The organism is Streptomyces sp. NPDC048424, assembly GCF_040651555.1.
Classification (GTDB): Bacteria; Actinomycetota; Actinomycetes; order Streptomycetales; family Streptomycetaceae; genus Streptomyces.
This window is the reverse complement of record NZ_JBEZKE010000006.1, coordinates 55,348-111,908: the sequence shown is the minus strand read 5'-3', so window position 1 is coordinate 111,908 and position 56,561 is coordinate 55,348. Positions and strand designations below refer to the sequence as shown.

General features: G+C 72.3%; 47 protein-coding genes and 2 pseudogenes (2 of these 49 only partly in view). 28 read left to right on the top strand and 21 right to left on the bottom strand.

All coding sequences use genetic code 11. The features are described from left to right. Window positions 1-1,114 carry the 5' portion of a sensor histidine kinase gene (locus tag AB0D29_RS10945; protein WP_362853273.1) on the bottom strand. The gene continues 200 nt to the left of window position 1, outside the view, so only the first 1,114 of its 1,314 coding nucleotides appear in the window; the start codon lies at window positions 1,112-1,114; the stop codon falls past the left edge of the window. Between the two features lie 273 nt (window positions 1,115-1,387). On the opposite strand from AB0D29_RS10945, the gene AB0D29_RS10940 reads away from it, so the two are divergent. Continuing rightward, window positions 1,388-3,589, top strand: coding sequence for an MMPL family transporter (locus AB0D29_RS10940; protein WP_362853271.1), 2,202 nt, complete (start codon window positions 1,388-1,390; stop codon window positions 3,587-3,589). A 57-nt stretch (window positions 3,590-3,646) separates the two neighbouring features. On the opposite strand, the gene AB0D29_RS10935 is transcribed toward AB0D29_RS10940, so the two are convergent. The 3 genes from AB0D29_RS10935 to AB0D29_RS10925 form a co-directional block, all read right to left on the bottom strand. After that, window positions 3,647-5,341 carry a glycine betaine ABC transporter substrate-binding protein gene (locus AB0D29_RS10935; RefSeq protein ID WP_362853269.1) on the bottom strand — a complete coding sequence of 565 codons (1,695 nt, stop codon included), beginning with the start codon at window positions 5,339-5,341 and terminating at the stop codon, window positions 3,647-3,649. Window positions 5,342-5,474: 133 nt separating this feature from the next. Next, window positions 5,475-6,272, bottom strand: coding sequence for a GntR family transcriptional regulator (locus AB0D29_RS10930; protein WP_362853267.1), 798 nt, complete (start codon window positions 6,270-6,272; stop codon window positions 5,475-5,477). Between the two features lie 144 nt (window positions 6,273-6,416). After that, on the bottom strand, window positions 6,417-8,012 hold the full coding sequence (locus AB0D29_RS10925) for an IucA/IucC family protein (protein ID WP_362853266.1): 1,596 nt from the start codon (window positions 8,010-8,012) through the stop codon (window positions 6,417-6,419). A gap of 107 nt (window positions 8,013-8,119) precedes the next feature. Here AB0D29_RS10925 and AB0D29_RS10920 point away from each other — a divergent pair, with 107 nt between their 5' ends. Both AB0D29_RS10920 and AB0D29_RS10915 read left to right on the top strand, forming a co-directional pair. Continuing rightward, entirely contained in the window at window positions 8,120-9,634 is a 1,515-nt protein-coding gene (locus tag AB0D29_RS10920) for an IucA/IucC family siderophore biosynthesis protein (RefSeq protein ID WP_362853264.1), read from the top strand. A gap of 59 nt (window positions 9,635-9,693) precedes the next feature. Beyond that, window positions 9,694-10,377, top strand: coding sequence for a class I SAM-dependent methyltransferase (locus AB0D29_RS10915; RefSeq protein ID WP_362853262.1), 684 nt, complete (start codon window positions 9,694-9,696; stop codon window positions 10,375-10,377). A gap of 51 nt (window positions 10,378-10,428) precedes the next feature. Here AB0D29_RS10915 and AB0D29_RS10910 read toward each other — a convergent pair whose 3' ends face one another. Further along, window positions 10,429-11,622, bottom strand: coding sequence for a cytochrome P450 (locus AB0D29_RS10910; RefSeq protein ID WP_362853260.1), 1,194 nt, complete (start codon window positions 11,620-11,622; stop codon window positions 10,429-10,431). 148 nt (window positions 11,623-11,770) lie between these two features. On the opposite strand from AB0D29_RS10910, the gene AB0D29_RS10905 reads away from it, so the two are divergent. Together AB0D29_RS10905 and AB0D29_RS10900 are read left to right on the top strand one after the other, a co-directional pair. Next, complete coding sequence (locus AB0D29_RS10905; protein WP_362853258.1) at window positions 11,771-13,333, top strand: FAD-binding oxidoreductase; 1,563 nt, start codon at window positions 11,771-11,773, stop codon at window positions 13,331-13,333. A gap of 12 nt (window positions 13,334-13,345) precedes the next feature. After that, window positions 13,346-14,659: a trypsin-like peptidase domain-containing protein gene (locus tag AB0D29_RS10900; protein WP_362853257.1), complete on the top strand. Its 1,314-nt coding sequence runs from the start codon at window positions 13,346-13,348 to the stop codon at window positions 14,657-14,659. On the opposite strand, the gene AB0D29_RS10895 is transcribed toward AB0D29_RS10900, so the two are convergent. Next, window positions 14,613-15,005, bottom strand: a complete 393-nt coding sequence (locus tag AB0D29_RS10895) for a hypothetical protein (RefSeq protein ID WP_362853256.1) — start codon at window positions 15,003-15,005, stop codon at window positions 14,613-14,615. The genes AB0D29_RS10900 and AB0D29_RS10895 overlap by 47 nt on opposite strands. A gap of 167 nt (window positions 15,006-15,172) precedes the next feature. On the opposite strand from AB0D29_RS10895, the gene AB0D29_RS10890 reads away from it, so the two are divergent. From AB0D29_RS10890 to AB0D29_RS10855, 8 genes are all read left to right on the top strand, one after another. Continuing rightward, window positions 15,173-15,877, top strand: a complete 705-nt coding sequence (locus AB0D29_RS10890; RefSeq protein WP_362853255.1) for an N-acetylmuramoyl-L-alanine amidase — start codon at window positions 15,173-15,175, stop codon at window positions 15,875-15,877. Between the two features lie 66 nt (window positions 15,878-15,943). Beyond that, window positions 15,944-16,675, top strand: a complete 732-nt coding sequence (locus AB0D29_RS10885) for an alpha/beta hydrolase (protein ID WP_362853253.1) — start codon at window positions 15,944-15,946, stop codon at window positions 16,673-16,675. A gap of 153 nt (window positions 16,676-16,828) precedes the next feature. Beyond that, window positions 16,829-18,280, top strand: coding sequence for an NAD(P)/FAD-dependent oxidoreductase (locus AB0D29_RS10880; RefSeq protein WP_362853252.1), 1,452 nt, complete (start codon window positions 16,829-16,831; stop codon window positions 18,278-18,280). A gap of 159 nt (window positions 18,281-18,439) precedes the next feature. Further along, a complete protein-coding gene (locus tag AB0D29_RS10875) occupies window positions 18,440-20,254 on the top strand; it encodes a glycoside hydrolase family 15 protein (RefSeq protein ID WP_362853250.1) in 1,815 nt (604 codons plus the stop codon). Window positions 20,255-20,616: 362 nt separating this feature from the next. Next, on the top strand, window positions 20,617-22,527 hold the full coding sequence (locus AB0D29_RS10870) for a SpoIIE family protein phosphatase (RefSeq protein ID WP_362853248.1): 1,911 nt from the start codon (window positions 20,617-20,619) through the stop codon (window positions 22,525-22,527). Beyond that, window positions 22,466-22,897 (top strand): ATP-binding protein, encoded by a 432-nt coding sequence (locus tag AB0D29_RS10865; protein WP_362853247.1) that lies wholly within the window; start codon window positions 22,466-22,468, stop codon window positions 22,895-22,897. The genes AB0D29_RS10870 and AB0D29_RS10865 overlap by 62 nt, the downstream gene beginning before the upstream one ends. 220 nt (window positions 22,898-23,117) lie before the next feature. Further along, window positions 23,118-23,549 carry a VOC family protein gene (locus AB0D29_RS10860; RefSeq protein WP_362853245.1) on the top strand — a complete coding sequence of 144 codons (432 nt, stop codon included), beginning with the start codon at window positions 23,118-23,120 and terminating at the stop codon, window positions 23,547-23,549. A gap of 126 nt (window positions 23,550-23,675) precedes the next feature. Beyond that, window positions 23,676-24,161: a hypothetical protein gene (locus tag AB0D29_RS10855; protein ID WP_362853243.1), complete on the top strand. Its 486-nt coding sequence runs from the start codon at window positions 23,676-23,678 to the stop codon at window positions 24,159-24,161. Between the two features lie 10 nt (window positions 24,162-24,171). On the opposite strand, the gene AB0D29_RS10850 is transcribed toward AB0D29_RS10855, so the two are convergent. Next, window positions 24,172-24,729, bottom strand: a complete 558-nt coding sequence (locus AB0D29_RS10850) for a TetR/AcrR family transcriptional regulator (RefSeq protein ID WP_362853241.1) — start codon at window positions 24,727-24,729, stop codon at window positions 24,172-24,174. A 110-nt stretch (window positions 24,730-24,839) separates the two neighbouring features. Here AB0D29_RS10850 and AB0D29_RS10845 point away from each other — a divergent pair, with 110 nt between their 5' ends. Further along, window positions 24,840-25,850, top strand: coding sequence for an NADP-dependent oxidoreductase (locus AB0D29_RS10845; RefSeq protein WP_362853239.1), 1,011 nt, complete (start codon window positions 24,840-24,842; stop codon window positions 25,848-25,850). Between the two features lie 24 nt (window positions 25,851-25,874). Here the strand turns inward: AB0D29_RS10845 and AB0D29_RS10840 are convergent, their stop codons facing one another. Next, window positions 25,875-26,822, bottom strand: coding sequence for an AEC family transporter (locus AB0D29_RS10840; protein WP_362853237.1), 948 nt, complete (start codon window positions 26,820-26,822; stop codon window positions 25,875-25,877). 83 nt (window positions 26,823-26,905) lie between these two features. Here AB0D29_RS10840 and AB0D29_RS10835 point away from each other — a divergent pair, with 83 nt between their 5' ends. The 3 genes from AB0D29_RS10835 to AB0D29_RS10825 all read left to right on the top strand — a co-directional run bounded on the left by AB0D29_RS10835 (window position 26,906) and on the right by AB0D29_RS10825 (window position 29,799). Next, on the top strand, window positions 26,906-28,264 hold the full coding sequence (locus AB0D29_RS10835) for a sensor histidine kinase (protein WP_362853235.1): 1,359 nt from the start codon (window positions 26,906-26,908) through the stop codon (window positions 28,262-28,264). Further along, on the top strand, window positions 28,261-28,941 hold the full coding sequence (locus tag AB0D29_RS10830; protein ID WP_327411849.1) for a response regulator transcription factor: 681 nt from the start codon (window positions 28,261-28,263) through the stop codon (window positions 28,939-28,941). The genes AB0D29_RS10835 and AB0D29_RS10830 overlap by 4 nt, the downstream gene beginning before the upstream one ends. 132 nt (window positions 28,942-29,073) lie before the next feature. Beyond that, on the top strand, window positions 29,074-29,799 hold the full coding sequence (locus AB0D29_RS10825; protein ID WP_362853233.1) for a hypothetical protein: 726 nt from the start codon (window positions 29,074-29,076) through the stop codon (window positions 29,797-29,799). A 37-nt stretch (window positions 29,800-29,836) separates the two neighbouring features. Here the strand turns inward: AB0D29_RS10825 and AB0D29_RS10820 are convergent, their stop codons facing one another. The 4 genes and pseudogenes from AB0D29_RS10820 to fusA all read right to left on the bottom strand — a co-directional run. Further along, window positions 29,837-30,352, bottom strand: a complete 516-nt coding sequence (locus tag AB0D29_RS10820) for a hypothetical protein (RefSeq protein WP_362853232.1) — start codon at window positions 30,350-30,352, stop codon at window positions 29,837-29,839. Between the two features lie 81 nt (window positions 30,353-30,433). Continuing rightward, window positions 30,434-31,792 carry a serine-threonine protein kinase gene (locus tag AB0D29_RS10815; protein ID WP_362853230.1) on the bottom strand — a complete coding sequence of 453 codons (1,359 nt, stop codon included), beginning with the start codon at window positions 31,790-31,792 and terminating at the stop codon, window positions 30,434-30,436. Window positions 31,793-31,813: 21 nt separating this feature from the next. Beyond that, window positions 31,814-32,887 (bottom strand): annotated as a pseudogene (locus AB0D29_RS10810) (S8 family peptidase); the annotation flags it as partial. A gap of 459 nt (window positions 32,888-33,346) precedes the next feature. Next, window positions 33,347-34,213, bottom strand: a pseudogene (gene fusA, locus AB0D29_RS10805) (elongation factor G); the annotation flags it as partial. A gap of 535 nt (window positions 34,214-34,748) precedes the next feature. On the opposite strand from fusA, the gene AB0D29_RS10800 reads away from it, so the two are divergent. Both AB0D29_RS10800 and AB0D29_RS10795 read left to right on the top strand, forming a co-directional pair. Beyond that, on the top strand, window positions 34,749-35,792 hold the full coding sequence (locus AB0D29_RS10800) for an alpha/beta hydrolase (protein WP_362853228.1): 1,044 nt from the start codon (window positions 34,749-34,751) through the stop codon (window positions 35,790-35,792). Further along, complete coding sequence (locus tag AB0D29_RS10795; RefSeq protein WP_362853226.1) at window positions 35,789-37,024, top strand: acyltransferase; 1,236 nt, start codon at window positions 35,789-35,791, stop codon at window positions 37,022-37,024. Before AB0D29_RS10800 ends, AB0D29_RS10795 begins: the two co-directional genes overlap by 4 nt. A 69-nt stretch (window positions 37,025-37,093) precedes the next feature. Here the strand turns inward: AB0D29_RS10795 and AB0D29_RS10790 are convergent, their stop codons facing one another. Then, complete coding sequence (locus tag AB0D29_RS10790; protein WP_362853225.1) at window positions 37,094-37,516, bottom strand: DUF350 domain-containing protein; 423 nt, start codon at window positions 37,514-37,516, stop codon at window positions 37,094-37,096. A gap of 95 nt (window positions 37,517-37,611) precedes the next feature. Here AB0D29_RS10790 and AB0D29_RS10785 point away from each other — a divergent pair, with 95 nt between their 5' ends. Further along, complete coding sequence (locus AB0D29_RS10785; RefSeq protein WP_362853223.1) at window positions 37,612-39,426, top strand: GNAT family N-acetyltransferase; 1,815 nt, start codon at window positions 37,612-37,614, stop codon at window positions 39,424-39,426. Between the two features lie 57 nt (window positions 39,427-39,483). Here the strand turns inward: AB0D29_RS10785 and AB0D29_RS10780 are convergent, their stop codons facing one another. After that, window positions 39,484-41,508 carry an AMP-binding protein gene (locus AB0D29_RS10780; RefSeq protein ID WP_362853222.1) on the bottom strand — a complete coding sequence of 675 codons (2,025 nt, stop codon included), beginning with the start codon at window positions 41,506-41,508 and terminating at the stop codon, window positions 39,484-39,486. A gap of 139 nt (window positions 41,509-41,647) precedes the next feature. Here AB0D29_RS10780 and AB0D29_RS10775 point away from each other — a divergent pair, with 139 nt between their 5' ends. The 3 genes from AB0D29_RS10775 to AB0D29_RS10765 are packed head-to-tail and all read left to right on the top strand — an operon-like array spanning window position 41,648 to window position 44,498. Next, window positions 41,648-43,537, top strand: a complete 1,890-nt coding sequence (locus AB0D29_RS10775; RefSeq protein ID WP_362853220.1) for an ABC transporter ATP-binding protein — start codon at window positions 41,648-41,650, stop codon at window positions 43,535-43,537. Window positions 43,538-43,544: 7 nt separating this feature from the next. Beyond that, entirely contained in the window at window positions 43,545-43,922 is a 378-nt protein-coding gene (locus AB0D29_RS10770) for a VOC family protein (RefSeq protein ID WP_362853219.1), read from the top strand. A 60-nt stretch (window positions 43,923-43,982) separates the two neighbouring features. Beyond that, complete coding sequence (locus AB0D29_RS10765; protein ID WP_362853217.1) at window positions 43,983-44,498, top strand: HIT family protein; 516 nt, start codon at window positions 43,983-43,985, stop codon at window positions 44,496-44,498. A 42-nt stretch (window positions 44,499-44,540) separates the two neighbouring features. Here the strand turns inward: AB0D29_RS10765 and AB0D29_RS10760 are convergent, their stop codons facing one another. Then, window positions 44,541-44,888, bottom strand: coding sequence for a hypothetical protein (locus tag AB0D29_RS10760; RefSeq protein ID WP_030721652.1), 348 nt, complete (start codon window positions 44,886-44,888; stop codon window positions 44,541-44,543). Between the two features lie 243 nt (window positions 44,889-45,131). On the opposite strand from AB0D29_RS10760, the gene AB0D29_RS10755 reads away from it, so the two are divergent. The 3 genes from AB0D29_RS10755 (at window position 45,132) to AB0D29_RS10745 (ending at window position 48,670) form a co-directional block, all read left to right on the top strand. Beyond that, window positions 45,132-46,016 (top strand): sigma-70 family RNA polymerase sigma factor, encoded by an 885-nt coding sequence (locus AB0D29_RS10755; protein ID WP_362853216.1) that lies wholly within the window; start codon window positions 45,132-45,134, stop codon window positions 46,014-46,016. Window positions 46,017-46,151: 135 nt separating this feature from the next. Continuing rightward, window positions 46,152-47,411, top strand: coding sequence for a hypothetical protein (locus AB0D29_RS10750; RefSeq protein ID WP_362853214.1), 1,260 nt, complete (start codon window positions 46,152-46,154; stop codon window positions 47,409-47,411). Window positions 47,412-47,572: 161 nt separating this feature from the next. Next, window positions 47,573-48,670 (top strand): alpha/beta hydrolase-fold protein, encoded by a 1,098-nt coding sequence (locus AB0D29_RS10745; protein WP_362853213.1) that lies wholly within the window; start codon window positions 47,573-47,575, stop codon window positions 48,668-48,670. Between the two features lie 18 nt (window positions 48,671-48,688). On the opposite strand, the gene AB0D29_RS10740 is transcribed toward AB0D29_RS10745, so the two are convergent. Then, on the bottom strand, window positions 48,689-49,399 hold the full coding sequence (locus AB0D29_RS10740) for an FCD domain-containing protein (RefSeq protein WP_362853211.1): 711 nt from the start codon (window positions 49,397-49,399) through the stop codon (window positions 48,689-48,691). Between the two features lie 131 nt (window positions 49,400-49,530). Between AB0D29_RS10740 and AB0D29_RS10735 the strand changes: the two genes are divergently transcribed. Next, the gene (locus AB0D29_RS10735; protein WP_362853210.1) at window positions 49,531-50,055 is read left to right on the top strand and encodes a gluconokinase; all 525 of its coding nucleotides are present in this window, start codon (window positions 49,531-49,533) and stop codon (window positions 50,053-50,055) included. Window positions 50,056-50,169: 114 nt separating this feature from the next. Further along, window positions 50,170-51,567, top strand: coding sequence for a gluconate:H+ symporter (locus tag AB0D29_RS10730; protein ID WP_362853208.1), 1,398 nt, complete (start codon window positions 50,170-50,172; stop codon window positions 51,565-51,567). Here the strand turns inward: AB0D29_RS10730 and AB0D29_RS10725 are convergent. The 5 genes from AB0D29_RS10725 to AB0D29_RS10705 all read right to left on the bottom strand — a co-directional run. Beyond that, the gene (locus AB0D29_RS10725) at window positions 51,553-52,515 is read right to left on the bottom strand and encodes a hypothetical protein (RefSeq protein WP_362853206.1); all 963 of its coding nucleotides are present in this window, start codon (window positions 52,513-52,515) and stop codon (window positions 51,553-51,555) included. The two genes, AB0D29_RS10730 and AB0D29_RS10725, sit on opposite strands and share 15 nt — an antisense overlap. A gap of 191 nt (window positions 52,516-52,706) precedes the next feature. Beyond that, complete coding sequence (locus tag AB0D29_RS10720; RefSeq protein WP_362853204.1) at window positions 52,707-54,254, bottom strand: cytochrome P450; 1,548 nt, start codon at window positions 54,252-54,254, stop codon at window positions 52,707-52,709. 82 nt (window positions 54,255-54,336) lie between these two features. Continuing rightward, window positions 54,337-54,855, bottom strand: a complete 519-nt coding sequence (locus AB0D29_RS10715) for a protein phosphatase (protein WP_362853202.1) — start codon at window positions 54,853-54,855, stop codon at window positions 54,337-54,339. A 52-nt stretch (window positions 54,856-54,907) separates the two neighbouring features. Beyond that, window positions 54,908-55,681 carry a hypothetical protein gene (locus AB0D29_RS10710; RefSeq protein WP_362853201.1) on the bottom strand — a complete coding sequence of 258 codons (774 nt, stop codon included), beginning with the start codon at window positions 55,679-55,681 and terminating at the stop codon, window positions 54,908-54,910. Between the two features lie 163 nt (window positions 55,682-55,844). Further along, window positions 55,845-56,561 carry the end of a S8 family serine peptidase gene (locus AB0D29_RS10705; protein ID WP_362853199.1) on the bottom strand. 2,892 nt of this gene lie beyond the right edge of the window, so the window shows 717 of its 3,609 coding nt (coding positions 2,893-3,609); its start codon lies off the right edge, out of view; the stop codon is at window positions 55,845-55,847.

The following is a 56,561-nucleotide window of genomic DNA, read 5'->3' as shown; positions in this document are numbered from 1 at the left end:
CCGCCCCGTCGTCGCGCACCTCCACGGCCACCTCGTCCAGGCGGTAGGTGAGCCGTACGTGGGCCCGCGCGTCCCCCCCGTGCTTGCGGGTGTTGGTCAGCGCCTCCTGCACGATGCGGAAGACGGTGAGGCCCACGGTCGGCGGCAGCGGGCGGACCGGGCCGTCCACGGTGAACTCGGTCTCCGTGCCGGCCAGCCGGGATTCGGTGACGATCCGGTCGAGGTCGCCGGCCCCGGGCTGGGGAGCGGGCGGGGTGTGCTCCGGCTCCTCCCCGGCCCTGAGGACGTCGAGCAGTTGGCGCATCTCGCGCAGCGCCATCCGTCCGGAGTCCTCCAGGGTGACGAGGGCCTCCCGGACGACCTCCGGATCGTGCGCCAGGTTGGCCCGGGCCCCGCCCGCCATCAGCTGCATGGTGGTGATGTGGTGGGCGACGATGTCGTGGAGTTCGCGGGCGATCCGCCGGCGTTCCTCGGCCACCGCCCGGTCCGCGAGCAGGGTCCGGTGCGCTTCGGCCTCCCGCTGCCGGTGCTTGACCACGGCGGCCGCGCCGACGGCGCCGAGCGTGCCGAGCGCGTTCGCGATCAGGCCCGACCAGCCGAAGGGCAGGGGCCAGCCGCCCTGGCCCGCGGAGATCAGCGGCACCGCGACGACCGCCGCCGACACGGCCACGGCGGGGCGGCTGAACCGGGCCACCGTGTAGAGGGCCACCAGCAGGGTGAGGGTGAAGTGCGGGGTCGGCGGGGTGCTCACGTTCACCAGCACGCCCAGGGCCAGCACGGCGGCGAGCACCGTCACCGGCCGCGCGCGCCGGGCGATCAGGGGCATCGCCGAGACGATCAGGGAGACGGCCGCGGTCACGCTCAGGACCCGGCCCTCGGTCTGCATGCCCAGGGAGTAGCCGACGAGGTCGATGGTGCCGGCCGCGACCGCCACGAGTGCGTCGTTACGGGTCCACGGTGGGCGCTCGGCGCCGCGGTCCGCGCCCGGGACGGCCGCCCGGCCGGTGTCGCCGCTTCCGGTGTCGCGGCCCGTGGCACGGCTGCCCGCGTCCCGGTCCGCACCCGCACGCGCGCCGCCGCCCCGGTCCCCTCGCACACCCACACCCACACCCATGCTGCCGGTCCTCCCCCGTCGGCCACCGATCCGGCAGGTGCCGGGCGGGCGCGGCCGCGCTCTCCGGTGATCCATTCTGGCACCGCCCCCGTCCCCTGCCACCGGTCCCCGGTGTGAGCCCGTACCAGGACTCCGGTCCTGGTCCGCGCCCCCGTACGGACCCTGGTCCCGTGGTGCGGATCCTCCCCTGCCCCGACGTTTTCCCCGCTCCCCGCTGATGGTCTGGAGTCAGGCCGGGAACCCCGGCCGTACCGCACAGACCGGAGGAGACCAGTGATCCGCGCCCTGACCCGATTCTCGACGCGAAGTCCATGGAAGGTCATCGCCCTTTGGGCGGTCCTGGGAATCGCAGCCACCATCCTGGGCCAGGCGTTCGTCTTCCGCGCCACCCAGCCCGGCAACGCCGGGTTCCTGCCCGCGCACTACGACTCGGCGGCCGCCCTGGAGATCGCGGAGGAGCGGTTCGGCGTGAAGCCGGACGCCAACCTCCTGACCCTGTTGGTGGCCCGCTCGGACGACGCGCCGCTCGGCGCCGCCGACGAGCAGCGCATCGACGCGCGGGCCGCGCAGCTGGCCCGGAAGCGGGTCACCATGCCCCGGACCGAGGACACGATGCCCCTCGCCGAGGACCACTCGCAGATCCCCCGGGTCAGCCCGGCCATGACGGCGCCCGACCGCTCCTTCCGCCTGCTCTCCGTCGAACTGACCGGAAATCCCGCCGATCCCGGGGTGCAGGACACCTACCGCGCCTTCCGGGATTCCGCCCGGGACGCGTTCGCGGAGGAGGGACTGCGCACCGGCTTCACCGGCGGGATCGCCGACCGGGTGGACACGGCGGACGCCGAGAAGACCAGGACGGCGGTGGTCGGGGCGCTCATGCTCGGGGTCATCGTCCTGCTGCACGTCCTGGTCTTCCGCAGCGTCCTGGCGGCCCTGCTGCCGCTGCTCGCGGTCTCCGTGATCGGCGGCGCCGCGGCCGGCGTCGTGGTCGGCGCGGCGCTGCTCACCGGGACCGGACTGGCCGATTCCACGCCGGGGCTGATCAGCGTGGTCCTGGTGGGCATCGGCATCGACTACTTCCTCTTCCTCCTCTTCCGCTTCCGCGAGCAGCTGCGCGAACACCCCGAGCAGTCCGGGCGCGAGGCGGCCGCCGAGGTCGCAGGGCGGGTGGGTACGGCCATCACCTCCGCGGCGCTGACCATCGTCGCCGCGTTCGCCACGCTCGGGGTCGCCTCCTTCGGCCAGTTCCGGGTGCTCGGGCCGGCCATCGCCCTGTCCGTACTGGTGATGCTGCTGGGCAGCCTGACCCTGATGCCGGCCCTGCTGGCGGTCACCGGCCGCAAGATGTTCTGGCCCTCCCGGGCCCTGCGCCACGCTCCCCGCGCCGGCTCCGCCGCGCGGCTGGGCGACCGCGTGGCGCGGCGGCCGCTGGCACTGGTCCTGGGTTCGGTGGCGCTGCTCGGCACGCTGGCCGCCGGTGTCGTGGGGATGCGCATGGACTACGGGCAGGGCGGCGCGGGCGCGGAGCGGACCGCCGCGGTCGCCACCGCCGCGGAGATCTCGCGTGCCCTGCCGGCCGGGGTGTCGGACCCGACCAGCGTGTTCGTCACGGCTTCCGACGGCGGCACGCTCACCGCCGAGGGCCTGGGCGGGCTGTCCAAGGCGCTCGCGGGGGTGGGCGGCGTGGGCCAGGTCGCGGGGACCGTGCTGAGCGAGGACCGGCGGGCGGCGCGGATCGATCTGTTCCTGACGGTCGACCCGCAGCGCCAGGAGGCGCGCGATCTGGTCACCGGCCCGGTCAGGGCCGCGGTACGGGCCCACGCGCCCGCCGGTACCGAGGCGCACGTGGGCGGCACGCCGGCGATCTTCGCCGACATCTCGACCGCGGTGGACAAGGACCTGAAGGTGGTCTTCCCGGTGGCCGCCGTGCTCATCGCGCTGATCCTGCTCGCCCTGCTGCGCAGCCTGTTGGCACCGGTGATCCTGCTGGCCGCGGTCGGCCTCGGGTTCGCCGCGACCCTCGGCGCCTCGACGCTGGTGTTCCAGCACGCCCTGGACCGGCCCGGGGTGGACTTCACCCTCCCGCTCGTGCTGTTCCTGTTCGTGGTCGCGCTGGGCACCGACTACAACATCCTGATGAGCGACCGGATCCGGGAGGAGATGGAGCGGCCGGGTCCGGCGCGGGCGGCGGTCGGCCGCGCCGTGCGGCACACGGCGCCCGCCATCGCCACGGCGGGGCTGGTGCTGGCCGCGTCCTTCGGCAGCCTGGCCGTCACCCCGGCCCCGTCCACCCAGCAGATCGGCTTCGCGACGGCCCTCGGGATCCTGCTCTCCGCCTTCGTCCTGTCGATCGTGCTGGTGCCCGCCTTGGCCGCCCTGCTGGGCCGGTCCACGTGGTGGCCGGTGCGGCCGCGCCGACGCTCCCGCGGGGCCGCCGGACCGAAGGAGGCCGCGGACCGCGTCCTGGTCGGCTGAGCCGGGCGCGGCCACACGAAAGGCGCCGGCGCGCGCCGGCGCCTTCGACGGTCGCCGTCAGGCGAGCTGGTCGACCTCGGGGTGCTCCTCCAGCCAGGCGCGCACGGCCTCCTGCTCCTTGCCCTTCCCGGTTTCCTGGATCTTCGCCTCCAGGCCGGTCAGCTGCTCCTCGCTGAGCTTGAACGAGCTCAGCCAGCGGGCCACCTCGGGCTCGTCGGCGGCGAAGCCCTTGCGGGCCAGGGTGTGGATCCCGTCGCCCTTGCCCCAGGCCGCCTTCGGGTCCTCCAGCTTGGTCAGGTCGTACGTGGAGTACGCCCAGTGCGGGGACCACAGCACGACCGCCACGGGCTCCTTCTTCTCGTAGGCCCGCTTGAGCTCGGCGAGCATGCCGGGCGTGGAGCCGTCGACGACCTGGTACTCGCCTTCGAGGCCGTACTCCTTCAGGACCTTGTCCTTGAGGATGGACATGGCACCGGCGCTCGGCTCGATGCCGATGATGCGGCCCTTGAACTGGCCGGCCTTGCCCTTGAGGTCCGCGAGCGAGCGGACGTCCTTCATGTACGAGGGCACGGACAGCTCCAGCGAGGTGGGGCCGTACCAGGAACCGAGGTCCTCCAGCTTGTTCCCGTACTTCTCCCAGTACTGCGCGTGCGTGACGGGCAGCCAGGAGTCGGTCTGGAAGTCGAGCTGGCCGCCGGCCAGGCCGGTGTAGAGCGCCCCGGCCTCCAGCTGACGGGCGTCGACCTTGAAGCCGCGCCGCTCCAGCAGCTCCTTCCACAGGAAGGTGGAGGCGATGCCCTCGTCCCAGGGGATGTACCCGACGGAAACCGTGCGGCCCTTGCCGATGTTCGCCGCGCCCGCCGGTCCGTCCTCGGTGGTGGAGCCGCCGAAGGTGCTGAGGCCGCCCGCGACGAGGGCGAGCACGACGACGCCGCTGAGGGCGTGGACGGGCTGGGGGCGGTGGTTCCACACCTTGGCCGCGCCGGTGGCCGCGGCCTTCGCCTTGGCGAGGGCGCGCCGACCGAGCGGGGAGACCTGGCGGCCGAGGGCGCCGGTCATCCGGTCCAGGTACATGGCCAGGATGACGATGGAGATGCCAGCCTCGAAGCCGAGGCCGATGTCCACGTTGCCGATGGCGCGGTACACGGCGCCGCCGAGTCCGCCGCCGCCGACCATGCCGGCGATGACGACCATCGACAGGCCGAGCATGATGACCTGGTTGATGCCCGCCATGATCGTCGGCAGGGCGAGGGGCAGCTGCACGCGGAAGAGGGTGTCGCGCGGGGTGGTGCCGAAGGCTTCCGCGGCCTCGACCAGTTCCGCGTCGACCTGGCGGATGCCGAGCTCGGTCATCCGGACGCCCGGCGGCAGCGAGAAGATGATGGTCGCGATGATGCCGGGCACGACGCCCACCCCGAAGAAGATGATCCCGGGGATGAGGTAGACCATGGCGGGCATGGTCTGCATGAAGTCCAGGACGGGCCGCAGGACGGCGCTTACCCGGTCTGATCTGGAGGCCCAGATGCCGAGCGGGATCGCGAAGACCAGCGTGACGAGGGTCGCGACCAGGACGAGGGAGAGCGTGGACATCGCGTCGGACCACAGGCCGACGGAGTCGATGAGCGCGAGGCCCGCGAAGGCCAGCAGGCCCGCGAGGAGCCCGCGCAGCCACCAGGCGCCCAGGTCACTTGCACATCGGGGAACCGCGGCGCGCGGGGCAGCGCCGCGCTGCGGGTGGCGACGCGCGGCCACCGGGACGGAGTTGGAGCGGGCGCCCGGCGACCGCGTTGCGCGCCGGGCCCGGCGCGCCGCCGCCCGCGGCGTGTCGGAGCCCACACCATGCGTCCGGCGGATGGACCGGGATCCGCCGGGCCCCGGGTGTGACCTACGTAACGCGGAAGCCGGTCGCCGCGGGGTCGCGGCGGTCGCGGTGGAAGGTCAGCCGGTCCCACGTGGGGAAGGCCAGGTCGGTGACGGCCAGCAGCCGGCCGGAGGTGTCGTGCAGGGTGCGGCGCACGGTGAGGCCACAGGCCGGGGAGGCGGCCCGCGGGTGGGTGGTGCGGGTCATGGTGATGGTCTCGGCGACCCGGCCGCCCGCCGCGGCGCGGTCGAGCCAGCGCCGCACCGGGGCGAGGTCGTCGTCGCGGAGCGTCACCCCCCGGCCGCGGTAGCCGGCCAGCTCGGGGTCGCGCGCGACGACGCCCGGGCTGAAGTACGTGACGGCGTCCCGGAGGGTCTCCCCGGCCGGGCCGCGTTCGCGGTGGTGATGGACCAGGGTGCGGTCGCCGCCCGCCATGCCGAGCAGCCCGGCGAGCGAGGGCGGGACGGTGACGAGGGTGAGCCAGCTCAGGGTGAGGGCGGGCACGGCGGAGGCGGGCCGGGCGGCGACCGGTTCGATCGCCGCCCCGCTCCCCGGCCCGGCGGCCGCGGGGACCACCACGGCGGTGACGGCGGGCCGGGTGCCGCGGCGGCCGGTGACGACGAGGCCGTCCTCGCGCAGGTGCTGGAGGGCGGCCCGGATGGTCTGCCGGTTGACCTCGTAACGGGCGGCCAGGCTGCGCTCGGAGGGCAGTCTGCCGCCGGGGGTGCGTGCGGCGCGCTCGAGATCGCGGCGCAACGCTGCGGCGATCCGCTGGTACTTGGGCATGGCGGCCGGGCCGCCGCCCCGCGAAGGGGAGGGCATGGCTTCTCCTCTGACGGGTGGTCAAGGACTGCGCGGTCTGCCCGACCAACGTAGCATTGGTCTATACCTTTAGGTGAGAGGAGATCCCGGAACCCGACCCACCTTGGCCGGTTCCGTACGCACCCGGCCCCATCGGCGGACCCCCTACTCCCGCAGCGGGTTGGGCAGGGGCAGGTAGCGGGCGTCCGCGCCGTCGGCCCGCGTCCAGCGCAGCAGCAGGTTGGTCTTGGCCGGCAGGGTCGGGGCGGCGAGCAGCTCCGCGATCTCGGGGAGCCCGCGCGTGGCGTCGTAGCGCCGGAACTCCTCCCGTACGGCCGGCCACAGCAGCGGCGAGATGTCCGGATGCCGTCCGGCCAGCGCCCCCGCGATCTCCGCCAGGTGGTTGACGACCAGGCAGTAGACCAGGCGCTGCCAGGCGTCCGCGCGCGGCAGGTCCGGCAGCAGCTTCACCCCTTCCGCGTCGCGGAAGAGGGCCTGCACGGGCATGCCCTCGGCGTCGACGGCGACCAGGGTGTTCTGCAGGTGGGCCTCCAGCACGACGCCGTGGCGGGCGAACAGCTCCAGCACGGGTGGCACCACCTGGCGCAGGTACGCCCGCCACCAGCGGGCCGGGTCGGTGGCCCCGGCCGGCGGGCTCCCCGCGTAGCCCTCGGCGAGCGCGGCGGCCAGCAGCGGCGTGGCCCCGGGCACGGTGTGGGCGTGCAGGCCGTCGCGGACCAGGACGGCGAGCTCCTCGAAGGCGAAGGAGGCGGTGCGGTAGCCGCGGTCGGCCAGCCAGGCCGCCGCCGAGCCGGTCCGGCGCAGCGCGGCGAACCCGGCCTCGACGGCCGCGTCGGTGCGGCGCAGTTTCAGCAGGTCGTGCCGCCACAGCCGGCGCACGTCGTTGGTGATCCGGACGTCGAGGCTGAACTTCACGAAGAGGTCGGCCACCGGTTCCGGTACGTACAGGGTCCGGATCGAGGCGGTGGGCCAGGCCGGCCGGCGGCTCTGCCCGAGCCGCAGCAGCCGCCCGTCGGCGAAGGCCTCGCGCACCGCGGGCCGCTCGCCCACCAGGTCGAGCTGCCAGGGGTGGGCGGGCAGCAGCCGGTAGCCGGCCGGGGCGCGCGGCCCGTCGAGGGCATCGGCCAGGGAGTCGATCGCGTCGGCGGCGGCCGGGCCGCCCTCCTCGGCGGCCTGGTCCTCGCGCAGGCCGAGGAAGACCAGCGGGAAGCGGGCGTGGGCCTCGGGCGCGTACGGCAGCCAGCTCCCGGCCGGGGCCCCGCCGCGGGCCTTGGGGGCGGGGTGGTGCGGATGGCCCATCACCAGGGACTGCTCGGAGAGGACGTACGGGTCCTGCGGGGGCTCGGCCCCGGCGCGGGCCGCCAGCAGCGCGGCGAGCGCATCGCGGCTATCGGTGATCTCGACGGGGAGCTCGTCATTGGGGACGCCGGTGAACCGGCCCAGTTCGTCGGAGACGAGTTTGACCAGTTCGGTGTGGCTGAGCGGGTGCCAGCCGGCGGCCGTCCGCAGTTCGGGGCGGACCGGCCGGCGCCCGCCGCGCACCCGGAGCAGCCGGCCGCTGCCGCGCAGCCGGTGGACCGCCACGCCCACCCCGGTGCCCGCGCCGTACGCTTCGGCGGGGCCGCCGGGCTCGGCGGGCTCCACGGGATCGGCCGTCTCCCGCAGCAGGCAGTTCAGGAGCGGGGTGGCGGCGTACGCGTCGGCGGCGGCGTTGAGGTCCACTGGTTCCATTCGGTCCATCCGGTGCGCCGGAGGTTCGCCAGGCGTAACCACCGGTCGTGATCGTCGGTATCCGCAATGATTACTTGATCATCCCGTAAAGCGATATTCCGATGTCGGAGCCCAGCATGCACTTTCCCCACTCGCCGGCCGAAGAGGCCGTCGCCGCCGAACTGGCCGGTGTACGGCCCCGGCTCGGCCCCGGGTACACCGCCGCGCTGAGCGGCGCCCGGGCGGCCGTGCTGACCCGGCTGTGGCGGGCGCTGGCCTTCGAACCGCTGCCGTGGGTCGTGGGCCGGGAGCGCGGGCCGGACGGCCTGGCCCTCCTGCTGGAGGGCGGCTCCCGACTGGAGGGCCCGTTGCCGGATCCGTACGCGACCGAGCCGTACGTGAGCGAACTGTTGCTCGACGGCAAGGCCTACGGGCAGGCTGCGGCCCTGGTCACGGCGCTGGGGGTGACACACGGGAAGGAGTTCGCCGCCGAGCTCGACGCCAGTACCGCCTCCCTGGCGCTCTCCCGGGCCGGACAGCCGCCCGCCGGCGAGGATCGCCCCCCGCGGGCCACGTGGGAATGGGAGCAGCGGGTCGTCGACGGCCATCCGTACCACCCGAACTGTCGTTCCCGGCCGGGCTTCTCGGTGGCCGAGCAGCTGGCGTACGCCCCCGAGCACCGCCCCGTGGTCGAGCTCGGCCTGGTCGCCGTACCGGCTGAGAAGTGCCTGGTCACCGGCGACTGGCCGGAGCTGCTGCAGGACGCGGGGCGGATCCTGGTCCCGGTGCATCCGTGGCAGGCCGCGCACGTACTGCGGCACGAGCGGGCGCGGCCGGGATTCGCGGCGCACCCGCTGATGGCCCTGCGCACGCTGGCGCCCGCCGACGGCGGCCCGCACGTGAAGACCGCGCTGAGCGCCCGGCTGACCTCCTCCGTACGGGACATCTCCGTCTACTCCGTGGAGACGGCGGCGGCCGTGTCCGCCTTCGCCCAGGACCTGTCCGAGCGGCTCGACGGCCGGCTGCACATCACCCGCACCCTGGGCGCGGCGACCGCGCACACCCCGGACCTGGCGGCCGTGCTGCGGGAGCCGCCCGAGGTCCACGCGGACGCGGCCGCCGGTGAGCGGGTGCTCCCGGTGGCGGCCCTGGCCTCGTTCCCGCCGGCGCGCTCGGCGGCCTGGCGTGCGGACTTCGCCCGTCTCGCGCTGTCGGTGTGCCTGCGGGTGCTGGAGCTGGGGGTGGCCCTGGAGGCCCACGGCCAGAACCTCCTCGTGGTCCTCTCCCCCACCGGGACCCCGCTGCGGCTGGTCTACCGCGACCTCGCCGACATCCGGATCAGCCCCGCCCGGCTCGTCCGGCACGGCCTGCCGGTGCCGCCCCTGTCCGGCAGGCTGATCACCGACGACGTGACCGTGCTGCGGCGCAAGCTGTTCGGGTCCCTGCTGACGGGTGCGCTCGGCGCCACGGCGGGCTCGGCCGGCGCCTTCGCCGAGGCCCTCGCCGAGGTCGCCGCGCTGCCGGCGACCGCCGACACCGAGGCCCTGCTGACCGGGCCGCTGCCCACCAAGGCGCTCACCCTGATGCGGCTGAGCCCGGGCACCCCCGGCGACCAGTGGGCCGAACTGCCCAATCCGCTTCTCGGAGGGTGATCCGGAGCACCGGAGCCGGGGGTCCCCCGGACGGATCCGGGCGGCTACTGTCCAGGGGTATGACGCAGACCTCGGACCTGACCTCGGTGAGAGCGTCGTACGACGCCGTCGCCGTCGACTATGCCCGGCTGGTCGGGACGGAACTGGCCCGGAAGCCACTGGACCGGGCCATGCTGGCGGCCTTCGCCGAGTACGTGCGCGGTGACGGCGGGCGCGGTGACGGCGTGCGCGGCGACGAGGGCCGCGGTGGCCGGGCGGTCGCCGATCTGGGCTGCGGCCCGGGCCGGGTGACGGCGCATCTGGACGGGCTCGGCGTACGGGCCTTCGGCGTCGACCTGTCCCCGGCGATGGTGGCGGTGGCCCGCCGGACCTACCCGGGCCTGCGGTTCGAGGTGGGGTCGATGACCGCGCTGGACATGGCCGACGGGGTACTGGGCGGGGTGCTGGCCTGGTACTCCACCGTGCACACCCCGCCCGCGGAACTGCCCGTGGTGTTCACGGAGTTCGCCCGGGTGCTGGCGCCGGGCGGGTACGTCCTGATCGCCTTCAAGGCGGGCGACGAGAGGATCCGGCTGGAACACGCGTACGGGCATCCGGTCGAGCTCGACGTGTACTGGACGCCGCCCGACCTCGTCGCGCGCCTGCTGGCCGGGGCCGGACTGACCGAAGTGGCCCGGCTGGTCCGCGGCCCGGACCCCCGCGAGAACTCCCCGCAGGGCTTCCTGCTGGCGCGCAAGGGGTGAACGTGGACAGGGGGCCCACCCGCTGACCGGCGGCCCCTCTCCCCCTCTCCTTCACCAGCGCAGCGGCAGCCGGGTCACGCCCCGCATCAGCACGCCGGGGAGCCAGTCCCGCGGACCCGCCTCCGGATCCTCGGCCAGTTCCGGGAAGCGCTCCAGCAGGGCGCGGATCGCGATGCGGCCCTCCATCCGGGCGAGCGGGGCGCCGAGGCAGAAGTGGATGCCGTGGCCGAAGGCGAGGTGGCCCGGTCCGGGGCGGCGGATGTCGAACACGTCGGGTCCGGGCCGTGCGAAGCGGGCCGGGTCGCGGTCCGCCGCGGCGAGGGCGACCAGGACGGAGGAACCGGCGGGGATCAGGGTGCCGCCCAGTTCCAGGCCGGTGCGGGCGAAGCGGTGGGTGGCGTGCTGGACCGGGCCGTCGTAGCGCAGCATCTCCTCCACGGCGCCGTCGATCAGGCCGTCCGGGTCGGCGCGCAGGGCGGCGAGCTGGTCGGGGTGCGCGAGCAGCGCCCGTACTCCGTTGCCGATCAGGTTCACGGTGGTCTCGTGGCCCGCGACGAGCAGCAGGAAGGCCATCCCGATCAGCTCGTCCGGGGAGAGCCGGTCGCCGTCCTCGTCACGGGTCCGGATCAGCGCGCTGAGCAGGTCGTCGCCGGGATCCTCGGCCTTGGCCCCGACGAGTTCGAAGAGGTACGCGGTCATCTGCTCCAGCACCCGGCCGTCCGCGCCGACCCCGTCCAGCGGGGCGACGATCTCGCTGGACCAGTAGCGGAACCGCGCCCGGTCCAGGCCGGGCACGCCGAGGAGTTCGCAGATCACGGTCATCGGCAGCGGTACGGCGAGGGACCGGATCAGGTCGGCCCGCCGGTCGGGACGGGCCGCCATCTCGTCGAGCAGTTCGCCGGTGATCTGCCGGACACGGGGGCGCAGGGACTCGATCCGGCGGGCCGTGAACTCCCGCGCCACCAGGCCGCGCAGCCGCGTGTGGTGGGGCGGGTCCGCGTCCAGCATGCTCGTGGCGACGGCCGGGACCGGTGCGTCCCCGAACAGCCCGGTGCCGAACCAGTTCTTCGACAGGTCCGGGTGGTTCAGGGCCTGCCGGGCCTCCTCGTGGCCGACGACCAGCCACGACCGCTCGCCGCCCACGACCACTTCGTGGACGGGGCCGGCGGTGCGCAGCGCGGCGTAGAAGGGGTACGGATCGGCGTTGAAGTCACCGGTGTGCGCGCTGAGGTCGACGAGGGGCATGGGTGCAGCCTAGGCGGGTGGTGCCGATCGGGCCGGTCCGTCCATACGACAAGCCGAACCGTTTCGGCCATGAGCCGTTCGGGGGGCTGCCCGGTGTGTGTGGGCCCGCCTTCACGGCGATCGGGGCGGGCGGTGGCAGGAAGGAGGTATGAGCCTCCATCGCCGCCAAGTCCTCGGCAGCGCCGCCGCGGCGGCGGTCCTCGCCACCGTCGGCGCGGCCGCCCGGAGCCCGGACTACGGGGCGCTGGCCCGCGGGATCGACGGGCGGGTGGTGCTCCCCGGCGACCGCGACTACGCGGAGGCCCGCCTGCTGTTCCAGCCACGCTACGACGCGGTCGCGCCCGCCGCGGTGGCCTACCCCGCGCACGCCGCGGACGTGGCCGTCTGCCTGGACTTCGCGCGCCGCTCCGGCGCGGCCGTCGTCCCGCGCGGCGGCGGGCACGGCTACGCCGGCTGGTCGACCCGCGCCGGGGCGCTGGTCGTCGACACCGGGGCCATGGCGGGAGTGGCGGTCGAGGGGGACGGCGCACGGATCGGGGCGGGGGCCCGGCTCGGGGACGTGCACGCCGCCCTCGCCGGGCGGGGCCTGGCCGTCCCGACCGGACTGTGCCCCTCCGTCGGGATCGCCGGGCTCACCCTCGGCGGCGGTCTGGGGCTGGCCTCGCGGGCGTACGGGGCCACCGCGGACCGGCTCACGGGGGCCCGGGTGGTCACCCCCGACGGACGCGTGCGCGAGGTCGGCGCCGACCGCGATCCGGAGCTCTTCTGGGCCCTGCGCGGCGGCGGGGGCGGCAACTTCGGCGTCGTCACCGAGTTCCGTTTCCGTACGCACCCGGCTCCCCGGGACTGCGCCTTCGCCGAACTCCACTGGCCCGGCGGCGACTCCGCGGACGTGCTGCGCGGCTGGCAGCGCTGGCTGGCCGGGCTGCCGGACCCGTTCTGGAGCCAGGTGGAGTTCACGATCGAAGCCGGTGCCGGTGCCGGTGCCGGTGCCGGTCCTGGTGCCGGTTCCGGAGATCCGGCGCCGCCGGCGGTCCGGGTGGTGTGCCTCGACGGACGCGGGGAGCTGGAACGGCAGTTGACCCGGCTGTCGGACCTGGTCGGCGGCCCCCCGCAGGACGACTGGATCGTCGTACGCAGTCACGCGGACACCCTGCGGGCCATGTCGGGCTGTCTGGACCTGACCGCGGCGCAGTGCCGGCTGCCGGGCACCCTGCCCGGCCGGGACCCGCAGGGTCGGCTGGAGCGGCACTCGTACGCCGCCCGCTCCGACTTCTGGGCGGGCGCCGGGCTGCCCGACGCGGCGATCGGCACGGTCCTGGACGCGGTACGCCGCTACGGGTCCGAGGCCGGCCTGCCCCGGGGCGGCCTGGCGGTGGTGCAGTTCGACGGGGTCTGCGGCGGCGCGCTGAACCGGGTCGCGGTCGCGGACACGGCCTTCGCGCACCGCGACAGTGCCTTCCTCGGCCAGTACCTCGTCCACTGGCCCGAGTCCGCGCCGGCGGCCGAGGTGGCCCGGCACGAGGCCTGGCTCGACGGGCTCTGGCAGGACCTGCGGCCCTGGGCGAGCGGCCGCGCCTACCAGAACTACACCGACCCGAAGCTCACCGGCTGGCGCGAGGCCTACTACGGCCCGAACCTCGCCCGCTTGCAGGAGGTCCGGCGTGCCTACGACCCGGACCGGCTCTTCCGTTTCCCCCAAGCCGTTTAGGGAGTGTCCGGAATGCGACGTATGGTGATGGTGGCCGCGCTGGCGGCCGCCCTGCTGGTGCCCGGAGGTCCGCTGCCCGTGGCCGAGGCCGGGAGCACCGCCGCGGCGAGCGCGGGCCGTTGGTCCGCCCGCGAGGCCGAGTCCTTCTGGACGGCCGAGCGGATGGCCGCCGCCGCCCCGCTGCCCCCCGTGACCCCGGAGCCGCCCGAACCCCCGGCGCCCGAGCCGCCGTTGGAACCCATCGCGCCGCTGGATCCGGTGGAAACGCCGGAGCCGACGCCTGCCGGAACGCCGACACCGACCCCGACGCCGACACCGACGCCGGCACCGACGTTGGCTCCCCTCCCGGCGCCGATCGCGATCCCGGACACGACCCCGGCGCCGGACACGACCCCGGGCCCGACCGAGCCTTCCGTGACTCCGTCCGCCTCCCCATCGCCCCTCGTCCCCGCCCCCGCGACTCCCACACCGACGCCCACTCCGACGCCGACGCTGCTGCCCGTTCCGAAACCGACGCCGAAGCCGACTCCCAAGCCGACTCCCAAGCCGTCGCTGCTTCCCGCCCCCGCGCGTCCCGTCGTCCCCCGGGTGCCTGCCACCGACCCCGGCATCGGGCAGAACTTCGACGGCATCCCGGTCGTCGGCCGGATGTTCCTCGTCAAGAACGGCGGGTCCTACTTCTGCACCGCGAGCGTGGTCGCCTCCCCCGGCCGCAACCTCGTGCTCAGCGCGGCGCACTGCCTGCTCGGCTCGGACACCCAGCAGGTGGCCTTCGTACCGCGCTACACCCGCGCGAAGCCGCAGCCGTACGGCATGTTCCCCGTCCTGCGGGACGCGGCCGGGCGCTCCAGGATCTGGATCGACCCGCGCTACCGCTCCCAGGGCCCCGACCGCGCCGCCGCCCTCGACGTGGCCTTCGCCCAGGTGGGCCCGGACGCGCGCGGCTTCCCGGTGCAGGACGTGGTCGGCGGGAACCGGCTGGTCACCGGCGCCGGTTACGCGCACGCCAAGGTCTCGCTGATCGGGTACCCGGCCTCCGCCGCCCGCCCGCGCCTGTGCGTGAACCGGACGACGAAGTTCACCAGCAAGGACGCGCGGATCCCCGGATCGTTCCTGCGCATCGACTGCACCGGCTACCCCGGCGGTACCAGCGGCGGCCCGTTCCTGCTCCGCTACAACGGGCAGACGGGGACCGGCGACGTGGTGGGGGTCATCGGCGGCTGGAAGACGGGCGGGGACACCGCCGACACCTCGTACAGCTCCTACTTCGGCACGGACATCAGGAAGTTGTACGAGAAGGCGGTTGCCGGGGCGAAGGTGCGGTGAGCACCCGCACCCAGCGGGTCCGGCGCGGGTTCCCGACCGTACGCGGGGCCGCCGGGAGCCCGTCGCCGGCGGCCACCTCGGCGGTGGCGAGGCCGAGCCGGCGACGGAGGTCGGCGAGGGCGGCGTGGACGGGCGCGAGGACCACCTCGGCGCCGGGGTCGATGGACGCGAGGGCGTGGGCGGTGGTCTCGATCGCCTCGGCCGCGTCCTCGGCCGCGGTCCGGCTCCACCCTCCGGGCGCTCCGATGCCCCAGGGCGCGATGGTGTCGTAGAGGTGGCAGGCGGCATCGGCCACGGCGTCGGCCCGTTCCCCGACGCCCGGCGCCGCGATGGTCGGCAGTTCCATACCGGGTCAACGAGCCGGTGCCGCCCGGAGGTACGACCGGATCCCGCTGGCGGGTACGACCCAGGGGTTGTCACGAAACGGTCATCACTCGGTCCCATTGTGATGAAAAACGGAGGCAAGCATGCCGATGTAGAACGTCTATGCCCGCCCAGTCCGTACGGAGCCGCGTGTCCCACCGGAAACCGAAGCCGCGGCTGATGTCGCGCCGCACCGCCCTGGCATGCACCGGGGGCGGACTCGCCGCCACCGTCATCGCGGGCACCGCCGCCTTCAGCGGCACGGGCCCGCGCCCCGCCCGGGGCGAGGGCCTGCCCGAGCAGGAGCAGGGGGAGGGCCGTGCGGGACCGCCGGCCGAGAAGGCTCCCGTGCCGGGGCAGGCGTGGATGCCGGATGCCACCAGCAAGCCATTGACGGTGAACTTCACGCCGGGCGGGCTCACGGAGATGCGCGGTCTGATCCTGCACGTGCAGGAGGGCGAGAACTCGCTCCACGAGCATTTCAGCGATCCCGCGGTCAAGTCCTCCTCGCACTTCTGGGTGTCACAGTCCGGCGAGATCGAGCAGTACGTCTCCGCACACGACCGGGCGTGGGCGCAGGGCACCGGGAACCCGCTGTGGCTCTCGGTGGAGACCTCGGGGTTCGCGCGCCGGCCGCTCACCGCGCACCAGGTGGAGGCCGTCGCCCGGATCTACGTCTGGGGCATGGCGCAGCACGGGTGGCGCCTCGAACGAGCCTCGACGCCGCTCGGCCGGGGGTTCGGCATCCACAGCATGGGAGGCCGGGACTGGGGCGGCCACTCCTGCCCCGGCCCCCTCCGCGCGGCCCAGACGGTGGAAGTGCTCTCCTCCGTCATCCGAATGCTCCCCCGCTAGGGCGCCCCTTTCGGATCTTGGCCGCCGGTAGAGTCGGTCCGAAGAGGGCGGATCTGGGGGGAACTCATGACGGCTGCGGATGCACCGCCGATCATCTTCGTACACGGGACACGGCTCAGCGCGGGCCAATGGAGCCCACAACTCGCAGCGCTCCGGGAGGACTTTCGGGTAGCCGCCGTTGACCTGCCGGGCCACGGCGCGCGCTCTGCCCAACCCTGGAGTCTGGACGCGGCCACGGAGATCATCGCTGCCGCGGTGGACTCGCTCGACCGCGGACCAGCCCTGGTCGTCGGGCACTCCCTTGGCGGTTACGCCTCGCTGGAGTTCGCGCGACGCTGCCCGGAGCTGCTGCGGGGGCTGGTTCTTGCGGGGGCCAGCGCCTCGACGCGCGGCCCGTGGGCAACACCGTACCGGTGGGTCGCCGGGCTCGTCCCTCGCCTGCCCGCGGACCGGTTGACCCGCTGGAACGACAGGATGTTCCGTCGGCTCTACCCTCCCGAGGTGGTGGACGCCACCATCGGCGCAGGCTATGCCTTCCACACCCTGCCGGCCGCCTGGGGCGAGGTACTGGGCCGCTTCGACGCGGATGCGATGCGTCATGTGGCGGCTCCCGTGCTCATCCTGAACGGCGAGAAGGACACCGTCTTCCGGTCCGGCGAGAGGGACTTCGTCCGCGCCCATCCGCGCGCACGCATCGAACTGATCCCGCGGGCGAGACACCTCGCGAACTTCGACGACCCGGAGGCCTTCACCGACGCCGTCCGCCGCTTCGCCCTGCACATGCCTGCTCACGGCTGAGCACGCCGGAGCAGGGGTCCACCGGGCCTGCCCTTGGGTGGAGGACTACCCTCGAAGGGAGGTGGAGCCGCAACTGCGGGAGTCACCGGATCCCGTCGTTACGCGCCAGAGCCCGACCGTCTGAACCCGGACCGAGACAGATCGGGAGCAGCGATGAGTGACGCAGCGACGACGGGAGCGGCCCACATCCACGACGTGGTCGTCATTGGCGCCGGCCCGGTCGGCGAGAACGTCGCCGACCGCACCCGTGCCGCCGGGCTGAGCACCGTGGTGGTGGAGAGCGAACTCGTCGGCGGCGAGTGCTCGTACTGGGCCTGTGAGCCCAGTAAGGCCCTCCTCAGACCTGTACTGGCCCGTGCCGACGCTCGGGGAGTCCCAGGTCTGCGCGAGGCGGTGGCCGGACCGCTGGACGTGGAGGCCGTACTCGCACACCGCGACGCGATGTCCTCGCACTGGGAGGACTCCGGCCAGGTCGCATGGCTCGAGTCGGTCTCCGTTGATCTGATCCGCGGTCACGGCAGGCTGGTCGGCCCCAAGCAGGTGACCGTGACGACCTCTGAGGGCGACACTGCCCAGTTGACCGCGCGTCACGCCGTCGTGATTGCCACGGGCACGGCCGCGGCGTTGCCCGACCTGCCCGGCCTCGCCGCCACCCGGCACTGGACCAGCCGCGAGGCGACCAGCGCCACCCGCGCACCCGGCCGGCTCGCGATCGTGGGCGGCGGCGTGGTCGCCGTGGAGATGGCCACTGCCTGGCAGGCCCTCGGCTCCCAGGTCACCCTCCTCGTCCGTGACGAGGGACTGCTCCGCCGGATGGAGCCCTTCGCCGGGGAACTGGTCGCCGACGCCCTGCGCGAGGCGGGCGCCGCCGTACGCTTCGGCGTGTCCGTCACCGGCATGAAGCGGTCCGGCGACGACGGCGAGGCGACGCTCTTCCTCGACGACGGCGGCGAACTGGTCGCGGACGAAGTGCTGTTCGCCATCGGCCGGACCCCGCGGACAGCCGACATCGGCCTGGAGAGCATCGGCCTGGTCCCGGGCCAGTGGCTGCCCGTCGACGACTCCGGCCGGGTCACGGCCGTGCCAGGAGGCTGGCTCTACGCGGTCGGCGACGTCAACCGCCGGGCGCTGCTGACCCACCAGGGCAAGTACCAGGGCCGGATGGCCGGAGCCGCGATCGGAGCCCGAGCCGCGGGCGAACCGACCGACGAGGGTCGCTGGGGCCGCCACGTCGCCACCGCCGACACCTCGGCGGTGCCGCAGGTGGTCTTCACCGACCCGGAAGTCGCCTCCGTCGGTCTGACCACCATGGAGGCGCAACGGTCCGGACGGCGCATCGACGTGGTCGACTACGACCTGGCCCACCTGGCGGGCGCCCACCAGTACACCGAGGGTTACCGCGGCACGGCGCGCATGCTGGTTGACGCCGACCGCGGCACGGTGGTCGGCGTGACCTTCGTCGGACCCGGCGTTGCAGAGCTGCTCCACTCCGCCACCGTTGCGGTGGTCGGGGAAGTACCCGTCGAAAGGCTGTGGCACGCCGTTCCGGCCTTCCCCACGATCAGCGAAGTCTGGCTCCGGCTCCTGGAGACCTACCGCGGCTGAACAGTCACACGGCGCGGCCCGGATGTCTCCGGGTGAGCGCCGGGATGTGCGCGCCCATCCCGGCTGTAGGAAGATGTGACGCAGGCGTACTGCTGCACCCGCAGGGGCCGGGTCCCGTCCCACGGCGCTGCGACTCCCGCAACCGCGGAGGTGCCCGAGATGAACGACCGGCCCATCGCGGACTACGCCCTGCTCTCCGACTGCCACACTGCGGCACTGGTCAGCCGTCATGGATCGGTCGACTGGCTGTGCATGCCGCACTTCGACTCCCGGTCCCTCTTCGGCCGGATCCTCGGCCCGCAGGCCGGCCACTGGCTCATCCGGCCGGCCGGTCCCTCCACGCAGAGCAGGCGCTACCTCGAGCGCACGATGGTCCTCGAGACGACGTTCCGTACTCCCGCCGGGACGGTCACCGTGACCGACGCTCTCGCCTCCGGACCCAGCGAAACAGGACACGACCTGGGCCGGCACGCACCCCACCTCCTCCTCCGAGTGGCGCACTGCACCGACGGCCAGGTCACACTTGAGATGGAATTCGCCCCGCGACCGGAGTACGGGCTGATCAGCCCCCGCCTGATACCGGTTGAAGGAGGGCTGCTCTGTCACGGCGGCCCCGACACCCTCGGACTGTGCTCCCCGTATCCGCTGGAGATCACGGGCCTGGCCCGTTGCGCCCCGGAGCTGCACGCGGGCCAGTACGCGGCCTTCGCCCTCCAGCACGTCCCTGCCGGCGGGGACCCCACCATGTGGTCCCAGCAGGAGGTCCGCGCCCACCTGCGGGACACCGTCGCCGCCTGGCGCGCCTGGTCGGGGCAACACCAGACGTACGAGGGACCGTGGGCGGACCTGGTCGACCACAGCGGTCGCGTCCTGCAGTCACTCACCTTCCAGCCGACCGGCGCCATCGTGGCCGCGCCGACGACCTCCCTGCCCGAGGAGATCGGAGGCGTCCGCAACTGGGACTACCGCTACGCCTGGGTACGCGATGCCTCATTCACCCTGGACGCCTTGTGGGTTGCCGCCTGCCCCCATGAGGCAGAGCAGTTCTTCCGCTGGATGGCGCAGGCCGCCGCCGGCGCCCCGGACCTCCAGGACGACCTCCAGATCATGTTCGGTATCCGCGGCGAACGCGACCTTAGCGAACGCGAACTGCCCCACCTGCCCGGATGGCGCGACAGCCGTCCCGTGCGGACGGGCAACAGCGCCTGGGCCCAGCGCCAACTCGACGTCTACGGCGAACTGCTCGCAGCCTTCCACAAGTTGCGCCACCACCTGCACGACGCCGACGAACACACCAGGGCCTTCCTCACCGGACTCGCCGACACGGCCGCAGTCCGCTGGCGCGAGAAGGACCAGGGCATCTGGGAGGTGCGCAGCGAACCACAGCACTTCCTGTACTCCAAGCTCATGTGCTGGGTCGCCCTGGACCGCGCCCTGGACCTGGCCGAGGAGTTGGGTGCACAGGAGCGGACCCCCCTCTGGCAGCAGGCCAGGAACGAGATCCGCGTGGCCATAGAAGATGACGGATGGAGCGATTCCGCGGGCGCGTACACGCAGGCGTTCGGCTCGGACACCCTCGACGCGTCGGCCCTCATGATGGCGATCGTCGGTTTCGAAGCCGCCGACACCCCCCGGATGCGATCCACCATCGACGCGGTCAGGTCCCGCCTCACCGGTCCGGACGGGATGGTCTATCGCTACCTCGCGGCCGACGACGGCTTGGCCGGAGGCGAAGGGACCTTCCTGCTGTGCACGTGCTGGCTGGCCCAGGCCCTCGCGTTGGCAGGCGACACCGAAGGAGCCCGCACCGTCTTCGAACGAGTGGCGGGCTGCATGAACGACGTGGGGCTTCTGGCCGAAGAAGTCGAACCGGCGACAGGCGAACTCCTCGGCAACTTTCCCCAGGCCTTCAGCCACATCGGCCTCGTCAACGCGGCCTGGGCCATCCACCAGGCGGAGTCCCGGGCCAAGTGACCGACAGGCCCCCTCCCACCCGTGGCGCTGCCGTCCCAACGCCCGGGTCGAGCCCACGCCCCGCTCTTCGGATGCGAGGCCCAACCGTCCGTGACACCGTGGAGGAGCGGGGCGGTTCGTGGTTGAAATCGTCAGCCTGCCTGACCGTTGGAGGTCGCGAGGGCTGTTGCGATGGCCGCTGCGCCCGGCCCATCTGACCGGCCCGGCGGTCTGGTCCTTCGAGCCCGGCGGCCACTGCCGCTGGTGCCACGTCGAGGGAGCCCTGCCCTGAATGCCGTACGCGGCCTCTCCTCCTACGGTGGCAAAGGGCCCATGTGCACGCGGTGGGCGCCTTTCAAGGGAAGTGACGTCGAATGCCCGGCATGGACATGTTGGCCCTGATCGATGAGAGGGGCCTGGTGGTCGAATGGGGGCATGCAGCTGAGGAGCTCTTCGGATGGTCCGCAGAGGATGCTGTCGGCCAGTCTGTGGCCGTCCTCGTCCGTGAGATCGCCGCTGCCGGCGAATGCCGCCGCGCCGGAGTCTCGGACGGGGCTTCGGTGCTGGTCAAGCCGGTACGGAGAGGGGGATCCGTTCTCTGGGAGGTGTCCGAGGAGGGGAACGCCCTGTCCCGGGACGGAACGATCCTGAAGGCCTTGTTCACACGGTTCCCGGTGAGACTGAGCGTTCTCGACGCCCAGCTGCGCGTGGTCCGCGGGAGGACGGACACCAGCACGCCCGGTGACGCGCGAGCGGGGCATCTGTCGGACAGGCACTTCACCGAGGTGTACGACCTCGGGGACCCCGAGGGAGAAGCCGCCGTTGCGCGCGGGGTGCTGGAATCCGGGGAGCCGGTGGTGAACCGGCTCGTCCGGGGCGGCGAGGCACCGGGCTCGCCCGGGCGCCGCATCCATTCCGTCTCGTACTTCCGCTTGGAGAACTCCCGAGGAGACGTGCTCGGCCTGGTGACATCCGAGGCAGATGTCACCGAGAGGGAGACGACACGGAACCGCCTGGCCCTCCTGGATGCGATCCGCACCCGGGTGGTGCCCCGCCTGACGGTGGATACCGTCTGCCGAGATGTCGTAGAGGCCACAGTGCCCGCTTTTGCGAGCGCTGCCGTCGTCGATGTGGCCGAAGCCATTGTCCGCGGAGAGCAACCACCGCTGGTCTCCGCCGACCAGGACATTCCCCTGCGCCAAGCGGCCTTCCAGGGCCCGATCTCACCTCACCCGGTGGGAAAGGTGCGGCCCCTGCCGGCGGGCACCCCCTTCTCAGGCGTTCTGGCCGACCTCCGGCCGCGCGTCATCCAGATCGAGGAGGACAGCGCGTGGCTGGCCGCAGACCCGGCCAGAGCCGCTCTCATCAAGCGATCCGGTGCACATTCCCTGATCGTTGCGCCGCTCGCGTTGCACGGTCGGGCACTGGGCGTGGTCAGCTTCTACCGCCACCGGCCACAAGAGCGCTTCGAAGAGGACGACGCCGAGATCGCGTCCGCCATCTGCGCGCACGCTGCCCTCTGCATCGACAACGCCAGCCGCTACATGCGCGAATGGGTTGTCGCGCTGACCGTCCAGCGCAGGCTGCTCCCTGAACACCCAGCCACGCAGAACACCGTGGACATATCTCACCTTCACCTTCCCGACCCGGAAGGCGGTGGAGCCTGGTTCGATGTGATCGATCTGCCTGGCGCACGGACCGCGCTGATCGTCGGCGAGGTGACAGGGCAAGGCATCGTCACTGCCATCACGACGGGCCTGTTGCGGACGGCCATCCACACACTTGCCGCCCTCGATCTGCAGCCCGACGAGCTGCTCGCCCGCCTGAGCGATACCACAGTCCGGCTGGCCACCGCCTACGCCGCCAGACCTCCCGAAGATCCTCGCCACGGTCAGTCACTCACCGTCGGCTGCACCATCGCGGTCTACGATCCGGTCGATCTCACGGTCACCATCGCGCGCGCCGGACTGCCGGAGCCTGTCGCTGTCCTCCCCGACGGCACCTCGGCCGACCTGTCCGTCGCCGGCGGTCCCCTGCTCGCCGAAACCGGAGACGCCCCGTTCCCCGCGACGACCGTCAACCTGCCCGAGGGAAGCATCCTGGCGCTGGGCACGGCCGCGCTCGCGGACGAGGTCCTGGCATCCTCCGGCCCGCTGCGCCCGCTCCTCAACAGCGCCGGCAGGAGGCCGCAGCGCGACGTGCTCGCCGACATCACAGCGGCGTTCACAGGGGGTGAGGCACAGCTCCTCCGCCCGTACGAAGTCACTGCCCCCGGAGCGGATTCTGACCTGTGACCTCCCTGCAGAACCCGAGGCCGCACCCATCGCCCGCTCGGCGGTCCGTCGTCAACTGGACGTCTGGGGCGTGGACGAAGAGACGGCGTACACCACCCAACTCATCGTCAGTGAGCTCGTCGGCAATGCCGTCCGCTACGGCTCTCCTCCTCTACGACTACGCCTGATCCACGAGCGGATGCTGACCTGTGAGGTCAGCGACTCCGCGACCAGTTCTCCGCACGTGAAACACGCCCGCACCGTCGATGAGACAGGCAGAGGGCTCTTCATCATCGCCAGCCTCGCGGAGCAATGGGGCACCCGCTACCAGGAGCAGGGAAAGAGCGTCTGGGCAGAGCTGCCGACTGAAGGGCCGGCGAGATCCTCATGACGGGAGCGATCAAGCTGGTTGGCAAGCAGTCAACGGTCCACGAGCGTAGGCTGGAGATCACGTTCCGCGAGCACGACGCCGAGGCGCGCGCGCCACCGAGCCGCGGGAACGGGCCCCGAGAGGCACGATCATCAACCTGCGCATCCCCTGGTGACGATGGCATTCCGCCAGTCGCAGGCTTTCAGAGGCCATGAATCCAAACGCATGGGAGGCAATTACCATGGATATGAAACTTGAGGTCGTAGTGATTCCGGTGGCTGACGTCGATCGCGCCCTGCGCTTCTACCAGGGCTTGGGGTGGAGGATCGATGCGGACTTCGAGACGGGCCCGGAATTCCGAATCGTGCAGCTGACACCTCCGGGCTCGGCATGCTCAATCCATATCGGTCGCGGAGTCACCCCCGCGGCAGCAGGCTCCGTCCAGGGGACGTACCTCGTCGTCGAAGACCTCGAAAAGGCCCGTACCGAGCTGATCAGCCAGGGTGCGGAGGTTAGCGGGATCTTCCACCGCGTCTACGACAGCGGCACCCAAGAACAGGTGGACGGCCCGGCTCCAAATGGTGCCAGCTACGGCTCTTACGCGACGTTCAGCGACCCGGACGGAAATGGGTGGCTGCTTCAAGAGGTCCGGGAGCGACTGCCTGGACGGTGACGGCCGCGCGGGACCGCGAAGAGTACGCGACGGCGGCCACCAGCGCCCGACCTCCTGCCACTGGTCCCGCCCGTCGTCCACCGACTCTGGATTCATTACTCAGCAGGGGGACCGAGAGGACCGCCCATGACCAGCGTTATACGGCCGATTCTGCACGGCGCCGCTGCGGGACTCGCCGGTACGACCGCACTCAATATGGCAGGTTATGTCGATATCGTGCTTCGAGGCCGGCCAATCAGCGATACGCCTGAGATCACAGTGCGCAGCCTTGCCGCGAAGCTCCATGTTCGCATTCCCGGGGACGATCAGATCCGGGAGAACCGCATCGCGGGCCTTGGCCCCCTGACCGGATACACCGTTGGGATGGGCATGGGGGTGGCGCTGTCATTGGCACAGGCGGCCGGCTGGCTTCCGACGAAAGCTTCCCGCTATGCGGTTGCCTCGCTCTTTGCGCTAACTGTCACAAATGTGCCGATTTTCCTTTTGGGAATCTCGGATCCACGGACCTGGACACCCTCGGACTGGGTCTCGGACATCATCCCGCATGGTCTGTTCGCGGTAGTCACGGTCCGCGTCATTGAAAAGCTGGAAGAATCGGACCCCCGGAGCTGAGGGCCCGATTTCAGCCATGGGCCGTGCCGGTCAGGATCGCGCCTGCGACAAGGCCGAAGAGGTGATCGGCGCGCGGAGCGAGCGAGGGTTGATCCCCGAGCCAAGCGAGCGCGGCCACCAGCGCGAACAAATCGGCGCCATCGATGTCGGTCCGCGCCACGCCTGCCTCCTGGGCGCGGGCGAGCAGCTGCGCACCGGCGGCGCGCAAAATGACGCACGAAGCGTGCAGTGCGGACTCGGTGTCCTCGATGGCGGCCGCCATCAGCGTGACCGCACCCCGATACTCCGTCGTCCACGCAACGACATCGCGCAGCCACGAAGCGAGAGCATCCCCGGGCGAGCCGGACGTCCCGAGGGTGTCCGCCTTGGCGGTCAGCGCGTCGAAGCTCGTGCGGAGCAGGGCATCGAGCAGCGCCTCGCGCGTCGGGAAGTGGCGCAGCAGCGTCGCGAGGCCGACATCGGCCCTGCGCGCGATGTCGCGCATGGACACGTCGACACCCTGCTCGGTGATGGCGGTGCCCGCTGCTGCGAGCAGGTGGTCGCGGTTCTTCCTGGCGTCGGCGCGCATCTGCCCCTCTTGACTAAACGGATCAGTGGTCCATATATTCGGATCAGTGGTCCGTTTATATGGATCGCTGATCCGGTAAGCCTATCCCGCAGCGCGGGCTGGAGGAAACGATGTCGACACGCACCATGAGGGTGATCAGGCTCCATGAGCACGGCGGCCCTGAAGTTCTGCGATACGAAGAGGTGCCCATCCCCGAGGTGGGTCCGGGTGAGGTGCTGGTTCGCGTGCACGCCGTCGGCGTCAACCCCCCGGACTGGTACCTGCGGGACGGGATGTCCAACCTGCCCCCCGAGGTGCGGCCCAAGTTCAGCTTGCCCGTGATTCCGGGGACGGACCTGTCAGGCGTCGTCGAGGCCGTCGCAGGGGATGTGGACGGCTTCTCCGTTGGTGATGAAGTCTTCGGTCTCCTTCGTTTCCCCGGCTTCGAGGGCAGCACATATGCCGAGTACGTGGCCGCGCCGGCTTCGGACCTCGCACTCAAGCCGACGAACATCGATCACGTGCACGCTGCCGGGGCACCGATGGCCGGGCTTACCGCGTGGCAGTTCCTGATCGAGCTCGGACACGATCACCCCTCACCCTTCCAGGCGGCGCAGCATCGCCCGGTGCCACTCGACACCGACAAAACGGTGCTCATCAACGGCGCTGCGGGCGGCGTGGGTCACTTCGCCCTGCAGCTGGCCAAGTGGAAGGGGACTCGTGTCATCGCGGTGGCGTCGGGCAAACACGATGCGTTCCTGCGTGAGCTCGGCGCCGACGAGGTCATCGACTACACCAAGAACCGTCCCGAGGAACTCGTGCACGACGTCGACCTCGTTCTCGACGCCGTCGGTGGCCCCAACAGCAAGCGCTTCCTGCGCACGCTCAAGCGCGGAGGCTCCCAGTTCCCCGTGTTCTTCGGTGAATTCGACGAAGAGGAGACCGCGAGGCTGGGCGTCACGGTCACGGGCACCCAGGTCCGCTCGGACGCCGCCCAGCTTGCCGAACTGGGGCGCCTGCTCGACACGGGCACGGTCCGCGTCGCGATCGACAGCACGTTCACGCTCGCGGAAGCCCGAGCCGCGCACGAACGCGCCGCCCAAGGGCACATCCAAGGCAAGATCGTGCTCACGGTCACTTAGGAACGGTCAGCCACAAGGAGGCGTTCAGGCGGCGACGGTCTGCAGCCACAAGGGCAGCAGGAGGAGCGACACGAGCGAACTCTTGATCACCAGCGACGCGGAGAGGTCGACGCCCACGTCGTAGCGCTGGGCGAAGATGAACAGGTTCTGCGGGGTCGGCATCGCCGCGATCAGCACGAGGTACGCCAGCCACTCGCCCCGGACGCCGAAGAGCATCCCGCACACCGCCCACGTCAGGAGCGGGAACGCCAGGCACTTGAAGCCCACGAGGGCCAGCTCCTCGCGCGTGGTGCCCCGCAGGTCCAGGCCGAGGCCGCCGAGGTGGAGGCCGAGGGCGAACAGGGCGACCGGCGAGGCGCTGTCGCCGACGAAGGCGGCGCCGTCCAGGACCACGCCCGGCATCTTCACGGAGAGCAGGTTGAGCAGGATCCCCGCGTTGCAGGCGAGGACCACCGGGGTGGTGAGCGAGGCGCCGACGGCGCGGGCGGGGCGCCGCACCGGGCCCCCCGCGGCCGGGCCCGCACGGCCCAGTTCCATGAGGGCGATGACGACCAGGGACAGCACGCAGACCTGGAACAGCAGGATCGGGAAGATCGGGGCCGCCGTCCCGAACACGGTGATGAAGACGGGGACGGCGAAGTAGGCCGTGTTGACCTGGACCCCGGCCATCACGCGCAGCGCCACGACCCGGGGCTCCCGGATGCCGTGGAGGACCGCCGCCACGGCGACGACCGCGACCGCGAGGGCCGCCGACCCGGCGTAGCCGCCTATCGCCCGCCAGTTGAAGAGGGCCCCGAGGTCACTGGCGTAGATGTTGCCGAAGAGGTAGCAGGGGACGGCGAAGAGGAAGGCGTAGTCCGAGAAGACCTTCGAGGCCTCGGCCGGGACGATCTTGCGGCGCGCGAGCAGCACCCCGCCGCCGAAGGCCAGCAGCACCGGCACCAGCTTCTCCAGCGCGGCTGCCCCGCCCATGTTCTCTTCCCCCATGATCGCCCGGCGAGCAGCCTACTCTTACCCCCGGTTCGGGGTCCGGGCGGGCATAGGCTGGCCCGATCATGAGCGACAGATCCCGCACCTGGCGGGGCGGCCGGAACCGCGACCGCACCCGCGCCCCCTCGACCGGCACCCCCGGTGCCCGCGTGCCCGGCGCGCTCGGCCAGCTCGCCGTGCTGCTGCGCACGCCCGCCCGGCCGGCCCAGCCCCTGCTGGGGCAGGCGGCCAAGCGCTGGCAGCGGATGCTGCCGTACGTCGTCGTCGGCATCTTCGTGGTGACGCTGCTGCCGGTGACCATCGCCGTGCTGACCAACGACTACGGGCTGGACGGCGGCTGGGCGGGTGCGCTCGGGGTGGCGCAGACCGTGCCGCTGCTGCTCGCGGTGGTCCGGCCGCTGCCCGCCTGGGGCATCGTCCTGGCGGCGGACTTCGCGGGCGCGGTCCTGCTGATCGGTGCCGACAAGGTGGCCGGGCACTCCTGGCCGTGGCCGCCGATGACCATCGTCGGCTACCTGCTGCTGATGGCCTGTCTGGGGCTGCGCGAATCCATCCGGACCCTGGTCGGGGTGTGGCTGGTGACCGGCGTGCTCGGTGCGGCGCTGGGCTTCTCCCCGCCGGCGGGCGTGATGAACTCCGCCGCCCTGCTGTTCGTACTGAGCGGGGTCGTGCTGGTGCTGACGGGTGCGCTGCGCGGTCTGGGCGACGCGCAGCAGCGGATCGCCGAGCAGGAGAGCATCAGCGAGGCGGAACGGGCCCGGCGGACCCTGCTGGAGGAACGGGCTCGGATCGCGCGCGAGTTGCACGACGTGGTGGCGCACCACATGTCGGTGATCACCGTCCAGGCGGATTCGGCGCCGTACCGGCTGCCGGGCATGTCCGAGCCGGTCCAGGAGGAGTTCGCGGCGATCGCGGCCGCCGCCCGGGAGTCGCTGGGCGAGATGCGGCGGCTGCTGACCGTACTGCGCGGTGACGGGGCGAACGGCGGCGCGGAGGGGGAACGGGCCCCGCAGCCGGGGATCGACCGGCTGCAGCAGCTCGTGGAGGCGACCGTACGGGCCGGGCAGCCGGTGGAGCTGTCGCTGGCGGCGGGGGCGGCCGGGGCGGCCCCGCCGGCGGTGGACCTGTCGGCGTACCGGATCGTGCAGGAGGCCCTGGCCAATGTGGTGCGGCACGCGCCGGGCGCGCGCACCCGGGTCTCGGTGACGGTCGACGAGGACGACGTGCTGGTGCTCGTGGTCAACGGGCCGGCCAGGGACGCCGTGGTGGAACTGGAGAGTTCGGGCACGGGACACGGTCTGGTGGGGATGCGGGAACGCGTACGGTTGACCGGCGGGACGCTGGACACCGGTCCGCTGCCCGACGGCGGCTTCCGGGTCGCCGCCCGCCTGCCCCTGAACGACCCGACCGAGGACGCGAGTTGACCATCCGTGTGATCATCGTCGACGACCAGGCCATGGTGCGGGCGGGGTTCGCCGCGCTGCTGTCGGCGCAGGCCGACATCGACGTGGTGGGCGAGGCGCCCGACGGGCGGCAGGGCGTGCAGGTGTCCCGCTCCACGCACCCCGACGTGGTGCTGATGGACGTGCGGATGCCGGAGATGGACGGGCTCACGGCGGCCCGGGAGATCCTCGATCCCCCGCCCGGGGTCGTGCACCGGCCGAAGGTGCTGATGCTGACCACCTTCGACATCGACGACTACGTGTACGAGGCGCTGCGCGCCGGCGCCTCCGGCTTCCTGCTGAAGGACGCCCCGCCGGCCGATCTGATCGCGGCGGTACGGGTCGTCGCCTCGGGCGAGGCACTGCTGGCGCCCTCGGTGACCCGGCGGCTCATCGCGGACTTCGTCCAGCAGCGGCCGGCGCCGCGCAAGGACCCGGCACTGCGGCTGAACGGCCTCACCCCGCGGGAGACCGAGGTGCTGGAACTCATCGCGCGCGGACTGTCGAACCAGGAGATCGCGGGTCATCTGGTGCTGGCGGAGCAGACGGTGAAGACCCACATCGGACGGGTGCTGGCCAAACTCGACCTGCGGGACCGGGCCCAGGCCGTGATCTTCGCCTATGAGGCAGGCCTGGTCCGGCCGGGCGACTCCGCCTGACCTGACTCACCGGACTACGGACCCTTACCCCGATCAGGTGCTGCCGGGTCGCCGTGGGTGAGGTCGCCGCTCGCATCGGTCGCTCAGGTGGCAACGTACCGATCCGGCGTACGACCGGGGCAGGGGACGGGGATGACCATGGCAGACGATGCGCCACCGCCGATGCGGGTTCCAGGCGTTCCGGACTCCGAGATCACCGGCAAACGTCTTGACGAGGTGGCGAAGGTTCTCGCGGGCGCATTCGTTGCCGTTACTGGCGTGATGGCGGGGCTCGGCCTCACGAGCGAAAGGGTGTTCATCGCACTCAACAACAGCTCGAATTCACTCTGGATTTCCGTCGCGCTAGCCTTTGCGGCTTTCACGTGCAGCATTGTTGCGCTCTTCATCCCGCGCGATGCTTCCGGGAACGCACGGGAAACCGGTGTACTGATCCTGGGCGGGGCTGCGTTCATTGCGGCACTGGCTGTAGGCGTCAGCGGAGCTGCCGACTCCGCAAATGGCAACGGCAGGGCCACCATCACCAACGTGAAGATCGAGGGCAAGCGGCCCGAACTGCAGTTGAGTTTCGATGTGCACGCGGACGGAGTCCAGAAGGATAGCCACCTCACCGCCTTCGTTCACCCCTCGAACCTGGAGGGATCGAAGATCAGCTCGTTTCAGATGCGCGATGCTTTCTTGGTGGGAACCCTCAGGCCGGACGACAAAGCGATCGTCGACCACAAGGTCGCCATGCCGTTCGCCCCGGGTGAGTTCACTCACCTCACCATCTTCATTGCCACCAGCGAGGATAAAACGAGAGCCAGCTGTGAGGTGGATTCAGACAAAGGGCCCGCATGCGCCATTCTACGAATCCCTTAGCCGTTCAATCACCGTGACGCAGCCTGGCCATTTCGTTTCACGCCCACTCGCAGAGACCGAAGACGGCAGCCTGCGCGGCGGCTTCCCCGGAGTCTTCCGCGTTCGACATGTTCGTGGCCAGGTCAGCCACCCGGTTCTTCAGCGTCGCGTTGCCGCCGTAGTTGTCCAGGAGGGATTCGGCCTGGTCCAGGAGCTCATCCTGCTCGTAGATCTCAACCCAGTCCTTGAGCTCACAAGCGCGCTTGACCACCGTCCGGGGCTCATCGTCCGTCAGCTCTGCCACCGGCTGCGCGGTGAGCTCCGCCATGCTCGCCCGGGTGCGATTCGTGAAATCGTCGACCTCTGGCGGGATGACGATGACGGTCTCCGGAAGTCTCAGATACCTGGCTCCGTCGACCGGTTCGATCCTGTGGACAGCAGAGCCGAAGGTCCTTGCCGCGTCATCCGCTACCGATACGGCAGAGGAAGGCGGGCACCGCGCCGCCGTGGCCGCCACGGTCACCATGAGCAGGATCGGACCGACCACACGCCGGATCCTGATGGGAGGGGTCATGCAGACCATCTCCTCAAGAAATTCCGCATCAGCGGTACCGAGTGAGTTCGGCGTTGGTTCTGGCAGGACTGCCGTCTCCGCTCAGGCGAATCGCCCGGCCGCCAGTACGACGGAGGCGAGTTCGGGGTGGCAGATGTCGCTGTGTGCCCCACTCGGAGGCCCTCCACGGAAGACTACGGACGCGGCGTCCACGCTGCCGTAGCCCTTCTGCGGAAACTCGAACCCGTCCGCCCCGGCGACCTCTTCGATCGGCGTGGTCAGCACGCCATCGATCCCTTGGATACCGTCATGGCCCAGCGCGCCCCATCGAGATACGAGCTCCGCTCCCGAAGCGTCGTCGCCCTGGAGCCGGGAGGCGATCGGGTAGAAGGTTCCCACCGCGTGGTCGTGCTCCGAGAAGCACGCGACGATGGGGCCGGAGACCTTGTCCTGGGCACTGCTCAGCGCACCGCTGCTTTCCGGGGCGTGCGGCAGAGTGTCGGCGAACGCGAAGTGCGAGAACGCCGCCTGCAAGAGCGTCACTGATTTCACGCAGGAATCGCTGTCAGGCAGGTCCTTGAGCGCGAACGACACGAGCCGGCCGCCGAAGCTGTGTCCCACCAGGTGAACACGCAAGTCGGCGAAGTCGCTCTGGATCTGGCCGAGTACCGGACCCAAGCCCAGACGGCCGACCAGGCCGGAACGTCGCTTCATCTGGTAGTAGGTGGTCTGGCGCAACATCTCGCGGGCGCCGTTCCACAGTCCGCGCACCCCATCGAAGGCAGCTCCGTCGTCGTCGGCGGCGGGGAACCGCACACCCGCGCTTGTCAGAACGGGAATGAAGCTGCCGAAAACACGAGCCGGCTCATCCATGAGCATCTCGAGCTGCTGGCCGGCCTCCTCCCCGGTGTCCATGCCTTCCGATCCGTCTGCGGTCAGCGATTTCGCCAGCGTGAAGAACTCAGCGAGGCTGGCGTTCTCCGCTGGCCGCTCCTGGAGGAGCCCGGCCAGCTTCTCGATCGTGTGCGTGTGGTCGGGGAAGGCCATGGCGAGTGCTTCCTGCGTTTCCTGCCCGAGAGTCTGCGGCAGTACGCGCCCTGCACCCACCGCTCCGAAGGAGGCGGCGCCGTCCTCGTCGGGTGGAGCTGCTCCGTCGTTCCCCGCGGCGAAGTCGGGGATGGGCTCATCCGTCCAGCGCATCGACGGCCAGACGACGCCCGCGTAACCGACCTTGGCCCTGGAGCCGAGTCCGTCCAGCAGTGAGGGAAAGGGCGCGAAGAAGCGGTCATAGAGGTTGGTGGCGATGCTCGGGCTGTTGTTCCAGCCGTGCGAGAAGATCACGAGATCCGTGATGCCTTCATGTTGAATTCCCTTCAGCAAGGCATCTCGTTGAACGATTTCGGGGTCGCCTTCACTGTCGAAAGTGAACTCCCAACGGGGGGTTGCGGTGGTGCCGGGCATGCCGGCCTCCTTCCCGGCTGGTCAGATGGACTGCAAGGCGCGCATGAGATCGAGCAGCCCTGCTCCTTCGAAGTATCGAGATCGCCCCAGTGGCGTCGCGGATTCCATGAAGATCTTCTTCACTCGGTCAGGATCTCCGATGAACTCGCGCTGCGATGAGAGGAATGCGGCGACGGCTCCGGAAACATGCGGGGCCGCCATGCTCGTCCCGGTCTTCTCGGAATAGGCATGGCAGCAGTCGGGCAGGCCTGGGGGACGGATTCTTCCGGCCGCGCACGACACGATGCGTTCACCCGGAGCCACCAGATCGGGCTTGAAGCGGCCATCTCCGGTCGGCCCCTTGGAGGAAAAGTAGGAGACACCGAAACTGTGCGGACGGTTTCGATGCGTCGAGCCGACCGTAATGGCGCGTTCGGTATTGCCGGGATCGTTGATGGTCGACTGGAGGACCGTGTACGTTGCGCTCACGTCGGTGCCGGCGGGTGTCAGGATTCCGTAGCCGGTGTTGCCTGCTGCGACGACGACGACCACGCCCGAGCGTACGAGCGTGTCCACTGCTTGGCAGACCGGGCTGTAGCCGGCCCCGTACCACCTTGCCGGGAAGTCGTGTCCGATGCTGATGTTCACACCGTGGATCCGGAACACGGACCCTGTGCCATTCGCATCCCGCACCCATTTCAGGGCCTCCAGCAGCCGCCCTACACGGGCCTCGTCGCCCGCCCCGGATTCGATCACCTTGAGGCTGACGAGTTTGGCCGCAGGCGCCATCCCTCTGAGAGTGGAGGAGTCGATGCTGGCCTGTTCGACCAGCTTGACGCCCTCTCCGGTGGCGTTGGTGGTCTCTCGGAACAAGTGCAGGGGATGTCCCTCCGCATCCACGAAGGCAGCCGGCAGGCCGCCTGCGATGATGCCCGCCACGTGCGTTCCATGGCCCTTCTCATCCGTCAGGGGACTTGATCCGCCGGTGAAGTCGTGATGCAGATCTTCGATCTTGCCACCCTGGGCATCCTCACCGCAGAGGGTCGCTCCATGGAGGCCTGGGTGGGCATGAAAGTGTGCGTGCGCTTCCGAGATTCCAGAGTCGATCACCGCCCAGACGATCTTCTCGCCGCAACTGTCGAAGGTGCGTCGCGCCGTGTCCACCTTGACGGTGTGGGCCGACTCGTTGATCAGCGGGTGCACGGGAAAGTCCGGCCACACTCTGTACAGCGCGGAGTCCGGTCCGGTGTCCGAACTCTGGTCATCCGTCACGAGTTCTTTGAGTCTGTTGAAGGACAGCTCACCGGTGGCGAAGTCTTCGCTGACACGTTTGAGGGCGCCCCCACCCATCTGCTGCCAGACAACTTGAAGCCGACCCCAAGCACCGTTGGTGCCTCCTGATTCAAATCCCCGGTTGAGCTCCAACAACAGTGGAATCGGGGCTTCGGGATCCGGCTCGCGGGCCATACGCAGTCGCGTTTCCTCTTCGAGCAGCGGCAGGGCGATGACACCGGAGTGAAGCAGCGGTTCCCGGGGGGAGGCAGACAGCGGACTCGGATCGGCGACGACTTTCCCCTCCTCTACGGCCTTGAGGATGATCGCCTCGGCGATGCTCCTGGGAACCTCGGCGTAGGAGTCGAACTGCATCGAGTAGCTGGCGCGACCCGAGGTCTTGCTGCGGAGGTCTCCGACGTAGCCGAACATCTCCGAAAGGGGCACGAGGCCCTTCACGACGCGAGCACCGTGACGCTCCTCCACGGCCTGGATCCGGCCACGGCGGGAGTTGATGTCACCGATGACGTCACCCATGTAGTCCTCGGGCGTGGTGACCTCTACGGCCATCATCGGCTCGAGGAGCACGGGAGAAGCCTTGCGCGCGGCCTCCTTGAAGGCCTGCGAGCCGGCGATCTTGAACGCGAGCTCGGAGGAGTCGACCTCGTGGTAGCCACCGTCGAGAAGCGTGACGCGAACGCCCGTCATCTCGTAGCCCGCCAGGATGCCGGACTTCATGACGTCGCGTACACCCGCATCCACCGCTCCCACGTATTCCTGCGGAATGCGGTCATCGGTGACCGCGTTCACGAACTCGTACGGGACGCTGCCGCCCTCGATCGGCTCGATCGCGATCTGCACCTTGGCGAACTGACCCGTACCACCGGTCTGCTTCTCGTGGGTGTAGTCGTGACGCTCGACGGCTTTGCGGATCGTCTCGCGGTACGCGACCTGCGGCTTTCCGACGTTGGCCTCGACCTTGAACTCGCGCTTCATGCGGTCGACCAGCACCTCGAGGTGCAGCTCGCCCATACCGCCGAGGATGGTCTGGCCCGTCTCCTCGTCCGAGTGAACGTGGAAGGAGGGGTCCTCCTCCGCGAGACGCCGGATGGCAACATCCAGCTTCTCCTGGTCACCTGTGGACCTGGGCTCGATGACGAGTTCGAGAACCACGGGTGGGCTGTCTGTACGCCTCATGGCGCCCTCGACGTCTAGGAAGAGCCGCAAACGGATGGCCGTATTGCCGAAGGGCGCAGCCGCCCTGTTCCGTTCCGTATCCATCTTCGCCCCCGGGCACGAGCTCCGCATTCCGAATCGCCTGCGACGCCGGCAGTCCACGATGCGAGGACTGCCGACGTCGCGGGCGAGGGGTCAGACCCGTTCCCGCAGTCGGACGGCTTCTTCCTTCCGCGCGTCCGGCCGCTCCATCGATTCGATCGGCTCGGCGGGTGCCACCCTGTCGGCGATCACTCGGTGCGGTCGCGTGACCTTGGGACCCCAGAACTCTCTCGTGGGGCGGCCGAGTCGGTGCGGCCTCCGCGCTGATCCCGGCCATCACCGCGAACTTACCTGAGCACAGCAAGCGCACGTCACGTCTCCTCCACCCCCTACCGGGGTATGACATCCGACTTGGCACCACGGTCCGACGTACGCGCCGACACCTCCTTCCTACCTTCCTCCTCGTCACGAGGAGAGGAGAAGGGGCATGCGCCGCTTCGGAAGGACGCTGGTCACGGCCGCACTGGCGGTGGCCGTCGTCGGGGGGACCGCCGGATGGGCCTCGGGCGAGAGCCAGGAGGCGGTCACCGGGCCGCCGCCGGGCACCGCCGGATGGCGGGCCGATACGGCGTCCGGCCGGGCGCTGCCCGATCCGGCTACCGCGACACCGCGCGAGGTGGCCCGGTTCTTCGCCGGGCTCGACGAGGCGGCGCGCCGGGAACTCCTGCGTGACCATCCGCTGGTGGTCGGCAATCTGGAGGGGGCGCCGCTCCCCCTGCGGTACGAGGCCAACCGGATCGCGATCGCCGCCACCGGCGAGAACCGGTACGCCTCCCTCGCCGCGCCGGACCGGCGGATCCTGGCCTTCGAACCGCGCGGCCGGGGTCAGGTCGCCGAGGTGTTCGGGGACCTGGAGCACGCCGAGCACGTCGCGGTGATCGTGCCGGGGTCGGACAACGACGCCACCACGCACGACGCGCGGCGCACCCCGAACACCGGCCCGGCCGGGATGGCACGGGCGCTGCGCGAGGCTGCCGGGGGATCCACGGCCGTCGTCGCGTGGACCGGGTACACCACCCCGGTCGGTGTCGGCCTGGACGCGGCCGACGGCCGGCTGGCCAGCGCCGGGGCGGCCCGCCTGGCCCGTTTCACCGCCGGGCTCGACGCGGTCGGCGCCCCCGACCCGGTGCTGTTCTGCCACAGCTACGGCTCGGTGGTCTGCGGGCTGGCGGCCCGTCACACGGACGCCTCCGACCTCGTGGCCTTCGGCTCCCCCGGGATGCGCGCCGACACCGCGGCCGGGCTGCGCACCGGCGCCCGCGTCTGGGCGGCCCGGGGGCCCTCCGACTGGATCGCGGACGTCCCGAACGTCCGGTTCGCCGGGATCGGCCACGGAGCCGACCCCACCTCCGCGGCCTTCGGCGCCCGCCGGGTGCCCGCCGCCGACGTCCAGGGCCACACCGGCTACTTCATGCCCGGCACCCAGTCCCTGGCGGCCTTCGCCACGATCGCGAAGGGAGAGGCCCGATGAGCGCCTCCGCCGCCCTGGCCCCGCTGAGGAAGGCCGCCGAGCGGATCGACCGGCAGACCCCCGCCCACCGGGACCGGGCGGTGGACGGGCTGCGCGCCCTGGCGCTCCTCGCCGTGCCGACCGGCCACTGGCTGCTCGGCGGCTTCACCCTCGACTCCGACGGCGGACTGCACAACGCCAGCCCGCTGTCGGCCTTCGGCGCTCTGGCGCCGGCCAGTTGGGTGCTCCAGATGCTCGGCATCTTCTTCCTCGTCGGCGGCTACGCCTCGGCGCTCTCCTACCGGCGCCGCCCCGGTTCGGCGGGCGCGTGGCTGAAGGGCAGGATCGTCCGGCTGGGCCGGCCGGTGCTCGGGGTCACCGCGGTGTGGGCGCTGGCCGCGCCGGTGCTGTACGCGGCCGGGGTGCCGGAGGCCTCGCTGCGCACCGGGGCGACGCTGGTGATCCAGCCGCTCTGGTTCGTCGGGGTGTACGTGGTGGTCACCGCGCTGACCCCGTACTGCGTGCGGGCGGCGGGCCGCCTCGGCGGCTGGGCCGCGGCCCCGCTGCTCGGTTCGGTGGCCGTGGTGGACTTCCTGCGCTACGGGCCGCTCGCCGATTCCGTACCGTCCTGGCTGTCCCTGGTGAACGTCCTGCCGGGCTGGCTGTTCGCGTACCAGCTGGGCGTCTCGTGGGGCGAGCGGCGGATCGGGCGGCGCGGGGCCTGGCTGCTGCTGGCCGGCGGGACGCTGCTGTTCGCGGCGCTGCTGGCGGTCTTCCACTATCCGGCGTCGATGGTCGGCGTACCGGGTGCCGCGCGGACCAACTCGCATCCGCCGTCGCTGCTGGTACTGGCCCTGGCGTCGGCCCAGTCGGGTGCGGCGATCCTGTTGCGCGAGCGGCTGGCGAGGCTGCTGGCCCGGCCGGTCCTGTGGGCTCCGGTGGTCGTGATCAACCTGTGCGCGATGACGATCCTGTGCTGGCACCAGACGGCCATGCTGGCCGCGGCCGTACCCGGTTCGTTCGTGGGCGGGGGCGGGCTGGCCGGGCTGACGGCGGCCCCGGACAGCCTGGGCTGGATCGCGGCCCGGGTGGCGTGGATGCCGGTGTTCGCGGCGCTGCTGGTGGGGATCGCCCGGTACGCGCGCCGGTTCGAGCATCCGCCGGAGGGAGTGCGTGGGGGCCGGGCGCTGCGCCGGACCGTGGCGGGGCTACTGGCGGCGGGGTTCGCGGTGTTCGCGCTGGGGCTCGCATGACTCCCGCATACGACAAGAGCGCCGCTCCTTTCGGGGAGCGGCGCTCTCGTCACGTACGGGTGCTCCGCGTCATGCGATCGAGGCGGCGACGATCGCGGCCACGGCCAGGTTGCAGGCCGCCGAGACCCAGACCGCCGGGTGGGGGTCCGGGTCGACGACGATGGCGCCGAGCTTGCCCGGGGTCACCAGGTCGAGCACCAGGAACGCGACCGCCATCAGCAGCAGGCCGAGCACGCCGAACGCCGCGGTCGAGGCCAGGCCCTTGCCGAAGTCCTGGTACGTCGTCCAGATCGAGGTGAAGACGATGCCGCCGATCCCGAGGAGCGCGGAGCTGAGGAAGAGGGCCGCGTTGCGGTTGCGCTCCTCCCAGATCTGCTTCGGAAGCTTCCCGGGCGTCAGCACGTCCACGAGGACGATGCCGAGGATCAGCAGGACCAGGCCGAGGGCGCCGTAGGCGCTGGTGCGGCCAAGTCCGTTGATGATGTCGCTCATTGAGAAGCCTGTCTCCGCGTGGGTGGGAAAGTATGTGTCGTGGGGAGGCCGAATCTATCGCACGGCCTTGTCGCGGACCATGGGGAGGTCAGGAAATGGTAAAGGTCAGGGCCGCGCGGGCGGCCGAGGCGGGGGCCCTGACCGCGCTGGTCATGCGGTCCAAGGCGCACTGGGGGTACGACGCCGGCTTCCTCGCCGCGTGCGCGCCGGAACTGCTGATCCGCCCCGGCGAGGTGACGGCCCGCCGGATCGTCGTGGCCGAGAACCGGCGGGGGACGGTGCTCGGGGTCGCCTCCTTGGAGGGGGCTCCCCCACGGGCCGCGTTGGGACTGCTCTTCGTCGAACCGTCGGCGATCGGCCAGGGCGTGGGGCGGCTGCTGTACCGGGACGTGCTGCGCCGGGCCGTGGAGCTGGGGGTGCGCAGGCTCGTGATCGACGCCGATCCGCACGCGGCCGGGTTCTACCGGGCGATGGGGGCGGTGGCGGTGGCCGGCCCGGCGAACGCATCGGACGCGGCGGCCCCGGCGGCTTCGGCGGCTTCGGCCCTGGTGCGGTTCGAGGCGGCTCCCGTCCCGCTCGCCGACTGGGCTCGGGCGTGGACCGGGGGCGGGCGGGCCGTGCACGTGGGCAACGTGGCGGAGTTCAACGCGCAGTTCGCCGACGCCTCACTCGACCGCGGGCAGTCGGCCGCGCACCACTACGCCTGCCTGGCCGCCTTCTACAGCCCGGACCCGGCCGCCCTGGTCCTGCCCCGGCCCGTCCCGAAGGGCTGGACCGAGCTGGTCTGCCGCCAGCTGGGCTGGTCGGAGGTCGAGGTGTACGACGGCTTGGCGGAAGGGGATCCCGGTCTGTGCGAGGCCGTACGGGCCCGGCCGGCGCTGGCCGCGCTGCTGACCGGGGCCGGGCTGCCCCTCGTACCGTGGGGGCGGACCCGGCCGTTCGGGCGGCTCGCGGGCCGGCCGTGGCGGGCCGGGGAGCTGCGCTACGAGTCGAAGTCCGCGGCGCACGCGCTGTTCGGGCGGATCCTGGCGGACGGCGGGCATCCCGGGATCGTGCTCCCCGCGCAGTGGCGGGCTGCCGGCCGGTGGGCGGCGGGCCGGCTGCTGGCGGCCCGGACCAGGGCGGGCGAGAGCACTGTTCTGAAATCGGAGCACGGTGTCGGGGGTTCGGGCACCACGGTGGTCACCCCCGATCGGGTCCGGGCCGCGGGCGGAGCGCGTGCCGTACTGCGCCGGCTGCCGCGCGGGCCGCTGCTGGTGGAGGAGTACGTGGCCGGTCCGGCGGAGGGCGAGGGGCCGCGGGATCTCACCTACGACGGGTTCGTGGACGGCACGGGCCGTGTGTACGAGGTCGGCGGAGCGGTGATGGACGTGACGGACGGCTGCTACCGGGGCGCCACGGTGGGGCCCGGAGTGGTGCCCGCGTGGGCGGAGAAACCGCTCGCCTCCTTCGGGGCGGCGGTGGGCCGGGAACTGGCGGAGTCCGGCTACCGGGGCTGGTTCGACGTGGACTTCGTCGCCGACGGCGCCGGCCGGCTCGCACCGACCGAGACGAACCTGCGGCTGACGGGACCGTCCGTCGCCTTCATGGTGGCGGCCCGGCTGGACGCGCTGCGCGGCGCGGGGCACCTCGTACGGATCGCCGACCGGGTGGAGCTCGGCGCGCGGCTGCCCGAGGCCCAGCTGGACGAGTTGTGCGCGGCCCTGGCCCGGGGCTGCGCGGAGCTCGGAGCCGTCTTCGTCCCGGCCATCCCGACGGGGGCGTTCGAACCGGCGCCCTGGCTGGGCGTGCTGGTGGCCGCGCACGACAGGGGGACGCTGGACACGGCCGAGGCCCTGGTCCGGGCCGGAGCCCGGGCGGTCGGGGCGGAGTTCAGCGCATTCAGCCGGTCCGCCCCGTCCTCCCGGTAGTCCCCTTCACCCGGCCCGCCCGACGCCCGACGCCGCGGTCGCCGGCCGCCCGATCACTCAGTCGTCGTCCTCGTCGAAGTCGAACGGATCGGCCGGTTTCGCGACGAGGTAGGCGGCGACGACCGCTCCCGCGATCATCAGGGGGATGTTGAAGGTGTAGACGAGCGCGGCCTGCCGGGGCCAGTCCTGCTTGGCCGCCAGCCGGTAGAGGTTGTCCTGCGGCCACCAGGCCAGCAGGAGGTAGGACACGGCCACGTGGGCGGCCGCGGTGATGCGGCGGCCGCGGCCCCGGCTCCGCATCCGGGCGCGGCCCCCGAAGAGGAAGAGCACCCCGAAGCCGAAGGCGGCGCACTCGAACAGGTAGAGGACGGTGAAGAGGAACGCCCAGGGCTGCGGCACCCCGGTGAGGTCGGTGGATCCCGACCAGAAGAGGTTCGTCAGGATGAAGGCGACGAAGCCCAGGCCTCCCGCGCAGCCGACCGCGCAGGAGGCCGGGAATGGTTCTCCCGCCGTGGCGGCCCCGTACTTGCCCGACGAGCTCCCGCCGCTCCTCTTCGCCACGGCGGCGGGCAGGACGGGCAGCGGCAGGGCGGCCCGGTCCTCCCGGCCGGCCCGGTTGCGGGGCAGGGCGCGCAGCCGGATCACGGTCCGCGGCGTTTCTTCCCTGGGCACCTTCCCCGACAGGTGGCCGCGCAGCTCCTCGACGTCCGGCAGCGGGGCCACGGGGGAAGAGGAACCTCCGGTGGGCGGGGCGACGTACGCGACGAGGCGGCGCGGGCCGCGCACGCTGTCGACCGCGTTCACGATCACCGAGCCGATGCCCTCGTGGCTGCGGATCGCGGACTCGATCGGGTAGGGGTCGACGGAGCGCCCGCCGGGCAGGGTGACGCGGTCCCCGAACCGGCCGCCGAACTCCAGCAGTCCGTCCTCGCGGAGCAGGCCCAGGTCGCCGGTGGGTATCGCGTCACCGGCGCCGGGCGGGGTGAGGCGGATCTGTCCGTCGCGGACCTCGACACGGCAGCCCGGGAAGGGGGTGCCGAGCAGGGAGAGCTCCTCCGGGTCGTCGAGCGGGCGGGGCAGCTGCGGCAGTTCGAACCAGGCGCCGATGCCCGCGCTCTCCGCGAGCCCGTAGACGTTGAGCACGCGCGCGCCGGGCCGGAGCAGGACCTGGAGGGCCGCCTGGTCGTCGAGGTAGAGCCGGTCTCCCGAGACGGCGAGCAGCCGCAGCGAACGGTAGGCGGTGCCCGGCCCCTCCTCCCCCCTCAGCAGGTCGAGGGCGGTGGCCGGGTCGGTGTGCAGGACGGTGACGTGCTCGCTCTCCACCGCCGCACGGATGTCCTCGGGCTTCCAGGGGGACCGCCGGGGAAGGACGAGGGTGCCGCCCGAGCACAGGGCCCGGGTCCAGCCCGCGGCGAAGGCGGTGACGTCCGTGCCGGCCGCGATCAGGTGCCGGTCCGCCGGGGTGAGCCGGGCCACTTCGGCCCAGCTGTCGTGGGCGGCGAGCAGCAGGCCGTGGCTGACGGGGACGGCGCGCGGTTCGGCCGCCCCGGTGAACAGGAGGGCGGCGCTGCGGCCTGGCGCCGGGGCCGGCGGCAGCGCGGGAGCCGGTGCGTCGGGTTGTTCCGCCGGCTGGTCCCCCCGCTGTCCGGCGATCCCGCCGGCCTCCGCGCCCAGCCGGATCACCTTCAGGCCGCTGCCGTTGTCGAGGGCGGCCCGGTGGGCGAGATGGGTGAGCAGGACGAAGGGCTCGGCCGCGGTGAGCTGGCGCTGCCCGGTGAGCGGGGTCTCGGCGTCGACGACGACGTACGTCCCGCCTGCCTTGAGGGCGGCGAGGAGGGCGACGACCAGTTCGGGTTGCCGGGCGGTGCCGACGGCGACGAGGCCGCCGGGCGGGAGGCCGGAGGCGAGCAGACGGTGCGCCAGCCTGTCGGCCTGCTCGTCCAGTTGCCCGTAGGTGAGGCTCTCGGGGCCGGAGATGAGGGCGTGGGCCCCGGGGGTGTCGCGGGCCCACTGCTCGAAGCGTTGCAGGACGGTGTCGGCGGTTCGCTTGCCGAAGCGTACGGACTCGGATCCCTGCGTCATGAACCGATGATGCCACCGGGCACCGACAGTGGACACCGAAGGCGAAAATCCTTCGTACGGGCCGGAGTTGGAACACCTGCGGGCGGTACGGCACCGAAAGCTTGACCTCAGGTTAAGTTGAGGTCCTAGCGTTCGGGTCATGGACATGGAAGTCACCGCCTGGACCTCGCTGCACAGCGCGATCAACGCCCAGCAGGACCGTCGCCCGCTCTCCCGGGCCGGCCTGCGCCGCGTCGCCGCCTTCGCCCGCCCGCACCGGCGCGGGCTCACCCTCTTCCTCCTGCTGAGCGTGGTCACCGCGCTCCTCGCCGTGGCCACACCGGTGCTCGCCAGCCGGGTCGTCACCGCCATCGTCGACGGCCGGGACGGCGCGGCGGTCACCCGGCTCGCCCTGCTGATCGCGCTGATCGCGGTCGCGGAGGCCGGGCTGGGCCTGCTGACCCGCCGGCTCTCCGCCACCCTCGGCGAGGGGCTGATCCTGGATCTGCGGACGGCGGTCTTCGACCACGTGCAGCGGATGCCGGTCGCCTTCTTCACCCGCACCCGGACGGGAGCCCTGGTCAGCCGGCTCAACAACGACGTGATCGGCGCCCAACGGGCCTTCAGCAACACCCTGTCGGGGGTGGTCGCCAACACGGTGACCCTGCTGCTGACCCTCACCGTGATGCTGAGCATCTCCTGGCAGATCACCCTGCTGGCGCTGGTGCTGCTGCCGGTGTTCGTGCTGCCGGCCCGCCGGATGGGGGCGCGGATGGCGGCGATGCAGCGGGAGGCCTCCGCGCTGAACGCCGCGATGGGCACCCAGATGACCGAGCGGTTCTCCGCCCCCGGCGCCACGCTGGTCAAGCTGTTCGGCCGGCCCGCCGACGAGTCCGCGGAGTTCGCGGCCCGGGCGGCGCGGGTGCGGGACATCGGGATCCGTACGGCGATGGCCCAGTCGGCCTTCATCACGGCGCTCACCCTGGTCTCGGCGCTGGCCCTCGCGCTCGTCTACGGGCTCGGCGGGTTCTACGCCCTGCGCGGTTCCCTGGACGCCGGTTCCGTCGTCGCCCTCGCCCTGCTCCTGACGCGGCTGTACGCCCCGCTGACCGCGCTCGCCGGCGCCCGGGTCGAGGTGATGAGCGCGATGGTGAGCTTCGAGCGGGTCTTCGAGATCCTCGACCTGAAGCCGCTCATCGCGCAGAAGCCGGACGCCCGCCGGGTGCCGGCGGGGCCGGTGACCGTGGAGTTCGACCGGGTCTCCTTCGGCTACCCCGCCGCCGACAAGGTCTCGCTCGCCTCCCTGGAGGACGTCGCCACCCTCGATACCCGGGGCGGGACGCAGGTGCTGCACGAGGTGTCCTTCCGCGCCGAGCCGGGCGAGATGATCGCTCTGGTCGGCTCGTCCGGCGCCGGCAAGTCGACGATCGCGCAGCTGCTGCCGCGGCTGTACGACGCCGACGCGGGCGCGGTGCGCCTCGGCGGGATCGACGTACGGGACCTGACGGCCGACTCGATCCGCGAGACGCTCGGCATGGTCACCCAGGACGGGCACCTGTTCCACGAGTCGGTACGGGCCAACCTGCTGCTGGCCCGGCCGGAGGCCACCGAGGAGGAGGTCTGGGAGGCCCTGCGGCGCTCGCGCCTCGACGGGCTCGTCGCCTCGCTGCCGGACGGGCTGGACACGGTGGTCGGTGAGCGCGGCTACCGGCTGTCGGGCGGGGAACGGCAGCGGCTGACCATCGCGCGCCTGCTGCTGGCCCGGCAGCGCGTGGTGATCCTCGACGAGGCCACCGCGCACCTGGACTCCACCTCGGAGGCGGCGGTGCAGGAGGCGCTGGCCGAGGCCCTGGCGGGCCGGACCGCGGTGGTGATCGCGCACCGGCTGTCGACCGTGCAGGCGGCGGACCTGATCCTCGTGGTCGAGGACGGCCGGATCGTGGAACGGGGCACGCACACCGAACTGCTGGCGGCGGGCGGCCGGTACGAGGAGCTGTACCGCACGCAGTTCGCGGTGTCGGACGGCGAGGCGCCGGTGTCGGGCGCATGATGCTGTGATGGACATCAAACTGGAACTCGTCGCCGTCCCCGTCACCGACATCGACCGGGCCAAGGCCTTCTACGAGAAGCTCGGCTTCAACGCCGACCACGACGTCACCGTCAGCGAGGACATCCGCTTCGTGCAGCTGACCCCGCCGGGGTCGGCGTGCTCGATCGCGATCGGCAAGGGGCTGACCCGGATGACCCCGGGGTCGCTGGACAACATGCAGGTCGTCGTCACCGACATCGAGGAGGCGTACGAGGACCTGCGCGGCCGGGGCGTGGAGGTGACGGAGATCCAGGACCTGCCGTGGGGCTCCTTCGTCTACTTCTCGGACCCGGACGGCAACGGCTGGGCGGTCCAGCAGACGACGCCGCGCAAGACGGCGGGCTAGACCTTGTCCGCGGAGCCGGGAGCAGGAGCGGGACCGGGACCCGGCCCCGGACCGGGAGCAGTGGCGCGCGAGGCCATGGACCTCGGGTGGTACGTCGAGCGGACTCGCACCGGGCCGTGCTTCGTCTGCGCGTTCCTCGCGGGGGACCCGGAGTACGCGCACGAGACGGTATTCGAGGACGAGCACCACGTGGCCTTCCTCGACCGGTGGCCCACGCTCCCCGGGAAGGTCCTGGTGGCGCCGAAGGCACACGTCGAGCATGCCGTCCGCGATCTGGACGCGGAGGCCTACACCCGGATCATGCTCGTGGTGCGGGAGATCGCCCTCGCGGTCGAGGAGGCCTACGCGTCCGAGCGGACCTACCTGTACTCCTTGGGCAGCCAGCAGGGGAACACCCACCTCCACTGGCACATCGCGGCGCTGCCGCCCGGAGTGCCCTACGAGCGGCAGCAGTTCCACGCCCTGATGACCGAGCACGGGGTGCTGTCGCCGTCGCCGCAGGAGGCGGCGACCGCGGCGGCGCGCCTGCGCGCGGTCATCGCCGAACGCGCCGTCCGCACACCGCCGCCGCGGTGAGGCCGCCGGGGCTCAGGGCTCCGGGGCTCAGGGCTCCGGGGCTCAGGCCTCCGCGGCGGCGTGGTGGTGGTCGAGCTCCCAGGCGTGGTGTTTGAACTCGTGGCGGAAGTCGGCGTGGTCCTCCCACTGGCGGGCGATGCCGCGCAGCACGTCCCAGTTGTGCTCGACCGACTGGTCGATGACGCGGCGCGTGGCCGGCTCGGCCGTCGCCCGCTGTTCGATGAGGCCCTTGACGGCGGACGCCTCCAGGACGGAGTTGCGCAGGGCGCGCAGCGCACGGGAGGTGTCGTCCATGCCGAAGCCGTACTCGCTGCCCGTCTCGGCGTCGAACAGCGGGGTGAGCCGTGCCTCGATGAACGCGGTGATCCGCTCGAAGTGCTGCGCTTCCATCGGGGGCTCCCTCTCCTGCCGGGCCACCACGTGTCCCCGGCGTCTCCGGTGCTTCTGCTGTCCGGCGCCATTATCCAGCAGCCGGGGCGGGAGCCGCCGCTCGCCCCGACGGGACCGGCCGGTCCCGTCGGGGCAGCACCCGGCCCCGGACCCAACTCCCCCCTCACACCGTCGTTTTCTTCATGATCTATTTTGAGGATCCGCTGTGAGGGCCGTGAGGGCTGTGAGGAAGGAAGGTGACCCGTGGACGACCGTTCCGGCTTGACCGAGCAGTTCGAAGAGCACCGATCTCATCTGAGAGCGGTGTCCTACCGGATGCTCGGCTCGCTCGCGGAGGCCGAGGACGCCGTGCAGGAGACATGGCTACGCTTCGACCGGTCCGACATCAGCGAGGTCGAGAACCTCGGCGGCTGGCTGACCACGGTCGTGTCGCGCGTGTGCCTGAACATGCTGCGCTCGCGCGAGTCCCGGCGCGAGGACTCCATCGAGGCCTATCCCACCGACCCCGTCGTCAGCCGTGAGGACACGGTCGACCCCGAGCAGGAGGCCGTACTCGCCGACTCGGTCGGACTGGCCCTGCTGGTGGTGCTCGACACCCTCGCGCCGGCCGAGCGGCTGGCGTTCGTGCTGCACGACCTGTTCGCCGTGCCCTTCGACGAGATCGCCCCGCTGATCGAAAAGACCCCGGCCGCGACCCGCCAGCTCGCGAGCCGCGCCCGCCGCCGGGTCAAGGGGGTCCCGCTCGTGTCCGAGACCGATCTCGCCCGCCAGCGCCGTGTCGTGGAGGCCTTCCTGGCCGCCACCCGTGGCGGCAGCTTCGACGCGCTGGTCTCGCTGCTCCACCCCGACGTGCTGCTCCGCGCCGACAAGGCCGTCGGCCCCACCCCCGCCCCCCTCTTCTTCACCGGCGCCGTCACGGTCGCCACGGGTGCGATGGCCGCCATGCAGCGCGCGCAGTCCACACAACCCGCCCTGGTCAACGGTGTGGTCGGCCTCGCGATGGCCCCGCTGGGACGACTGTTCCTGGTACTCCGCTTCACCGTCGAGGACGGCCTGATCACCGAGATCGACATCGTCGCGGAGCCGGAGCGCCTCGACGAGCTGGAACTCGCCGTGCTCGACGCCTGACCCGGGGGCGGGGGCGGGGTGGGGCTGCGGTTCCGAGCCCGCCCCGCCCCCGGCGCCGGCCCGGAAGCGGCCGTAGCGATTCCGTGCCGCGGCCGCCCCTTCTGGGCCGCGGCACGGCGCTCCCATACTGGCGCCGTGACCGACTACGTCAAGCACCTGCCGACCGCCGGGATACCGGAGGGCGGGGTCGTGGCGTGGGGCGTCGGCGACGCCCGGCGCTGGCTCCGCGCCCGCGTCCCGGCGGCGTTCGCTCCCGTCGCCGGAGGCCGGCTCCTCGGCGGCCTGGTCGTCCTCTCGATCGTGCTGACGGCGCTCGGCGACGCCGAGCCCACCCGCGGAGAGGACTGGCGGGGCTACGCCATGCGCGTCCTGCTGATCGCCCTGCCGTTCTGGTTCCGCTCCTTACCGGTGGCCACCCTGGTGGCCTCGCCCGTCATCGCGGTGGACGCCGCCCGCGCGCTCCCCGCCGCCACCGACGCGGCGGGCGCGCTGGGCCACGGCCTGGTCCTCGCCCTCGCCGCATGGGCGTTCACCGGGGCGCTGGCCCGGCTCCATGCCCGCCGACGCCAGCGCCAACTCGCCCTCGCCGCAGCCGGACCCGCCCGTTTCCCGCTGCCGGACCCGCTGCCCGCCGCACACCGGCGCCGCGGACTGACGGGGATCGCCATCGGCTCCGCGTGCTGCCTCGGGGCCGCCGCGGCCCTCGCCTGCGGCGCCCTCCTCGAAGGGCGCGCCTCGGGCAGCGCGCACCCGTACGACCCGTGGGCCTTGCAGATGCTCGCCCTGGTCCTCCTGCCGCCCGGTACGACCGCGCTCGGCCGGGGCCTGGCCCGCCGCCTGGCCGCGCGCCGCCTGAACGGCCGGCCGCAGCCCGCGCTCCTGGTCGGCGTACGGATCTCCCGGTCGGGACACCACTGGCTCCACCCGGACGCCGACACCCCGGCCGGCCCGCCCCTGATCGGATACCGGGCACGGGCCCGGGACATCCTGACCGGACGGCGGGTCCTCCTCTCCGGCTCGGAACGGACCCTGCGCACGGCCCACCACGACGTCGACGCCCACGCGGAACCCTTCGAGGCGGTCCTGTACGGAGCCGTGCACGAGGGGGCCGAGGTCGTCCTGGAGAGCGCCGTCTACGAGGGCGGCACCCGCCTCGTCCCGTACGTCACCGCCACCTCGCTGCTCCCGCGCCGCCGGCACGGGCTGCGCGGCTGGAAGCCGGCCGGGCGCTCGTACCGCGAGGCCGTCCGGGAGGCGGCGCGCCTGGCCGAGGAGAGAAGGCGCGAACGGGAGCGGGAGCGCGCGGAGTCGAAGAGATCGGACTCCACGACGGGTGGCTGCGGCGGAGGCTGCGGTGGGGGATGTGGCGGGTGCGGCGGATGCGGCTGCGGCTGACTCTCCCTGCGGGCTCCTGCGCGACAGGACGATCTTGCGGGCGCGCGGACATTCAGTGGAACGTTTCTGCTCCGGAGCCTCTCTAGCCTGGTGCGCACCGGTTGGCGGTGCTCTGGACCGGTGCGTCCAGATCGAGACGTCGTAGAGGGTTCCGCTGTTCCATGGGTCTGACAAGTAGTGCGCTCCTGCTGTGTGTCGTGCTCGGCACGGCACTGACGTTCGCGGCCACGGTGTGGCTCTGGCCCCGGCTGGCCCGTGGGAGCCGGTCACGGGTGGCGGGGCGCGCGGGACTGCTCGTCCTCGTGCAGGTGTTCCTGTTCGCGTCGGTCGCGCTCGCGGCCAACCGCAGCCTGCTGATCTACGGTTCCTGGGCGGACCTGGCCGGGCGGGCGCGCCAGGAGGCCGTGCGCCCGGGGGTGGCCGTGGAGGTGCTGGGACGCCAGGCTCCGGGCGTGCCCGGTGGTGGGAATCCACTGGTGAGCGGTGTGATCGAGAAGGTGAACCTGCACGGCGAGCGCTCCGGGAGAGCCGGCCAGGCCTACGTGTACCTGCCGCCCGAGTACTTCCAGAAGGGCAACGAGCAGCGGAAGTTCCCCGCGGCCGTGGTCCTGACGGGTTACCCGGGCACGGCGGAGAACCTGCTGAAGGGGCTGCGGTACCCGAAGACGGCCTGGACCCTCGCCAAGGAGAAGAAGGCGCAGCCGATGATCCTGGTGATGATGCGGCCCACCGTCTCGGCCGAGAACACCCAGTGCGTCGACGTCCGGGGCGGCGGCCCGCAGAGCGAGACCTTCTTCGGTGCGGACGTCACCAAGGCCGTGTCGAGCACGTACCGCGTCGGCGGCTCGGCGCGGAACTGGGGCATCATCGGCGACTCCACCGGCGGCTACTGCGCCCTGAAGATGACGGTGCAGCATCCGGAGACCTACGCGGCCGGGGTGGGCCTCTCGGCGGACTACAAGCCGGAGATCGACCAGGACTCCGGCGATCTCTTCCACGGCGACAAGGACGAGGAGAAACGATCCGACCTGCTGTGGCACCTCGCCAACCGGCCGCAGGCCGCGTCCTCGTTCCTCGTGACGACCTCCCTGCAGGGTGAGGCGAACTACAAGCCGACCCAGCAGTTCATCAAGGCCGTGAAGGATCCGGCCCGCGTCTCGTCGATCACGCTCGACCGCGGAGGACACAGCTTCAACACGTGGAACCGTGAGATTCCCCCGGCCCTGGAGTGGATGGGCGGGCGACTCAGCGCCGAGTGAGCGGACCCGCCGGGCCCCCTAGGGGGCCAGTACGTCCAGTTCCTCCAGCGCGCCCACCGCGATCTGCCGGGTCAGTGCCTCGGCGCGGGCCGCGTCTCCCTCCCGTACCGCCTCGGCCACCTGGACGTGGAGGGTGACGGCCGCCGGGTCGGGGTCGTGGAACATCACCGCGTGTTCGGTGCGTCCGGTCAGGACCTCCGCGACCACGTCCCCGAGCCGGGCGAACATCTCGTTGCCGGAGGCGTTCAGCACGACGCGGTGGAACGCGATGTCGTGGTGCAGGTAGCCCTCGAGCTGGTGGCCCCGCGAGGTGCGGACCATCCCGAGGGCCGCTTCCGTGAGTTCGGCGCACTGCTCGGGGGTGGCCAGGGTCGCGGCGAGCCCCGCCGCGACCGGCTCGATCGCCGAGCGCAGCACCGTGAGGGAACGCAGCTGCCGGGGCCGGTCGGTGCCCGCCAGCCGCCAGCGGATCACGCGCGGGTCGTAGACGTTCCACTGGTCGGTGGGGCGGACCGTGACGCCGACCCGGCGGCGGGATTCGACCAGGTGCATGGACTCCAGGACGCGGACGACCTCCCGTACCACCGTGCGGGAGGCGTCGAAGCGTTGGGCGATCTCGTCCGTGCGCAGGACGCTGCCCGGCGGGTACTCCCCCGCCGTGATCGCGAGGCCGAGGGTGTCCAGCACGTGGGAGTGGAGCCCCTGCCCAGGACTGCCTTCGGTGGTCATGGCGTAAGCGTACGGTCACACCCCCGTCGGCCAAAGATGCGATGTATGCCACTCCACTCTTGAATAAGTACTACTTAATGCGCTTCAGTGGTGCCGCACGAACCGATGTCGACGAGGACAGCGAGGTAGGCGTGAGCACCCAGCGCGTCATTGTGGTGATGGGCGTGGCCGGCACGGGCAAGACGACCGTGGGCCGACTGCTCGCGACGGCGCTCGGCCTTCCGTACGCGGAGGGCGATGCGTTCCACCCGGCGGCGAACGTCGCCAAGATGTCGGCCGGCACCCCCCTGGACGACGCGGACCGGTGGCCGTGGCTCGACGCCATCGGCCAGTGGATCCGCAACTGCGCCGGCTTGCGCGGCGGCGTGGTCGCCGCCTCCTCCCTCAAGCGCGCCTACCGCGACCGGCTGCGGACCGCGGCCCCCGGAGCGGTGTTCGTCCACCTCACCGGGGAACGCCCGCTGATCGAGGAGCGGATGGCGGCCCGCAAGGGCCACTTCATGCCCACCACCCTGCTGGACTCGCAGTTCGCCACCCTGGAGCCGCTCCAGGACGACGAAGCGGGCGTCGTCGTCGAGGTGTCCGGGTCCCCCGAAGAGATCACCGAACGTGCCCTGGCAGCCCTGGCAGCCCTGCGCCGGCTCGAAACGGCCTGACGCGGCCTGACACGACCTGCCACGGCCTGCCACGGCCTGCCACGGCCTGCCACGGCACAGCCGGACAGCGCACATCCGAGAACCACTCACCGGAACGAAGGAAGAAACGTCACCGTGACCAGTCTCAGCGTCGAGACACTGGCAGCGGCCGGCACCGGTCCGATCACCTCGGCCGGGAACACCCAGCTGGGCATCGCCGTCCTCGCGGGCATCGCCGTCATCGTCCTGCTCATCACCCGCCTCAAGCTGCACGCCTTCCTCGCCCTCACGGTCGGCTCGCTGGCCCTCGGGGTCTTCGCGGGCGCGCCGTTGGCCAAGACCATCGCCAGTTTCACCGCCGGACTCGGCGCCACGGTCGCGGGCGTCGGCGTACTGATCGCCCTCGGCGCGATCCTCGGCCGGCTGTTGGCGGACTCGGGCGGCGCGGACGAGATCGTGGACACGATCCTCGCCCGCGCCAAGGGCCGGGCCATGCCCTGGGCGATGGTGCTGATCGCCTCGGTGATCGGGCTGCCGCTCTTCTTCGAGGTCGGCATCGTGCTGCTGATCCCGGTGGTACTGCTGGTGGCCAAGCGGGGGAACTACTCCCTGATGCGGATCGGCATCCCGGCGCTGGCCGGCCTCTCCGTGATGCACGGGCTGATACCGCCGCACCCCGGACCCCTCGTCGCCATCGACGCGTTGCACGCGAACCTGGGGGTCACGCTCGCGCTGGGTGTGGTCGTCGCGATCCCGACCGTGATCATCGCCGGACCGCTCTTCTCGCGGTACGCGGCGCGTTGGGTGGACATACCGGCGCCGGAGCGCATGATCACGGAGCGCCCCTCGGCCGACCTGGAGCACCGCCCGCGGTTCGGGGCAACGGTCTTCACCGTGCTGCTGCCGGTGGCCCTGATGCTGGTCAAGGCCCTGGTCGACATCGTGGTCAACGACCCCGCCAACCCGGTGCAGCGCGTGACCGACGTCGCGGGCTCCCCGCTGATCGCGCTGCTCGCCGCCGTACTGGTGGGCATGTTCACCCTCGGCCGGGCGGCCGGCTTCACCAAGGGGCAGCTGTCGGCCACGGTGGAGAAGTCCCTCGGCCCGATCGCGGGCATCCTGCTGATCGTGGGCGCCGGCGGCGGCTTCAAGCAGACCCTCATCGACGTGGGCGTGGGCCAGATGATCCTCGACCTGTCGAAGGGCTGGGCCATCCCGACCCTGCTCCTGGCCTGGCTCATCGCCGTGGCCATCCGCCTGGCGACGGGTTCGGCGACGGTGGCCACCATCTCGGCGGCCGGCCTCGTGGCCCCGCTCGCGGCCGGCATGTCCACCACGGAGACCGCTCTGCTGGTCCTCGCCATCGGGTCGGGCTCGCTGTTCTTCAGCCACGTCAACGACGCCGGCTTCTGGATGGTCAAGGAGTACTTCGGGATGACCGTCGGGCAGACCATCAAGACCTGGTCGGTGATGGAGACGATCATCTCGGTGGTGGGCCTGGGCTTCGTCCTGCTGCTGTCACTGGTGGTGTAGCCGCACGGGGAGCCGGCCCTGCAGTTGGGCGGCGGCGAGCGCGAGGCCGTCCGCCGCCCTCTCGCAACGGGCCGCGAGGTTCGCGACTTCGGCGCGCAGGGCCTCGGTCTGCGGACCGTGCCAGTCCGGCGAGGCGGCGGCCGCGCTCAGCCGGGCCGCGTGCGTGCGCAGGGCGGCGGCGTGGCCGCGCAGGTCTCCGGCCGGCGGTCGCGGCGCCGGCCGCGGCGGCCGGGCCGTGACCCGGCGCCGGGCCGGGCCGCGGGCGGGCGTGCGCCCCGCCGGGGGCCGTTCGGGCAGGCCCTGGCCACGGTCGCAGAGCGCCCAGAAGGCGGCGCCGAGCCCCAGCAGCGGTTCGGCGGTCTCGGCCCGGCCGGTGGCGACCTGCCAGCCGGCGTGGTCGTTGAAGGGGTTGGCGTCGGTCAGCGCCTTCCAGGCGAGGATGTCGGCGAAGGACGGGGCCAGCAGGGCGAAGGCGTGCTCGGCGCCCTGGTCGCGCATGATCGTGCGGAACAGGCGGACGGCCTCCGCCTGCCGGCCCGCCCCGACGGCCCGCAGGACCGCCGCCGCGCCCGGATCGTCCAGGAGTTCGGGGCGGCCCGCGCTCGCGGCCCGGATCCGGGCCTTGAGTCCGCAGACGGCGATGCTGATGGCGAGGCTCTCCCGGCTCACCAGGATGCCGGCGAGCCGGCCGGCCCGGGCCACGCCCCGGCCGCGCGGGGCCCAGCCGAGGCCCGCCGGGTCGGTCAGCGTACGGAGCAGGGTGCGCCAGCCCCGCCGGGCGCTGCCGCGGGCGAGGGCGGCCGCGGGCAGGCGGGCGCCGAGGGCCAGGCCGGAGGCGTGGCGGGCGGCCTCGCCGACCGCGTCGGCGGCCTCGGCAAGGGCGCGGCACGGGGCGTCGAGCAGGTCGACGTCCGGGTCGGTGGACGCGGAGGTCGCGGCGTCGGGCATGGGATCCTCGTGGGGGTTCGGCAGGCTTCGGCACGTGCGGCGGGCTTCCGCCGGTTCGGTGAACCGGCGGCAACTTCGGTCAGCGGGCGGCAGGTTCGGCGAGCTGGCGGGACGGGCGGGGCGCGCGGCGAGCGGGGTCGGGCAGCGGCGGCAGCGGCGGCGGAAGCAGCCGCGGCGACGGGTGCGCGCCGTCAGCGTCGGGCGAGGGTGAGCCGGATGCCGCGCGGGTCGAGCGCCGTGGGCAGCGGTCCCACCGGGTCCAGGACCGGCCGGGTGGACCGGATCCGATGGCTCCGCAGCACCTCGGCGCAGAGCGCGGCCGTGATCATCAGGCCGAGCTGGTCGCCCGGGCAGCGGCCGCCGCCATGGCTGAAGGGCGCCATCCGGATGTCCTGGTCCGCGCGCGGGTTCTTCCACCGGCCCGGCACGAACACGTGCGCCGCCGGTACCCGTTCGGGGTCGCGCTGGTGGAACGCGGCCGGCAGCAGCACCGAGGTGCCGGCCGGGTAGCGCACGCCCCGCCATTCGGTCTCGGCCCGGGTGACGCGGATCAGGTCGGGCACCACCGGGTACAGCCGCAGGGACTCCCGTACGCAGGCCCGCAGCCGGGGCAGTTCGCCCCGGCCCGGGCCGGCGGCGCTCTCGGCGGTCGCCTCCGCCGCGGCCGCGTCCTGCTCCGCGGGGTGCGCTCCGAGCAGCAGCAGGGTGCGCAGCAGTGTGTCGGGGACGGCGCCCATGGCCAGCAGCCAGTGCTCGGCCTCGGCGACGGGGTCCAGGGTGCCGGTGGGGTCGTCGTGGCGGGCGGCCCGCCCGACGAGGGTGCCGCCGTCGGCGTGGCGGGCGTACTCCTGGATGCGGGCGTGGGCCTTGTCCCGCACCGAGCGGGTGGTGCGGGCGGTGCGCACCCGGCCGCCGCGCAGCCCCTTGCCCTCGGCGCGCAGTTGGGTGAGCCAGCCGGCGAGCTCCTCGTCCGCGGCCGCCGCGTCGCCGAGCACGATCCGCCGGGCGGCCCGGTTCACGGCGTGCCGGGCGCGGGCCAGGTCGAGGGTGCCGGTGGCGGTCAGGTGCCGGGCCTCTTCGGCGACGGCCGCCAGGAAGGGCTCGCAGGAGGGGTGCACGGGCAGGCCCGCGCCCAGTACCTCGGCGCTGACCTGCCGCCGTTCGGTGCGCAGTTCGGCGCGGGAGCAGCCGGTCCCGGCGGGCTCCGCCGCCTCCATGCCCCGGCACTTCTCCGGCGGGTCGGCCGCGAGGACGCTGACGGGTTCCTCGTAGAAGCGGCGCAGGTCCTGCGGGTCGAGGAGGACGAGGACCGTCCGGCCGGAGCGGGTGCGTACGAGGGCGGGGGCGTCGCCGTGCCGGGCGCGCAGGGCGCGCAGCGCGGCGGCGGAGGCCCGCACCGCGCCCGGGCTGCGGCGCGGGCCCGTGGGGGCGAGGCCGTGCAGGAGGGAGCGGAGGACGCCGAGGGCGACGGGGGCGGCGGCCGGATGCCGAAACGATTCTTTTACGGATGTCCGCCGGTCGGCGGTTTCCGCGCCGAGCCCCTTCCCGGCCGGCCCCCGGTCCGCGGGCGGGGTCCCGCCCCGGGGCGACCGACCGACGCGCTCGGTGCGGCGGCGGGCGGGCGCCGCGGTGACCCGGACGGTGCCCGGAGCCGAGCGGACCGGCAGCCCGGTCCGCTCGGCGAGGGCCCGAACCCGGGCCCTGAGCCCGTCCAGGGCGACCCCTTGGACCGTACGCATCCGTGTACCTCCGCAGCCGGACCGACAACGGTCGGTGACGTCGGCATCACCGTACGTCCCGCCTGCGCACTCCGCGCCCCGACTACGCCAGGGGGTCCAGCCCGACGAGCAGCGCCGCGGCGTCGAGTCCGGCGGTGAGGTAGGAGGTGAAGGTCTCGTTGTGCAGGGCCCACGGGGAGCGGCGGCGCCGTACGAGCGCGATGGCCTCGGCGGGTGCCAGGCCCCGGTCGACGAGGCACTGGGCGACGACGAGGCCGGACCGGTTGTAACCCGAGTGGCAGCGGACCAGTGTGGTGAGGCCGCTGTCGAGGGCGAGTCCTGCGGTGCGCGCGAGGCGCTGGACGGTGCGGAGCTGGTCCGCGGTGAGTTCGGCGTCGGGCATCTGCGCCACGACGTGCTCGGCGCGCGGGCCGGGGCCGTGCCCGGTGCGGGTGAAGAGGCTGATGACGAGGTCGAACTCGTCGGCCACCACGGCGGGCCGCAGCTCCCCCGCCGGGTCGGTCCAGTAGTGCCCGCCCATCCACAGACCTGGCGCGATCTCGTCCCACGGGGTGGGCGGTGGCCCGGGCACGTCGCGGTCGCGCGGGCGGGTCTTCTTCATGTGGCCGGGACCTCCTGGTGGGGCGGCACCCAGCATCGCATACAACAGGCCGTCACCTGGGCGGAGTTGGGGCGAACACGGCCTCGCGGAAGCTGGTGCGCAGCGGGCTGCTGCCACCGGTCGGGAGGAGGACCGCCCAGCGGCCGTGGCGCGGGGAGACCCACAGCGCGGGGCCGCCGTCCTGCGGGGCGTGGTGGGCCCAGACGCCGTGCGGGGCGGGGTGCCAGAGGAGGCCGCGGGCGGGGGTGAGTTCGCCGGTGCGGATGCGGAGGGACTCGCTGGTCCAGGCGCGGGTGATGCCGCGGGCGGTGTCCGGGGGGCCGCCGGTGTCCGCCGGCGCGAGGAGGCGGCGCAGGAAGCGGACGAGGTCGGCGAGGGGCGCGCGGAGGGTGCCGTCGGCGAACCGGGTCCCGGCCATGTCGAGGGGGTGCCAGACCCGGGTGGCCGCGAGGTCGGCGAGGGAGCTGCCGCAGACGTGTTCGGCGAGGCGGGTGAGGAGGGCGGTCCCCCCGGGGCGGGTGAGCAGGTGGTGCGCGGTGGTCCCGGCGGGGGCGCCGGCGGAGGCCTCGTCCCCGTAGGCGGTGAGCGGGGTGTGCAGGTGGATCGCGCCCTCGTCGACGAGGGTCCCCACGACCGGCCAGAGCGCGAGGACGGCGGTGAGCCCGCCGACGTCGAAGCCCGTGCCCCGGCCGTTCCCGGTGTCCGCGCCCGCGGAGTCGGACCCCGCGTGGGCGCCCTCGGCGCCGCCGACGGCCCAGACCGCCCCGGGATCGGCGGACTCGACGAGAGCCCGGATGTCGTCTGCCTGGTCGCTCAGGAGCGTCATGGTCCCTCACGTTATCGAGCCCGGCCCGGCCTCCCGGCACGTCGTGGCGCATTAGCGTCTCCCGCCACCCGAATGGGGCGGGGGACGCGAAAGGGCGGGGGACGCGAAGGGGCGGGGGACGCGAAGGGGCGGGGCGCCCGTGAGCGCCCCGCCCCTCAGCGCGTCAGCCCTTGTCGGGGCGGTCGGTCACGCGCAGGGAGTTCAGCAGGGGCTTGCCGAATCCGTTGTGCGTGACGAAGCGGATGTTGAGGACGCCGTCCGTGACCGTGACCGTGTACTGACGGGTCAGGGCCTTGTACGTGCCCGCCTCCAGGGAGATGTCCAGGGAGGGCAGGACCTGGTTGCCTTCGGCCAGGACGTCGAAGACGCGCTTGTTCGGCTTGGTGGAGGAGAGCTCCGCGAAGCCCAGCTCCACCGTGTAGGTGCCGTTCGGCACGTTGTCGAAGCGGTACTCGTACATGCCCTCACGGGCGTTGCGGAAGAGCCGCTGCTCGTCCGTGCCCGCGATCGTGCGGCTGGTGGACTCGACCGAGCCGTTGCCCTGGTAGCCGTACGAGCCTGTCGTGTACTTCCGGTCCGGGGACCAGGCGTCGCCCAGGCTGTCCGTGCTCGCGCCGGTGGAGCCCGCGTCCAGGGCGACCTGGTAGCGCGGGACGACGGCCTTGACGGGGACGGTGAGGACCGGGGTCCGGCCGCTCGCCGAGGTGATCTTCACGTCCGCGGTGAGGACCGTCCCGGGGGTGAGCCCGGTCGTGTCCACCGACAGGGCGAGCGGGATCTTCCCGCCCGTCGGGAGGTCGCCGCCGGCCGGGGTGGCCGTCAGCCAGGCCGCGTCCTCGGAGACCGTGAACGCGGTGCCGAGGCCCGGGTTCGTCAGGTC

What these genes read in the sequence shown, in the direction of transcription:
- AB0D29_RS10930 (WP_362853267.1), bottom strand. Translation starts at nt 6,272, where the DNA reads ATGCCCTCCCCTTCGCGGGGCGGCGGCCCGGCCGCCATGCCCAAGTAC.
- AB0D29_RS10925 (WP_362853266.1), bottom strand. Translation starts at nt 8,012, where the DNA reads ATGGACCGAATGGAACCAGTGGACCTCAACGCCGCCGCCGACGCGTAC.
- AB0D29_RS10920 (WP_362853264.1), top strand. Translation starts at nt 8,120, where the DNA reads ATGCACTTTCCCCACTCGCCGGCCGAAGAGGCCGTCGCCGCCGAACTG.
- AB0D29_RS10915 (WP_362853262.1), top strand. Translation starts at nt 9,694, where the DNA reads ATGACGCAGACCTCGGACCTGACCTCGGTGAGAGCGTCGTACGACGCC.
- AB0D29_RS10910 (WP_362853260.1), bottom strand. Translation starts at nt 11,622, where the DNA reads ATGCCCCTCGTCGACCTCAGCGCGCACACCGGTGACTTCAACGCCGAT.
- AB0D29_RS10905 (WP_362853258.1), top strand. Translation starts at nt 11,771, where the DNA reads ATGAGCCTCCATCGCCGCCAAGTCCTCGGCAGCGCCGCCGCGGCGGCG.
- AB0D29_RS10900 (WP_362853257.1), top strand. Translation starts at nt 13,346, where the DNA reads ATGCGACGTATGGTGATGGTGGCCGCGCTGGCGGCCGCCCTGCTGGTG.
- AB0D29_RS10895 (WP_362853256.1), bottom strand. Translation starts at nt 15,005, where the DNA reads ATGGAACTGCCGACCATCGCGGCGCCGGGCGTCGGGGAACGGGCCGAC.
- AB0D29_RS10885 (WP_362853253.1), top strand. Translation starts at nt 15,944, where the DNA reads ATGACGGCTGCGGATGCACCGCCGATCATCTTCGTACACGGGACACGG.
- AB0D29_RS10880 (WP_362853252.1), top strand. Translation starts at nt 16,829, where the DNA reads ATGAGTGACGCAGCGACGACGGGAGCGGCCCACATCCACGACGTGGTC.
- AB0D29_RS10875 (WP_362853250.1), top strand. Translation starts at nt 18,440, where the DNA reads ATGAACGACCGGCCCATCGCGGACTACGCCCTGCTCTCCGACTGCCAC.
- AB0D29_RS10870 (WP_362853248.1), top strand. Translation starts at nt 20,617, where the DNA reads ATGGACATGTTGGCCCTGATCGATGAGAGGGGCCTGGTGGTCGAATGG.
- AB0D29_RS10860 (WP_362853245.1), top strand. Translation starts at nt 23,118, where the DNA reads ATGGATATGAAACTTGAGGTCGTAGTGATTCCGGTGGCTGACGTCGAT.
- AB0D29_RS10855 (WP_362853243.1), top strand. Translation starts at nt 23,676, where the DNA reads ATGACCAGCGTTATACGGCCGATTCTGCACGGCGCCGCTGCGGGACTC.
- AB0D29_RS10850 (WP_362853241.1), bottom strand. Translation starts at nt 24,729, where the DNA reads ATGCGCGCCGACGCCAGGAAGAACCGCGACCACCTGCTCGCAGCAGCG.
- AB0D29_RS10845 (WP_362853239.1), top strand. Translation starts at nt 24,840, where the DNA reads ATGTCGACACGCACCATGAGGGTGATCAGGCTCCATGAGCACGGCGGC.
- AB0D29_RS10840 (WP_362853237.1), bottom strand. Translation starts at nt 26,822, where the DNA reads ATGGGCGGGGCAGCCGCGCTGGAGAAGCTGGTGCCGGTGCTGCTGGCC.
- AB0D29_RS10835 (WP_362853235.1), top strand. Translation starts at nt 26,906, where the DNA reads ATGAGCGACAGATCCCGCACCTGGCGGGGCGGCCGGAACCGCGACCGC.
- AB0D29_RS10825 (WP_362853233.1), top strand. Translation starts at nt 29,074, where the DNA reads ATGACCATGGCAGACGATGCGCCACCGCCGATGCGGGTTCCAGGCGTT.
- AB0D29_RS10820 (WP_362853232.1), bottom strand. Translation starts at nt 30,352, where the DNA reads ATGACCCCTCCCATCAGGATCCGGCGTGTGGTCGGTCCGATCCTGCTC.
- AB0D29_RS10815 (WP_362853230.1), bottom strand. Translation starts at nt 31,792, where the DNA reads ATGCCCGGCACCACCGCAACCCCCCGTTGGGAGTTCACTTTCGACAGT.
- AB0D29_RS10800 (WP_362853228.1), top strand. Translation starts at nt 34,749, where the DNA reads ATGCGCCGCTTCGGAAGGACGCTGGTCACGGCCGCACTGGCGGTGGCC.
- AB0D29_RS10795 (WP_362853226.1), top strand. Translation starts at nt 35,789, where the DNA reads ATGAGCGCCTCCGCCGCCCTGGCCCCGCTGAGGAAGGCCGCCGAGCGG.
- AB0D29_RS10790 (WP_362853225.1), bottom strand. Translation starts at nt 37,516, where the DNA reads ATGAGCGACATCATCAACGGACTTGGCCGCACCAGCGCCTACGGCGCC.
- AB0D29_RS10785 (WP_362853223.1), top strand. Translation starts at nt 37,612, where the DNA reads ATGGTAAAGGTCAGGGCCGCGCGGGCGGCCGAGGCGGGGGCCCTGACC.
- AB0D29_RS10780 (WP_362853222.1), bottom strand. Translation starts at nt 41,508, where the DNA reads ATGACGCAGGGATCCGAGTCCGTACGCTTCGGCAAGCGAACCGCCGAC.
- AB0D29_RS10775 (WP_362853220.1), top strand. Translation starts at nt 41,648, where the DNA reads ATGGACATGGAAGTCACCGCCTGGACCTCGCTGCACAGCGCGATCAAC.
- AB0D29_RS10770 (WP_362853219.1), top strand. Translation starts at nt 43,545, where the DNA reads ATGGACATCAAACTGGAACTCGTCGCCGTCCCCGTCACCGACATCGAC.
- AB0D29_RS10760 (WP_030721652.1), bottom strand. Translation starts at nt 44,888, where the DNA reads ATGGAAGCGCAGCACTTCGAGCGGATCACCGCGTTCATCGAGGCACGG.
- AB0D29_RS10745 (WP_362853213.1), top strand. Translation starts at nt 47,573, where the DNA reads ATGGGTCTGACAAGTAGTGCGCTCCTGCTGTGTGTCGTGCTCGGCACG.
- AB0D29_RS10740 (WP_362853211.1), bottom strand. Translation starts at nt 49,399, where the DNA reads ATGACCACCGAAGGCAGTCCTGGGCAGGGGCTCCACTCCCACGTGCTG.
- AB0D29_RS10725 (WP_362853206.1), bottom strand. Translation starts at nt 52,515, where the DNA reads ATGCCCGACGCCGCGACCTCCGCGTCCACCGACCCGGACGTCGACCTG.
- AB0D29_RS10720 (WP_362853204.1), bottom strand. Translation starts at nt 54,254, where the DNA reads ATGCGTACGGTCCAAGGGGTCGCCCTGGACGGGCTCAGGGCCCGGGTT.
- AB0D29_RS10715 (WP_362853202.1), bottom strand. Translation starts at nt 54,855, where the DNA reads ATGAAGAAGACCCGCCCGCGCGACCGCGACGTGCCCGGGCCACCGCCC.
- AB0D29_RS10710 (WP_362853201.1), bottom strand. Translation starts at nt 55,681, where the DNA reads ATGACGCTCCTGAGCGACCAGGCAGACGACATCCGGGCTCTCGTCGAG.